Here is a 56,781-nt window from a genome sequence, read left to right on the forward strand (position 1 = left end):
GCTATTCTGACGCCTGGCCGCGCCAAGAACCAATGAAAGATGCGCGATGCTGCATCGATCCTGCTCATGCAGCGCCGCACCGTCCGCCCCCAAGCCAAGGAAGGACATGACGTCGATCGACCCGGGCACCCTGATGGGCCCCCTCTGGACCCTGCTCGCCTACATCGGCCTGGGCTGGCTGGCCGCGCGCCGCCTGGCGGTGGACCCGCGTCCCGTCGCCACCCTGCTGATCTACCTGGTCGCGCCGATCACCTTCTTTCGCGCCCTGGTGCTGGGAGGCCCCACGCCCAGCTACCTGCTGCTCACCGGTGCACTGTTCACCGTTGCCAGCCTGATCGCCCTGGTCATCCACCGGCTGGCCCGGCGGGGCTTCGCGCCCCAGGAGGCCGCCCTGCTGGCCTTCTCCGCCGGCACCGGCAATTCCGGCTACTTCGGCCTGCCGGTGGCCCTGGTGCTGCTGCCGCCGGAGGGCGTGACGCTCTATCTCTTCTGCGCGCTGGGCGTGACCCTCTACGAGTTCACGGTGGGCTTCTACCTGAGCGCCCGGGGGCAGTTCTCGGTACGCCAGAGCCTGGCCAGGATCGCCCGGCTGCCGCTGGTCTACGCCTTCCTGGCGGCCCTGCTGGTGAGCGGGGTGGACATCGCGCCGCCGGAGGCGGTGATGGAAGGGCTGGCGGTCTTTCCGGCCACCTATACCCTGCTGGGCATGATGATCATCGGCATGACCCTGGGACGGGTCAGCGTGAGGGAGGTGGACCTGCGCTTCATCGGCGCCTGCGTGGCGATCCGTTTCGGGTTCTGGCCGGTTCTGGCACTGGCCGGCGTGCTGGGCCTGCAGGCCCTCTACCCACTGCCCGATGAGCTGGCCCTGGCGCTGCTGCTGATCGGGGTGGTGCCGATGGCCGCCAACGTGGTGGTGGTGGCCATGGAACTCGGCATCGCCCCGGAGAAGGGGGCCCTGGCGGTGCTGATCACCACCCTGGCCACCCCGCTGCTGATCCCGCTCTTGCTGGGCGGCATGATGCGGATCGCCGGGCTATAGACAGACGCCGCCGGATTCGGCGGCGCGCCATGCCCCGCTCAGTACCGGTAGGCGTCGGGCTTGTAGGGCCCGTCGACGGCGACGCCGGTGTAGTCGGCCTGCTCCTCGGTCAGCCGGGTGACCACTCCGCCGAACCCCTCGACCATGTAGCGGGCCACCTCCTCGTCGAGCTGGCGCGGCAGCACCGACACGCCGAGGGCATCGCGCTGGTCGCCCTCTGGCAACTCGGCGAAGCGGCCCTCATAGAGGTGGATCTGCGCCAGCACCTGGTTGGCGAAGGAGCCGTCCATCACCCGGGAGGGGTGGCCGGTGGCGTTGCCCAGGTTCACCAGGCGCCCCTCGGAGAGCAGGATCAGGTAGTCGCGGCTGTCGGGGTCGAACTGGCCCGGCTTGCTGTCGCGATAGATCTGGTGCACCTGGGGCTTCACCTCCTCCCAGTGCCAGTGGCGACGCATGAAGGCGGTGTCGATCTCGCTGTCGAAGTGGCCGATGTTGCAGACCACGGCGCCGGGCTTCAGGGCCTGGAGCATGGCCGAATCGCAGGCGTGGATGTTGCCGGTGGCCGTCACCACCAGGTCGATGCGCGCGAGCAGGTCGTGGTCGATGCTCTCCGCCCCCCGGTTGACCCCCGCCCGGTAGGGGGAGACCACCTCGAAGCCGTCCATGCAGGCCTGCATGGCGCAGATCGGGTCGATCTCCACGATCCGCACGATCATGCCTTCCTGGCGCAGCGAGGCGGCCGAGCCCTTGCCCACGTCGCCGTAGCCCACCACCAGGGCCTGCTTGCCGGCCAGCAGGTGGTCGGTGGCGCGCTTGATGGCGTCGTTGAGCGAGTGGCGGCAGCCGTACTTGTTGTCGTTCTTGGACTTGGTGACGGCATCGTTGACGTTGATCGCCGGTACTCTCAGCAGGCCGTCGCGCAGCATCTCCTGCAGCCGGTGCACCCCGGTGGTGGTCTCCTCGGAGATGCCGTGGACGGCGTCGAGCAGTTCCGGGCGCTTCTCGTGGAGCAGGGCCGTCAGGTCGCCGCCGTCGTCGAGCACCAGGTTGGGCGTCCAGCCGTCGGGGCCCTCCACGGTCTGCTCGATGCACCACCAGAACTCCTCCTCCGTCTCGCCCTTCCAGGCGAACACCGGGATGCCCGCGGCGGCGATGGCGGCGGCGGCATGGTCCTGGGTGGAGAAGATGTTGCAGGATGACCAGCGCACCGTGGCCCCGAGGTCCACCAGGGTCTCGATCAGCACCGCGGTCTGGATGGTCATGTGGATGCAGCCCGCGATACGGGCGCCGGCCAGCGGCTGCTGGTCGCGGTACTTGTCGCGGATGGTCATCAGCGCCGGCATCTCGGTCTCGGCGATGCGGATCTCGCGACGTCCCCAGTCGGCCAGCGAGAGGTCGGCGACCTTGCTGTCGGCGTCGACGGGGGCGGATACGGCGGGGTGGTTCATGCGTCACCTCTTTCCCGGGGAAAAGCGTGACCCTCACTATAGGCGGGGAAGCCGACGGCCGACAATCAACGCGCGAAGCCCTCGATCCCCCGCGCGCCCAGCCGTGCCGCCAGGGCCTCGACCTCGGGATGGGCGAAGAAGGCCACCAGGTCGCCGGCGCGCGTAGGCCCGATGCCCGGCAGGGCCCCCCAACGCGGCGCTTCCCACCCGGCCAGCCGTGACCACGCCTCGTCACTCGTCTCGCCCAGGGCCTCGACGCCCGACGCCGCCCCAGGCGGCGCCCCCAGGGCCGCCAGCCAGTCGGCGAAGGGGCGGCGGCGCGCTAGCGCGAAGGTCTCCACCAGTCGGTCCGCGCGCGCCTGGCCGATGCCCGGGACCCGGCGAAGCTCGCCCGCCGGAAGGTCCATCCAGCCCAGCAGGTCCTCCACCCGCCGCGCCTCGACCAGCGCGGCCCAGGTGCCGGGCCCTACCCCGGGCAGGTCAAGCCCCTCGGGGCCGCCCAGCCAGGCGAGGCGCTCGATGAACTGCCCCTCGCACCCCGGCGTGGGCCGGAAGCAGCTCAGCGGGTGGTAGTCCTCCGCCAGGGGCACGGAGAGGTGCGGCCGCCGGGTGGCCCGCCACACCACGCCCTCCAGCCGGGGGATGGTCAGGCCGGCCAGGGCGATGGCCACCCGATCCCCGGGGCGGATGTCCTGCTCGCGCCAGTGCTCCAGCGAGCCGACGCTGACCCGACGGATCACCCGGCCATCCAGCACGACGGGCCTCAGGTGCAGCAGCGGGGTGATGCGGCCGGTGCGCCCGATGCGGAACTCGACGCCGCGCACCTCGGCCAGGGCCTCCCGGGGCGGATGCTTCCAGGCCGCGGCCCAATCCGGCGGCTCGGCCTGCCATTGCTCTCCCGACGGGCGACCTCCCTGTCGGAGCACCACGCCATCGGTGGCGAAGGGCAGCGGTCCGCGATACCACCGCTCCCGCCAGCGTCTGACCTCGTCCAGCGTCTCGACCCGATGGGTCAGCGCGACGGCCTCGGTGAAGCCCAGCCGTGCCAGCCCCTCGAGCCGCTGGCGCATGGCGGGCGGGCCGTCCGGCCAGTCCCAGACGAAGAACCCGATGCGCGTCGCCGCCTCGACGGTCAGCGTCTCCCGTGCCAGCAGCCCGGCCACCTCGCTGCGCGCCCCGGCACTGCCCGCCTCGGCCTGGACATGATCGTCCAGGCGCAGATGGAGCTCGCCCTGGAGCAGCGCATCCAGCCGACCCGGCAGCCGCGATGGCACGGCGGCCATGCGCCTCACCGCCGGCGTCCAGTCCTGGCCATGGCGGCCGTCGCCGCGGCTGATCGCCCGCACCAGCCAACCGTCCCGGTAGATCAGGGTCACCGCCACGCCGTCCACCTTGGGCTGCACCCACACCTCGTCTCGCCGCGCCAGCCAGCGGCGCACCGCGTCCTCATCCTCGAGCTTGGCAAGCCCCGTCTGGGCCACGGGATGAGGGACGGGGCCGGCGGGGGGCGAGCGGTCGTGCCCGTCCGCCTCGCCCCTGTCCGGAAGGCAGCGCTGCCAGGTCTCGAACTGCCGGCGTGCCTGGTCGTAGATGGCGTCGCTGACCGGAGACTCGCCGCGACGATAGTAGGCGTCGTCCCACTCGGCCAGCCGTCGGGCCAGGGCGACGACCTCGGACTCGGAGGGCACGTCGGCCCCGGCGGGACAGCTCGCGGCCCGGACCAGCGAGCTCCAGAGGAACGGAGCCAGGGTCAGGGACCCGATGATCGAGAGGGCCAGGAGTCCAACGGCCAGGGCTCGGGGTGTCATGGCAGCTCCCGCGGGTGAACTGCCTTGACCATAGCAACGGGCCCCGCCTGGCGCTGCCAGCGGGGCCCGTCATCGCCTGTAGGCGATCGCCTACAGGCCGGCGGCCTGGCGCAGGGCGGCGGCCCGGTCGGTCTTCTCCCAGGGGAAGGCCGTGAAGGTCTCGGTGTGCTCGTGGCCCTCGGTATCGGTCCAGCGGTAGCTCGCCTCGAAGGGCTCGCGACCGAAGTGGCCGTAGGCCGCGGTCAGCTGGTACATGGGGTGCAGCAGGTCGAGCATGCGGGTGATGGCGTTGGGCCGCAGGTCGAAGTGCTCGCGTACCAGCGCGATGATCCGGGCGTCATCCACCCGGCCGGTGCCGAAGGTGTTGACGGAGACCGAGGTGGGCTCGGCCACGCCGATGGCGTAGGAGACCTGGATCTCGCACTTGTCGGCGAGCCCCGCGGCGACCAGGTTCTTGGCGACATAGCGGCCGGCATAGGCGGCGCTGCGGTCGACCTTGGAGGGATCCTTGCCGGAGAAGGCGCCACCGCCGTGGCGGGCCATGCCGCCGTAGGTGTCGACGATGATCTTGCGCCCGGTCAGGCCGCAGTCGCCCACCGGGCCGCCGATCACGAACTTGCCGGTGGGGTTGATGTGGTACTGGGTGGTCGCGGTCAGCCACTCGGCGGGGATCACCTGCTCGATGATCTCGCGGCGGACCATCAGGCGCAGCTCCTCCTGGTCGATCTCCGGGTCATGCTGGGTGGAGAGCACCACCGCATCCACGGCGCAGGGCTTGCCGGCCTCGTCGTAGCGGAAGGTGAGCTGGCTCTTGGCGTCCGGGCGCAGCCAGGGCAGCAGGCCATGACGGCGGAGCTCGGCCTGGCGCTCCACCAGCCGGTGGGCATAGTGGATCGGCGCCGGCATGTAGGAGTCGGTCTCGTTGGTGGCGTAGCCGAACATCAGGCCCTGGTCGCCGGCTCCCTGGTCCTCGGGCTTGCGGCGGTCGACGCCCTGGGCGATGTCCACGCTCTGCTTGCCGATCAGGTTGAGCACGCCGCAGGTCTGGCCGTCGAAGCCCACGTCCGAGGAGGTATAGCCGATGCCGGTGATCACCTCGCGCACCAGGGTCTCGAGGTCGACCCAGGCCGAGGTGGTGATCTCGCCGGCCACGATGGCCACGCCTGTCTTGACCAGCGTCTCGCAGGCCACCCGGGCGTTCTTGTCCCGGGCGATGATGGCATCGAGCACCGCATCGGAGATCTGGTCGGCGATCTTGTCCGGATGCCCTTCGGACACGGACTCGGAGGTGAACAGGGAGTATTCGCTCATGGCGTCCTCGGCCCTCTTGATATCGGCAATAGGCAGTCGCGAAGTCTACACGCTGCGGCTCTCACGGGCATCCGCGATTTGAAGCAGGGCGGGAAGTCGGCGACAATGGCCGCCCGAATTCGACCGCGCCGCCCCGTCCCGCGGCGTCACCCAGCCAGAAGCCACGTCCGGCCACTCCCCCTGGCCCGACCGTGTCGTGTACACCATTCTGCCGCAGGCGAGGAGCTCCCATGCCGTCCCGTTTCGAACTGGCCAACGCCATACGTGCCCTGTCCATGGACGCCGTCCAGAAGGCCAACTCCGGCCATCCCGGCGCGCCCATGGGCATGGCCGACATCGCCGAGGTGCTGTGGAACGACTACCTCGTCCACAACCCGGCCGACCCGCACTGGCCCGACCGGGACCGCTTCGTGCTCTCCAACGGCCACGGCTCGATGCTGGTCTACTCCCTGCTGCACCTCACCGGCTACGACCTGGACCTCGAGCAGCTGCAGAACTTCCGCCAGCTGCACTCCAAGACCCCCGGCCACCCGGAGTACGGCTACACGCCGGGCATCGAGACCACCACCGGCCCGCTGGGCCAGGGCCTGGCCAACGCCGTGGGCATGGCCCTGGCCGAGCGCACCCTGGCGGCGCAGTTCAACCGTCCCGGCCATACCGTCGTCGATCACCACACCTGGTGTTTTGTCGGCGACGGCTGCCTGATGGAGGGGGTCTCCCACGAGGTCTGCTCGCTGGCCGGCACCCAGGGCCTGGGCAAGCTGATCACCTTCTATGACGACAACGGCATCTCCATCGACGGCGAGGTGGAAGGCTGGTTCACCGACGACACCGCCAAGCGCTTCGAGAGCTATGGCTGGCACGTGGTGCCCAACGTCGACGGCCACAAGCCCGAGGAGATCAAGGCCGCCATCGAGCTGGCGAAGAGCCACGACGACAGGCCCAGCCTGATCATCTGCAAGACCATCATCGGCTTCGGCGCCCCCAACAAGCAGGGCAAGGAGGAGTGCCACGGCGCGGCGCTGGGCGAGGAGGAAGTCGCCGCCGCCCGCAAGCAGCTTGACTGGCCCTACCCGCCCTTCCACGTGCCCGAGGAGATCTACCAGGGCTGGGACGCCACCGAGGCCGGCCAGGCCCGCCAGGACGCCTGGCAGGCGCGGTTCGACCGCTACGCCGAGGCCTTCCCCGAGGAGGCCAGGGAGTTGCAGCGCCGTCTCAAGGGCGAGCTGCCGCTGGAGCTGACCGGCGAGGCGATGGTCGAGGAGGCCCAGGCGAAGGGCGAGAGCGTCGCCAGCCGCAAGGCGTCCCTGGCCTGCCTCAACGAGCTCGGCCCCCAGCTGCCGGAGCTGCTCGGCGGCAGTGCCGACCTGGCCCCCTCCAACCTGACCTTCTGGAAGGGCGCCCAGGCGATCAGCCCCGACGCGCCCGGCGGCAACTACCTGCACTACGGCGTGCGGGAGTTCGGCATGGCCGCCATCATGAACGGCATCGCCCTGCATGGCGGCTTCGTGCCCTACGGCGCGACCTTCCTGATCTTCTCGGAATACATGCGCAACGCCGTGCGCATGGCCGCGCTGATGAAGCAGCAGGCCATCCACGTGTTCACCCATGACTCCATCGGCCTGGGCGAGGACGGCCCGACCCACCAGCCGATCGAGCAGCTGACCGCCCTGCGCTCCACGCCCAACCTCGCCACATGGCGCCCCTGCGACGCCGTGGAGACCGCCGCGGCCTGGAATGCCGCCCTCAAGCGCCGCTCCGGCCCCACCGCCCTGGTCTTCTCCCGCCAGGGCCTGCCCCACCAGGCGCGCAGCAAGCAGCAGCTGGCCGACATCCAGCGCGGTGGTTATGTACTGAAAGAGAGCATCCTCAAGGACGAGGTGGTGACACCTGACCTTATCCTGATCGCCACCGGCTCCGAGGTCGGCCTGGCCATGGAGGCCGCCGCGGTGCTCGAGGAGCAGGGACGCGCGGTGCGCGTGGTCTCCATGCCCTCCACCGATGCCTTCGACCGCGAGGACGCCGCCTACCGCGAGGCCGTGCTGCCCGCCGGCGTCACCGCGCGTCTGGCCATCGAGGCCGGCCACCGCGACTTCTGGTACAAGTACGTGGGCCTGAACGGCGCCATCGTCGGCATGGCCAGCTTCGGCGAGTCCGCCCCGGCCGGCGACCTGTTCAAGCACTTCGGCTTCACCGTGGACCACGTGGTCGAGCAGGCCACGGCCCTGCTGGACTGATCCTGCCCGGCAGGCGACGCCCAGAACGCAGCGGGCCCGGCAGATGCCGGGCCCGCTGTCGTTGGGGAGGTTGGCCGTCTCAGGCGAGGGCCACCTCCGGGGACAGGTAGACGTCCTGGATGGCGTTGAGCAGCTCGACGCCCTCGGCCATGGGCTTCTGGAACGCCTTGCGCCCGGAGATCAGCCCCATGCCGCCGGCCCGCTTGTTGATCACCGCCGTGCGCACCGCCTCGCCGAGGTCGGTGGCGCCCTTGGCGCCGCCGCCGGAGTTGATCAGGCCGGCGCGACCCAGGTAGCAGTTGGCCACCTGGTAGCGCGCCAGGTCGATGGGGTGGTCCGAGGTTAGGTCGCTGTAGACCTTGTCGTGGGTATGGCCGAAGCCGATCTCGCGGTAGCCGGCGTTGGTCTCGGGCAGCTTCTGCTTGACGATGTCGGCCTTGAGCGTGGCCGCCATGTGATTGGCCTGGCCGGTGAGGTCGGCGGCCACGTGGTAGTCGGTGCCCTCGTGCTTGAAGGCCGGGTTGCGCAGGTAGGCCCAGAGCACGGTGACCATGCCCAGCTCATGGGCGCGCTCGAAGGCCTCGCTGATCTCCGTGATCTGGCGACGGCTCTCGTGGGAGCCGAAGTAGATGGTCGCCCCCACGGCCACGCAGCCCATCTCGAAGGCCTGCTCGACCTGGGCGAACAGCGTCTGGTCGAAGATCGCCGGGTAGCTCAGCGTCTCGTTGTGGTTGAGCTTGAGGATCATGGGGATCCGGTGGGCATAGCGGCGCGCCACCGAGGCGAGCCCGCCGAGGGTCGAGGCCACGGCGTTGCAGCCGCCCTCGATGGCCAGCTCGACGATGTTGGCCGGGTCGAAGTAGCGGGGGTTGGGCGCGAAGGAGGCCCCCGCCGAGTGCTCGATGCCCTGGTCCACCGGCAGGATGCTCAGATAACCGGTGCCACCCAGACGGCCATGGTCGAACATCGTCTGCATGTTGCGCAGCACGTGGGGACGGCGGTCGCTCTGGGCCATCACCCGGTCGACGAAATCCGGGCCCGGGGAATGGATCGTCTCGGCGGGCACGCCGCGGCAGACGTGGCCCAGCAGGCTGTCGGCCTCGCTGCCCAGCAGCTTGGTGATGTCGTTCATGTCGTGTTCCTCTCCTTGGTAACGGTGAATACGCTCTTCCCAGCGTAGCGGAAGACCCTACCGAGCGGACGCCGCGCATGCAAACGGGCGCGCCCGTCCCGGGGGACAGGCGCTCCCGGGTCAGCGCCCGCTCAGGCCGCCTTGAGCTCGGGCCCTCCCGGCTCACCCATGCCCGTCGCGCGAGGACTCCCCAGCCGGCATGGCGAGGCGTCCCTCGACGGCTGGCCTTCCTGCCCCTCGGAGGGGCCCCTCCCCCTCACCGGCCCGTCGGTGGCCTGGCGCCTGGTGGGGGCCCGGAGCAGACGATCAAGGCCCGGATGCGCTAGAATCGCCGATTCTGTTTCCCGGCACCGGAGTCCCCCACACCATCATGGCCCTTCGCATCGCCATCAACGGTTACGGCCGCATCGGCCAGTGCGTGCTGCGCGCCCTGGTCGAGCAGGAGGCAGCCCGCCACGGCGAGCCGGCGGTGGAGATCGTGGCGATCAACGAGCTCTCGGACCTCGCCACCATCGCCTACCTGACCCGCTACGACACTACCCACGGTCGCTTCCCCGGCAGCGTCGAGGTCCAGGGCGACCGGCTGGTGGTCAACGGCCGGGCGATCCGGGTGCTCTGCGAGCCCGACCCCTCAAGGCTGCCCTGGGGCGAGCTCGGCATCGACCTGGTGCTCGAGTGCTCCGGCAGCTTCAAGGACCGCGCCACCGCCCAGCGGCACCTCGATTCCGGCGCCGGGCGGCTGCTGTTCTCCCAGCCCGCCGAGAGCGACGTGGACGCCACTATCGTCACCGGCATCAACGACGGCGACCTGACGGCCGCGTGCCGCATCGTCTCCGCGGCCTCCTGCACCACGAACTGCCTGATACCGGTGCTCACCGTGCTGGACGAGGCGCTTCAGATCGAGCACGGCGTCACCACCACCATCCACTCGGCCATGAACGACCAGCCGGTGATCGACGCCTACCAACAGACCGACCTGCGCCTGACCCGCTCGGCGATGCACTCCATCGTGCCGGTGGACACGGGCCTGGCCCTCGGCATCAACCGCCTGATGCCCCACCTGGCCGGACGCTTCGAGTGCCTGCACGTGCGGGTGCCGACCATCAACGTCTCGACCATGGACCTGTCGATCTGCGTGCGCCGCGACACCACGGTGGACGAGGTCAACGCCCTGCTGCGCGAGGCGAGCCGCGGGCGGCTCTCGGGGCTGCTCGGCTACACCGAGGAGCCGGTGGCCTCGGTCGACTTCAACCACGATCCGCGCTCCGGTATCGTGGACGCCACCCAGACCCGGGTGGCCGGCGGCCACCTGGTCAAGCTGCTGTGCTGGTTCGACAACGAGTGGGGCTTTGCCAGCCGCATGCTCGACGTCACCCGGCGGCTGGCCCGCCTTCCCCCGGCCCCGACCGGCGCCCCCGACAGATGACATCCCTTCGGCTTTCCCAGACGAGGAACCTGCTTCCATGAACGTGCGCAAGATGACCGACCTCGACCTCAGCGGCCAGCGAGTGCTGATCCGTGAGGACCTGAACGTACCCGTCAAGCACGGCAAGGTCACCAGCGATGCCCGCCTGCGGGCCAGCCTCCCGACCATCCAGGCCGCCCTGGCGGCCGGCGCCCGGGTGATGCTGATGAGCCACCTGGGTCGCCCCACCGAGGGCGAACCGGCCCAGGAGTTCTCGCTGGCCCCGGTGGCCGAGCACCTGGGAGAGCTGCTGGGGCGTCCGGTGCGCCTGGTCACGGCCTACCTGGACGGCGAGGTCGAGGTGGCCGACGGCGAGGTGGTGCTGCTCGAGAACGTGCGCTTCAACGCCGGCGAGAAGAAGGACGACGAGGCCCTCGCGAAACGCTACGCCGCCCTGTGCGACGTCTACGTGATGGATGCCTTCGGCACGGCCCACCGCGCCCAGGCCTCCACCCACGGCGTGGCGCGCTTCGCCCCCACCGCCTGCGCCGGCCCCCTGCTGGCCGCCGAGCTCGAGGCCCTGGAGAAGGCGCTCGCCAACCCGAAGCGCCCGATGGCCGCGATCGTCGGGGGCTCCAAGGTCTCCACCAAGCTGGAGGTGCTCAACGCCCTCTCCGAGAAATGCGACCAACTGATCGTCGGCGGCGGCATCGCCAACACCTTCATCGCCGCGGCCGGCTACAACGTCGGCAAGTCGCTGCACGAGGCCGACCTGATCGACAAGGCGAAGGCGCTCATGGCGCGGGTAGAGATTCCGCTGCCCACCGACGTGGTGGTCGCCACCGAGTTCTCCGATTCCGCCGAGGCGGTGGTCAAGCCCGTCGACCAAGTGAGCGATGACGAGATGATCCTGGACATCGGCCCGGAGACCGCCGGGCGCCTGGGCGGCCTGCTCAAGGACGCCGGCACCATCCTGTGGAACGGCCCGGTGGGCGTGTTCGAGATCGACCAGTTCGGCAAGGGCACCGAGGCGCTGTCCCGGGCCATCGCCGAGAGCCACGGCTTCTCCATCGCCGGCGGCGGCGACACCCTCGCGGCCATCGACAAGTACGGCATCGAGGATCGGGTCTCCTACATCTCCACCGGCGGCGGCGCCTTCCTCGAGTACGTCGAGGGCAAGACCCTGCCCGCAGTGAAGGCCCTGGAAGACGCCGCCGCCCGCTGAGGCGCGCGCGCCGCCCCGAACCCGGGCATGCGTGGCCGTTGCGGCCGCGCCGTCATGCCCCCATCACAAGCCCCCTACAGAGAACAGGTGACCCCATGGCACTGATCAGCATGCGCCAGATGCTGGACCACGCCGCCGAGCATGGCTACGGCGTGCCGGCCTTCAACGTCAACAACCTCGAGCAGATGCGCGCCATCATGGAAGCCGCCGACGAGACCGACTCCCCGGTGATCGTCCAGGCCTCCGCCGGTGCCCGCAAGTACGCCGGCGCCCCCTTCCTGCGCCACCTCATCCTGGCCGCCGTCGAGGAGTTCCCGCACATCCCGGTGGTCATGCACCAGGACCACGGCACCAGCCCGGCCGTCTGCCAGCGCTCCATCCAGCTCGGCTTCTCCTCGGTGATGATGGACGGCTCGCTCGGCGAGGACGGCAAGACCCCGACCAGCTACGACTACAACGTCGACGTCACCCGGCGCACCGTGGAGATGGCCCATGCCTGCGGCGTCTCCGTCGAGGGCGAGCTAGGCTGCCTCGGCAGCCTGGAGACCGGCATGGCCGGCGAGGAAGACGGCGTGGGCGCCGAGGGCAAGCTCGACATGGAGCAGCTGCTCACCGACCCGGAAGAGGCCGCCGACTTCGTCAAGGCCACCGGCGTCGACGCCCTGGCCATCGCCATCGGCACCAGCCACGGCGCCTACAAGTTCACCCGCCCGCCCACCGGCGACACCCTCTCCATCCAGCGCATCAAGGAGATCCACGCGCGCATCCCGGAGACCCACCTGGTGATGCACGGCTCCTCCTCGGTGCCCCAGGAGTGGCTGGCGGTGATCAACGAGTTCGGCGGCGCCATCCCCGAGACCTACGGCGTGCCGGTCGAGGAGATCGTCGAGGGCATCCGGCACGGCGTGCGCAAGGTCAACATCGACACCGACCTGCGCCTGGCCTCCACCGGCGCCGTGCGGCGCTTCATGGCCGAGAACCCGGCCGAGTTCGACCCGCGCAAGTTCCTCAAGGCCAGCACCGCGGCCATGAAGGAGGTCTGCAAGGCCCGCTACGAGGCCTTCGGCACTGCCGGCAACGCCTCGAAGATCAAGCCGATCAACCTCGAGGAGATGTTCCTGCGCTACGAGCGCGGCGAGCTCGACCCGAAAGTGAGGTGATCACGGGGCTGGATCGATGCCTTGATCACCACCAGGATCAACAGGGGCGGCCGCGGGCCGCCCCTGTCGCTTGCGGCGCCGATGGCGCCCTCAGCGAAAGCTGCCGACCCGCACCAGCCCGGCGTCGTCCGGGCGGACCACGATGACCTCACCGGAGCCGACGCCACCGCCAACCAGGGCGGTGATGTTCACCTGGTGGGTGACCAGCACCAGGGTCCCCTCGCCGTTCCAGGCCTCGATCAGGGCGCGGGTCTCGGCGGTCTGGCGCTCGGCCGTCGAACGATCGCGGAAGAAGGAGTCCAGCGCCGGGGTGGGGATGACGTCGCCCAGACCGAGCAGCCGGGCGGTCTCGAGGCAGCGACACCAGCGGCTGCTGCGCACCTCGCCGACCTCGATGCCCCGTTCGCGAAACCGCTCGCCGAGCCGGCGTGCCTGCTCGCGCCCGGCGTCCGAAAGGTTGCGCTGGGTCGCACAGTCGCCGAGCACGAACTCCGCGGGATCACCGATGCCGGGGGCCAGGGCATGGCGGATAAGGGCGACGTGGCCGCCATCTGCCAGGGCCGCCCAGGCCGCGGCGTCATCGCTTGCCTCGGCCAACGCCTGGCCGCACCCCAGCATCAGCCAAAGGCCAACCCAGGCCAGTGCGGCGCGTCCATATCGTCTCATCACGTTCTCCCGATGCCCGCGAGTCGATCGACCCGCCACCTACCAATGTCCTGCTCCACCATGCACCTCCCCTGCCGTGACGTATGCCACCAAAGGAAGGGACACGCGTCGGCACCTCCGGCCCTAGCTAGATGCGACGCCGCCTGCGCCTGCCTTCAAGCCATGTGAATATGACCCCGCGCGGCGCATCGATGCCCGTGACGACATACCGGAGCGTATAGGGGTTATGGAGGGTCGCCTGGAGCATCGACTCCGACCAGGGGACCCCGCAGAAGAGGATCTCGTCGCCGTGGCGAAGCGGGAATTCCTCCTCCGGCAGCATGATCGATTCCCCTGCCCGGTGAACGGCGAGGGCCTCGCACGGCAGCCTGTCCGGGAACGAGCGCGCATCGCGGCACAGCGGCCCCAGGGCCAGGTCCTCCCCGGCCGCGAGGTAGTCGGTCACCGCCGGCGCCTCGCCGGGGACCAGCCTGATCGACCACAGGTGGGGAGGTGCCGCGCCCACGGCCGCCTGCAGGCGGGCCACCAGGGCCTGCGTGCGGGCCGGTTCGCGTTCCGCGAGCCAGTCGATCAGTTCCTGGACCAGGGGCGAGATCAAGAGCTTCAGGATCCGGCGCGCCGTGGTCAGGCTGTGCTGAAGGACCAGGTCGGCCCGCGCGGCATCGAAGGCGACCTGATTCACGTGACTGTTATGGCGCACGATGCGGAACGCCTGCGGATTGAGTTCCGTGACCGACAGCAGCGTGCTGAGGTTGTCGGCATCGCGATTCGTCGCGGCGATGACCCCGGCGGCGTCGTCGATCGACGCGGACAGCAGGGCCGAACGATCGGCGTGCGCCTGGACCATGACCGTCCCTTCCCAGGCCTCGCTGGCGTCGGCCTGTGGATCAATGATACGCACGCCGACGCCATGGGCCTGGAGGTAGCGATGGATCCAGTGCCCCATCCGTCCATACCCGCACAGGATCCAGTCGCCCCGCGGCACCTGCACCGGCACCCCGAGTTCGACGCCACGTGCCCCCACGATCCAGGCATTGAGGTTGTGAAGCTCCGGGCGTGCGATCGCCCGGGAGACGAGCTGGGCGAAGATCTCGAACGGATCGACGACCGTGACATTGTCCAGCGACCGCAGGTTGGCCTCATGGCGGGCCGAAGTCGAACGACAGATGACCGGGAGCCGCGGGTTGAGGTGGCGTGCCATCACCGCGATCTTGAGGTTGATGTCGTCATCGTTGGTCAGCGCGACCAGGGCCCGGCATGCCGGGTGTTTCACGCCCGCGTCCAGGAGATGCTTCGGCGCACTGGCGTCCGCGTGGAGTCCCGGCATCGCGACCGTATAATCGCGCACGCCCAGGGCCTTGATGCGTTCCGGGTCGGCATCGAGGATCACCGCGCGCATGCGGTGGTCGCTCAGGCCCCGGGCCAGCAGGCTGCCGGCATCGCCGAAGCCGCAGAGGATCACGAAGGGGTCCGCGTTGCGTCTGACCTTGCGGGCGAACCGGAAGCCATCCATGGCCCGGATGAAGTGGGGATTCTGGACCAGGTGAATCAGGGAGCCGATCGCATAGAACCACGCGATGACGCCGGTGTAGAGACAGAAGATCGTCCACAGGCGCTGCTCCTCGCTGAAGCCGTTCGGCAGTTCGCCGAACCCGGTCGTGGTCGCCGTGTAGGTGAAGAAGTAGAACGCGTGGAAGAGATTCATGCGGGTCGCCTCACCGTCGACGACCTGGCCCGGCATCAGGGCCATGCCCATGATGCCCACCGAATAGACGAACAGCAGCACGAACAGCGGCCGGCGCATGTAGCGCAGGACGATCATCGCCACACGGTCGAGATCGGAGGTCTGCGTCACGGGTTCACCCCTCCCTCAGCCTGTCCCGGATGGCGGCTGCCACGCCGGCCCCACCCGCGCGCCGGTCAACGCCGCGAGAGCAACGTATCGCCGACCAGGATCACCGTCGCGATGACATTCGCGACCAGCGCTCCCGTGGCGATCGAGACGATATCGGCCATGTCTCCGGGCCCCGGCCCTCCTCCGCCGACGGGGTCCGCGACGATCCAGACGACGCGTGCCGTGATCAGCAGGAGTCCGGCCACCAGCCCGGACGCCAGCAGCAGCGCCCCGGTCTGGGAGCGATCCCCCAGTTTCAGGCCGATGGCGACCAGGCTGACGATGATGGCGAACGTGAGGATCCAGACGTTGTGGTGGGCGGCCGTCTCGAGCCCCCCCGCCACGAACGCGGCGTTGAGGCTGAGGGTAAGGATGATGAAAAAGCCGAAGACGACGCGCTCGAGATTCATGAACCTGCTCCTGGCCGGGACGCGCCGTCAGTATAGGCACGCGCCCGCGGAGACCGCGAACGACACTGACATGATGGGCCGCGGCCGGCCGACGGCGGCGAGACGCCCTGACGCCGGCGGGCTCGCAACATTCAAGAACACTGTTCACAAAATGGGGAAACTGGGCTTTACTAGTGGGCAGGAATCCCTGACTTCTGTAACAATGAACTTATAACTTTCTGATTCATCGTGAGGCCCGGTGATGGCACGCCCCCTCTGCCTGCTCTTCGATTGTGACGGCACCCTGGTCGACAGCGAGCCACTGCTCGCCGACGAGATGTCCGCCAGCCTGACCGATGCCGGTCTGCCGTTCCAGGCGAGCGACTACATGGGGGAGTTCCGCGGGGCCCGCTTTCGCCACATCGTCGCCGAACTGGAGCACCGCCACGGCTGCGTGGATCCCGAGCGGCTCGACGCCCTCGAGTGCCGCATGCGCGCCAACCTCAACCGGCGCCTGGCCAGCGAGCTGATCGCGATCGACGGCGCCAGCGAGGCGCTGGCCGCCCTGGTCGGCCATCCCATGGGCGTGGTCTCCAACGGCCCGGAGAACAAGATCCGCACCTCACTGGAGGCCACCGGCCTCTCCGGCATCTTCGGCGACCACCTGTTCAGCGCCTACACGGCCAAGTGCTGGAAGCCCGACCCCTGCCTGTTCCACCATGCCGCCCGCCTGATGGGCTTCGCACCGGAGGAGTGCGTGGTCATCGATGACGCCATGGTCGGCGTCAAGGGCGCCCTGGCCGCCGGGATGACGGTGATCCACCTCAACCGCTTCCCCGACGTCGAGGAGACCCCTCCCGGGGCGATCATGATCAGCAACATGTTCCAGCTGCCCACGGTGATCGCCCACCTGGAAAGCGGCCGCGCCATGGTGGCCCACGCCTGATATCCCCCCGTCGCGCGACCGCCGATGGACCACGCCCCCGGATGCAGACCGCCGCCGGGATGGCTATCATCGCGACCACACCCCGACACGCGAGGAGGCCGACATGGCATCCCTGAAGGATCAGCTCGGCGGACTGGTCTATTCCACCGAACATGGCGATACCTGCCCGGACTGCCGCCGCCCCCTGGCCGAGTGCGACTGTGCCGAGCGGGCCGAACGGGAGCGGCTGGCCGAGCTCGACGGCACCGTGCGCATCCGCCGCGAGACCAGCGGCCGCAAGGGCAAGGGCGTCACCACCCTGGAGGGCATCCCGCTGCCCGCCGCCGAGCTCAAGACCCTGGCCAAGGCGCTCAAGAAGCGCTGCGGCACGGGGGGTGCCGTCAAGGACGGCATCGTCGAGATCCAGGGCGACCATCGCGAGCTGTTGAAGGGCGAACTGGAGGCGCGCGGCTTCCGGGTCAAGCTGGCCGGCGGCTGACTGTCGGGCCGGGGTCGGCGTCCAGCGCCTCGCACAGCGACACCAGGGCCTCGGCCGGGGCCGCCACCTTCAGGGCATAGAGGTCGTCGGCACGGGTCCGGCCCAGGTTCAGGCAGGCGATGGGCCGCCCCTCCTTGGCCGCGGCCCGGGCGAAGCGGAAACCGGAAAAGACCATCAGCGAAGAGCCCACCACCAGCAGGGCATCGCTCTCGCCCAGCAGGGCGAAGGCGTCCTCCACGGTGGCGCGGGGCACGCTGTCGCCGAAGAAGACCACATCGGGCTTGTAGATGCCGTCGCCGCAACGGGTGCAGCCCGGCACCCGGAAGCCGGAGAAATCGGCCTCGAGATCGGCGTCGCCGTCGGGCCCCGCCCGGGCGCCGACCTCCTGCCAGCGGGGATTGCGGTCGGCCAGCTCGGCATGCAGGTCATGACGCATGCGCCGTGCGCCGCAGCCCATGCAGCGCACCTGGTCGGCCCGCCCGTGCAGGTCGATCACCCGCCGGGAGCCGGCCTGCTGGTGGAGGCCGTCGACGTTCTGGGTGATCACGCCACTCACCTTCCCCAGGGCCTCGAGCCGGGCCAGGGCCCCATGGGCGGCATTGGGGCGCGCCTCCTGCAGGGCACGAAAGCCGACCAGCGCCCGCGCCCAGTAGCGCTGACGGGCCGCATGGCTGGCCATGAACACCTGGTGCTGCATCGGGGGCGGCCGCTTCCAGTCGCCACGGTCGTCCCGGTAGTCGGGAATGCCGCTGGCCGTGCTGATACCCGCCCCCGTGAGCACGGCCAGGCGCGGGTGCCGGTCGACGAAGGCCACCAGGGCCTCCAGGTCCTGTTCGTTCACCGCCACGCGGCTCTTTCTCACGCTGCCGTGTCTCACGCCCGTCTCCTCGCCGCCCATGGGTTTCCCCTCGCCGCCACGCCGAAAGAGCATGGCCCCCAGGGGGTGAGGTTGTCTAGAATGGGGCTTCCCCTTCAGGGCAAGGACACCCGATGGCCTGGCTGGAATACCTGCTCCCGCTGATCTTCCTGTTTCCGCTGGCGGCCACCGCCGTCATCGTGCTGGCCCTGCGCAACCTGCACGATGCCCGGGTGCACTCCCCCTTCGACGCCCACCCGCTGCGCGAGCCCGGCCAGGGCCTGCGCGACCGCCTCGACCGCGCCTTCGCCGGCCTGTTCCTGGACGGCGCCCTCGGCCCCATCGTCACCCTGGCACCGCTGGTCTACGGCATGGGCCGCATGCTCTTCGCCAGCGAGCAGGACTGGATCGAGTGGGCGCTCTACGGGGCGCTCTGCACCCTGCTGGCGCTGGTGTTCTGCTTCCTGCTGATCCGCGACTTCCAGCGCATCCGGCGGCTCAAGCTGGGCCTGGCCTGCGAACTCGCCGTGGGCCAGGAGCTCGAGCGGCTGATCCGCCCCGAGGAGCACCCCTACTACGTCTTCCACGACGTGCCGGCGGAGGGCTACACCATCGATCATGTGGCGGTCACCCCCCATGGCGTCTTCGTGATCGAGACCCGCGCCCGCACGCCGGCCATCACCCCTGGCGGCCAGGAGGACAACCTCGTGGCCGTGGAAGCCGAGCGACTGCGCTTCCCGGGCTGGAGCGAGCGGGCGCCGCTGTTCAAGACCCGCCAGGCCACCCACTGGCTGGCGACCTGGCTGGAGGGCCGGGTGGGAACGGCGGTGCCGGTCAAGGGGGTCCTGGCCCTGCCCGGATGGCGGATCGACGCAGGCCAGGCGCCGGACGACCTGCTGGTGGTCGGAGGCGGGGACCTGGCGAGCCGGCTCACCGGGACCTCGCTGGGCGAGATCGACACCGCCACCCATGACGCGGTGATCGTGGCCCTGCGCCATCGCGCCAGCCGCCAGGACCTGCCAGCGCCGTTAGCGCCCGCGACCTGAATCAGTCGAAGGTGGCGATGCGCACCCGGGTCGCGCAGCGGCCGCGGTCCTGGCGCACCAGGCTCTCGGCCGCCGGGAAGTCCGCCAGGCGTTCGGCCGAGATCCCGATCCGCACCTCGGTGAGCAGGCGCCGGCCCCGCCCGCGGCACTCCAGCCGCAGTGCCCGCCCGGTGTCCTCGCCGAAGGCCGCCTCGAAGGCATCGATCAGCGCGTTGCGCGACACCTCTCTCCCCTGCTGGAGCGTCACGAAGGCGCCGAAGGCACTCTCGTTGACCGCCTCGACCAGGGCCACCGCGGCCGCGACATACGCCTGCTCGGGCAACGCCAGGCAGGCGGCGTGCTTGGCATACTGGTAGCGATCCAGGCAGCTGGCACGCCCCGGCATGACGGCATCGAGGTGCCTGCCGAGCGCCGCGGAGAGCGCCAGGGGCGGATGGGCGCGGCAGAAGCTGCCCTCGGGGCGCGGCGTCTCCAGGAAACACCCCTTTTGCCACCAGCGGCGACGGTCGACGCCCCGGTCGGCGAAGCGCTCCGGCAGCGAGGGCCAGAGGCCGTGCAGCACGAAGCCCCGATCGGCCCCCTCGCGAAGGGCCGGCTCGCGGCACTCCCGGGGTGGGCGGGAGCGACTCTCGCAGAAGCCGGGGTGCCAGGTCAGCGCCAGGGTGTAGTGATCGACGCCCTCGGCCGACAGGCCCTCGAGCGGGCCGACTCCCTGCGCGTCCCACGCCTGCGTGAGCGGCGCTGGCGCCGCCGTGACGATGGCCAACAGCGCCATCGCCAGCCCCCGCCCTAGACGACGCCAGCTCACCATGCTCAGTCTCCCCGCAGCCGGCCGCCCATCTCCTGGGCCAGGTCCACGGCGTAGTGGTCGGTCATGCCGCCGATGAAGTCGAGCATGCGCCGGTAGCTGTCGTAGAGGCTCCAGGAGGGGCGCGGGGTGTTCTCGCCGATCAGCGCCAGCACCCGCTGGTGCTTGAAGGTGGAGCGGCCGTGGTGGTGCAGCTCATGGGCGGCGCCGATGAAGGCCTCCAGCAGGATGCCCAGGGTGGTGTAGGCGCCGATCTCCAGCTTGGCCTTGCGCTCGTTCTGGAAGATCCGCTTGCGGGCCAGCTGCTTGGCCGCCTTCACGCCCCAGCCCAGGTCCGGGTGGCAGAGCTCCAGCAGGTCGTCCTGCAGGCGCCCGCCCAAAAGCTCCGCCTCGTGCTGCACGAAGACCGCGCCGACGTCGCTGACCGCCCGCTCCATGGCCGCCCCGCGCAGGGCGGCGATGCGACGGCGCTGTGAGACGCCGCCGCGCTGCATCTCCGGGTAGTCCGGCGGCACGCCACCGGCGATCTGGGTCAGGATCCCGGCCACCTCGTCGAACCCCAGGATCCCCATCTCCAGGCCATCCTCGAGGTCGAGCAACGCATAGCAGATGTCGTCGGCCGCCTCGACCAGCCAGGCCAGCGGGTGGCGGCACCAGCGACCCTGGCCCCGGGGCAGCAGGCCGAGCCGGTCGGCCACCTCCTCCAGCAGCTCGCGCTCGCTCTGGTAGCAGCCGAACTTGCCGGCCGCCCCGCCGTGCTCCACCGTCCAGGGGTACTTGAGCAGGGTGCCCAGGGTCGCCGTGGTCAGGCGCATGCCGCCGCGGAACTGGTTGTATTCGATCTGGGTGACGATGCGAAAGCCCTGGGCATTGCCCTCGTAGGTCAGCAGGTCCTGGCGCTCGAGGGGCGAGAGCCCCTCGAGCAGCCCGCTGCCATCGACCTCGGCGCGGGCAAACCAGTCGCGGATGGCGTACTCGCCGGCATGGCCGAAGGGCGGATTGCCGATGTCATGCCCGAGGCAGGCCGCCTGGACGATCACGCCGAGGTCCGCGGGGGTGATCCAGGCCGGCAGGCGGTCGCGCAGCAGCTCACCGACGATCATGCCCAGCGAACGGCCCACACAGCCCACCTCCAGCGAATGCGTCAGGCGGGTGTGGATATGGTCGTTGTCGGTCAGCGGGTGCACCTGGGTCTTGCGCCCCAGGCGGCGGAAGGAGCCGGCGAAGACGATCCGGTCGTGGTCCTTGTGGAAGGGGCTGCGGCCGATCTCGCCCCGGCCGTTTCCGGGGCGGGCGTCCCGGCGGTCATGCAGCCGTCCCGGGTCGAGCAGCCGCTCCCAGCTCATCTGCGTCATGGGCAATTCTCCTTGGAAGGCCCATTCTGGCAGCCCCGGGCGCCGGCGCACAGCCCGGTCGGCCTAGGACAGGCGGCGCCCCCTGATCAGCCAGGAGTAGACCAGGCCGGCCACGATCAGGGTCACGGCGAAGAGGTAGATGCCCACCGAGATGCCGCTGCTCCACAGGATGTTCCACTCCCCGGCCGAGATCGACATGGCACGCCGCAGGTTGAACTCCATCTGTCCGCCCAGCAGCAGACCCAGCACCACCGGCACCGTGGGGATCTCCAGCTTGCGCAGCGCATAGCCCAGCACCCCGAAGCCCAGCATCATGTAGAGGTCGAAGGCGCTATTGTTGAGCGAATAGACCCCGACGAAGGCCACCATCACCACCATGGGCATCAGGAACCAGCCGGGGGCCTGCAGCACCTTGGCGAAGAGGCTCACCAGCGGAACGTTGAGCACCAGCAGCACGAAATTGCCGATCACCAGCGCCGCGACCAGCCCCCACACCATCTCCGGCTGCTGCTCGAAGAGCAGCGGCCCCGGAGTAATGTTCATCGACAGCAGCAGCGCCAGCAGAATCGCCGTGGTGCCGCTGCCGGGAATGCCCAGCGAGAGCATGGGAATCAGGGCACCGCCGGCGGCAGCGTTGTTGCCCGCCTCGGGTGCGGCCACGCCGCGCGGGTCGCCCTCGCCGAAGCGGCCATCGCGGCCCACCCAACGCTTCTCGAGCGTGTAGGCAAGGAAGCTGCCCAGTGCCGCCCCGGCCCCGGGCAGCACCCCGGCCACGAAGCCGATGAAGGAGCCGCGGGCGATGGTCGGCGCACAGCGTCCTGCCGCACGCACTCCGGGAATCGCCGAGCCGAGTGTCAGGGTCGGGCGGCTGGTGCCGCGAATGTCTTCCAGATAGATCAGGCACTCGGAAATGGCGAATAGCCCCACCAGGGCGACGATGAAATCGATGCCGTCGTAGAGCTCGTAGAGCCCGAAGGTGTAGCGCGGCACTCCGCTGACCGCATCGATACCGATACTGCCCAGCAGCAGCCCCAGGAAGGCGGCGATGAAGCTCTTGATCAGGCTGCCGCCGGTCACCCCGCCGATGGTCGCGAAGGCGAGGACGAAGAGCGCGAAGTACTCCGCCGGGCCGAAGCGAATGGCGAACTCGACCAGCAGGGGGGCAAACAGCGCCAGTCCCAGGGTCGCCACCCCGGCGCCGACGAAGGAGGCCACCGCGGAGATGCCCAGCGCCTCGCCGCCACGCCCCTGCAGCGCCATGGGGTAGCCGTCCAGGGTGGTCATCATGGCCGGCTCGTCACCGGGAATGTTGAGCACGATGGAGCTGATGCGCCCCCCATACATGCAGCCATAGTAGACGCTGACCAGCAGGATCAGCGCCCCCGTGGGTTCCAGGCCGAAGTTGAAGGAGAGCGGGATCATCAGCGCCACGCCGTTGACCGGCCCCAGCCCGGGCAAGGCGCCGATCAGGGTGCCGATGGTGCAGCCGATGACCGCCAGGAAGAGGTTCTGAGGCTCCAGGGCCACGGCGAAGCCCTGGGCGAGAAAGGCGAGAATATCCATGTCGAGAGGCCTACCAGTCCAGGCCTGGCATGTTGGGAAGCGGAATGCCAAGGGCGAATTCGAACAGCGCGTATAGGGCCAGGGTGAGCACTCCACCGCTGATCAGTGAGGGCTTCCAGGCCGCCCCGAACAGGCGGACCAGCAGCACTACCGCCACCAGTGAGGCCGGCAGGAAGCCCAGCGGCTTGACCAGGCCGGCATAGCTGCCAAGCACCAGCAGGGTCAGCGCCTGGCGTACCAGGGTGGCGCGACCCGGCCAGCGCTGATTGAGCCCGGGTCGCAGGATCAACAACAGCGACAGCGCCGCCAGGGGCAGGCTGATCAGGCGCGGGTATTCGCCCGGCCCGACGGGTTGCATGAAGCCCGATTCGAGGTCATGGGAGAGCCACCAGGCAACCAGCGCCAGCACCAGCAGCAGGGCGCCGGCGATACGATCGCCGACGACGCCGGGCACCCGCCCGGCGTCGCTATGCAGGGGATCGCTCACTGGATGACCCCGATCTCCCGGGAGATGGCCTCGACCTCGTCGATGGACTCGCGGACGAAGGCATCGAACTCGTCACCGCCACGCCACAGCGGCACCAGGCCGTTCTGCTGGGCGACCTCCTTCCAGGCATCGCTGTCATAGAGCGCCTGGAGGTCATCCACCATGGCGGCATAGTCCTCGTCGGACACCTCGCCACCGGTGTAGAAGCCACGCCAGTTGTAGCCGGCGACGTCATAGCCCTGAGAGGCGGCGGTGGGCAGGTCGGCGAAGGGCTCGGGCAGCGGCTCCTCGGAGAGCACCGCCAGCACGCGCACGTCCCCCGACTCGATGAAACCGGCGATCTCCCCCAGATCCGTGGAGACCACATCCACGTGGCCGCCCATCATCTGGGTCACGGCCGGACCGCCACCGTCGAACTGCACCCAGCGCAGGCTGGCGATCTGATCACCCGGCATACCGGCCGCCTTGGCCAGCATCAGCGCACGGATATGGTCCCAGCCGCCGGCACCGCTGGAGCCGGCAACGGCCAGGGCACCCGGATCCTCGACTATTGTCTCGAGCAGCTGGTCGAGGGTCTCGTACACGCTATCATCATCGACCAGGATCACCCCGACGTCGGTGCCGAGCATGCCGAGCCAGCGCATGGTGTCGGCGCCGCCGGGATACTTGCCCTGGGCGATCTGGGTCATCCCCACGGTACTGGTGGCAACGACCAGGTCGCTGTCGTCGGCACGATTACTGGCGACATTGGCGAAGGCCACGGCGCCTACGCCACCCGGCATGTTGGTAACCTGCACCGGGCTGTCTACCAGCTCCAGGTCGAGCAGCAGCTTGCCCACCGAGCGGCAGGTGAAGTCCCAGCCGCCGCCGGGATCCGCGGGGGCGATACACTCGCTGATGGGCAGCGCATGTGCCGGCATGCCGGCGACCAGGCCGAGGCCCAGCAGGGCCGAGGCGGCCATTCCTCGAGTGGCGTGCTTCATGGTTGGCATCTCGTGGTTCCTCCTGTTGTTGTTATGGCCACGCGCCCACTGGGCCCGGGACCCTCTGCAGCGTAGGTTCAAATGACGCCCTGGGCCTCCAGGGACTTCAACTCGTCTTCATCGAAGCCGAGCTCCGCCAGAACCTCGCGGGTGTGCTCGCCGAGACGAGGCACGGGATGGTGCACCGCTGCCGGTGCCCCCTGCATCTTCACCGGAAAGCCGGTCACGGGAATCCGCCCGAGCTCCCCTTGGTCGAGCTCGATCCGCATCTGCTGCGCCTGGACCTGGGGATCCGCAAAGGTCTCGCGCAGGTCGTGGACACGTCCGCAGGGCACCCCGGCCCGGTTGAGGTGGTCGATCCAGGCATCGACGCTGCGCGTCTCGGTCACCGCCGTGAGGCACTCGCGCAGCGCCTCCCGGTTGGCCATGCGACGGGTGTTGTCGGCAAACCGCTCGTCTTCCAGCAGGTGCAGCAAGTCCAGGGCCTTGAGCAGTCGCTCCACCATGGTGTCGCTGCTCGGCGCGATGGCCACCTCGCCATCGCTGGCCCGGAAGAGGCCATAGGGATACAGCATCGGGTGGTCGTTGCCCGTGCGGGCCGGCAGTTGGTCGGTGGCGAAGAATTCCGCGGCCAGGTAGCCCATCATGCCGATCAGCCCGTTGGTCAGGGCGGTCTCGACGATGTCGCCCTGGCCGCTGCGTTCGCGGCGGACCAGGGCGGCACAGATGCCGAACGCCAGGTTCTGGCTGGCCACCATGTCGCTGATGGGCGGGGCCGCCCGCATGGGCTCGCCGTCGGCCGGGCCATTGACGCCCATGAAGCCGCTCATGGCCTGGGCAATGAAGTCGTAGGCCGGGCGGTCGCGATAGGGGCCGGTGGAACCGAAACCGTTGATGCGCCCGACCACCAGATGCGGGTAGTGCGCGCGCAGGCTCTCGTCATCGAGGCCCATCTTCGCCAGCACACCGGGCCGGAAGTTCTCCACCAGCACATCGGCCCCCTCCAGCAGCCGGTGCAGCACGGCCCTGCCCGCCTCCTGGCGCAGGTCCAGGGTCAGGGAGCGCTTGTTGCGATTGAACTGCGCGAAGTACCAGCTGAAGCCATTGACCATGTTGCCTTGTGCGCGCAGGACGTCGCCATGCCCCGGCGATTCGACCTTGATCACCTCGGCGCCGTGGTCGCCGAGTATCTGGGTGCAGAAGGGCCCGGAGATCACCCGGGTCAGGTCGATGACGCGGATCCCGGAGAGAGAGCCCGAAGCTGGGGGATGATGGTCGGACATGCTCATCCTCTTGCGGTAGGGACATCGGCACAGTCGCCAAGGGCCAGGCGCGGCCCGGCCTTGGTGACTTGAGCGGGGAGCTCTCGCCCCATCAGGCGAGCGGCCAGACGACCGGCCTCGATCATGCCCTCGAGGTCGATGCCGGTCTCGATGCCCATTTCGTCGAGCAGGTAGACCATGTCCTCGCTGGCGATGTTGCCCGACGCCCCCGGGGCGAAGGGGCAGCCGCCGAGCCCGCCGATGGAGCTCTCGTAGCGATCGACGCCCAGCCAGAGGCCCTGCATGACGTTGGCCAGGCCGATGCCGCGGGTGTTGTGGAAATGCAGGGTCGGCGGGAGCGAGGGGGTGACCTCGCGCAGATGACGGACACGCTCGGTGACCAGCGGCGGGGTGGCCATGCCGGTGGTATCGCCCAGTGACAGCCGGGACGCCCCGAGGTCGGCGAAGTGGCGGGCGATACGTCCCACGGCGCGGACGTCGACCTCTCCCTCGAAGGGGCAGCCGAAGGCGGTGGCGATGGCCCCCCGTACCTCGATTCCGCTGCCCTCGAGGCGGCGGGAAATCTGCTCGAACCTCGCCAGGGAGTCGTCGATGGAGCAATTGACGTTCTTGGCGTTGTGCGTGGCAGAGGCGGAGACAAACAGCACCACCGCATCGACGCCCGCCGCCAGGGCGCGCTCGGCGCCCCGAAGGTTCGGGACCAGCGCGGAGAGGTGCAGGTCCGGAATCTGGCGCAGGGCCGAGACCAGTTCGGCGGCATCGGCCAGTGCCGGCACGGCTCGGGGACTGACGAAGGAGGTCAGCTCGAACTGCCTGACGCCCGCCGCCACCAGCGCCCTGGCCAGCCTTGCCTTGTCCTCGGTGGGGAGCAGCACGGGCTCATTCTGCAAGCCGTCGCGCAGGCCCACCTCGGTGACCTGGACACGCGCCGGAACCGCCTCTGATGCGTCGGGCATAGAGCGTCCTATTGAATGATAGGTTGCTTATGCATCGACGCTACGGCAGCGGCGTCATGCTCAACAATGCGCCTTTCGTTCTAGGCAGCCAACGGTCAGTCCTCGGCCAGTGCCGGCAGCAGCGTCTTCAGTTTCCGGGTCAGGGTGTTGCGGCCCCAGCCCAGCAGCTCCGCGGCCTCGCCCTTGCGGCCGCCGGTGTGCTTGAGCGCGGTCTCGATCAGGATCCGCTCGAAGTCCGGCACGGCCTCCTCGAGCAGGTGGGTGTGGCCGGCGGCCAGCGCCCGGTCGGCCCAGTCCCGGAAGGCGGTGCGCCAGTCGCCGACGGCGCCCTCGGTGGCTCCGGGCTCGCGCAGCTCCGGCGGCAGGTCCTCGACCAGCACCTCGCGACCGGAGGCCATCACGGTCAGCCAGCGGCAGGTGTTCTCCAGCTGGCGGACGTTGCCCGGCCAGGGCAGCCGGGTGATATGGGCCTCGGCCTCGGGGGTGAGCACCTTGATGTCGGTGGAGAGCTCCTTGGCCGCCTCGGACAGGAAGTGGCGCGCGAGCCGCGGGATGTCCTCCCGGCGCTCGGCGAGCTTGGGCAGGTGGACGCGGATCACGTTGAGGCGATGGAAGAGGTCCTCGCGGAAGCGCCCGTCCTCCACCAGGGTCTCGAGGTTCTGGTGGGTGGCGGCGATGATCCGCACGTCCACCTTCACCGAGGTGTGGCCGCCCACCCGGTAGAACTCGCCGTCGGCCAGGACCCGCAGCAGGCGGGTCTGGGTGTCGGCGGGCATGTCGCCGATCTCGTCGAGGAAGAGGGTGCCGCCGTTGGCCTGCTCGAACCGCCCCTGGCGCTGGGCCGTGGCACCGGTGAAGGCGCCCTTCTCGTGGCCGAACAGCTCCGACTCGATCAGGTCCTTGGGAATCGCGGCCATGTTCAGCGCGATGAAGGGCTTACCGGAGCGCGGGCTGTGTTGATGCAGGGCACGCGCGACCCGCTCCTTGCCGGTGCCCGACTCGCCGTTGATCAGCACCGTGATGTGGGAGTGCGACAGCCGGCCGATGGCGCGGAACACCTCCTGCATGGCCGGGGCCTCGCCGATGATCTCGGCATCCAGCCCCTCGGGCACGGTGACCGGACGCTGCCGCTCGCGGGCATGGGCCACCGCCCGACGCACCAGGGCCAGCGCCTCGTCCACGTCGAAGGGCTTGGGCAGGTACTCGAAGGCGCCCCCCTGATAGGAGGCCACGGCGCTGTCCAGGTCGGAGTGGGCGGTCATCACGATCACCGGGAGCTCCGGATGCACCTCGCGCACCCGGGCCATCAGGTCCAGGCCATCGAGCCCCGGCATGCGGATATCGGTGACCAGCACGTCGGGCGGGTCCTCGAGCAGGCGCTCCAGGGCGCGATCGGCACGCTCGTGAGACTCGACCTCGAGGTCGGGCTGGGCCAGGGCACGTTCGAGCACCCAGCGGATGGCGCGATCGTCGTCGACGACCACGACACGTGCGACATCAGTCATGGCGCTTCTCCAGCGGAATCAGCAGTCGGAATTGGGTGTGGCCGGGCTCCGAATCGCACTCGATCAGCCCCTGGTGCTGGTGCAGGACCGACTGGGCGATGGAGAGCCCCAGGCCGCTGCCCTCGGCGCGGCCGGAGACCATGGGGTAGAAGAGCGTCTCGCGCAGCGACTCGGGAATCCCCGGGCCGTTGTCGATGATCGCCACCTCGCAGACCAGCCGGTGACGTTCGGCGCCCAGGGTGAACTGGCGGCGGGCGCGCGTCCGCAGCACCAGCCTCGGCGAGGCGGTGCCGGCCTCGGTCATCGCCTCCACGGCGTTGCGGGCCACGTTGAGGACCGCCTGGATCATCTGCGACTCGTCGCCGGACAGGTCCGGCAGGCTGGGGTCGTAGTCGCGCTCGATCCATACCGTCGGGTGCTCGACGATGAGCAGCGACCGGACGCGCTCGAGCACCTTGTGAATGTTGAGGGGCTCGTGACGCATGACCCGGTTGGGCCCCAGCATCGAATCGACCAGGTCCCGCAGGCGGTCGACCTCCTCGATGATGATGCGGGTGAACTCCTGCAGGCCGGGATCATCGAGGTCGCGCTCCAGCAGCTGGGCCGCCCCGCGGATGCCGCCCAGGGGATTCTTGACCTCGTGGGCCAACCCGCGGGCCAGCACCTTGATGGTCTCCTGGCGGGTCTGCAGCGCCTCTTCGCGGGAGATCCGCAGCAGCCGGTCGCGGGGTTCCACCTCGAGCAGCAGCTCATCCGCGGAGAGGGGCGACACCGTGTAGTCGACGGTGAGGACCTCGCCGGTGACCAGGGTCAGGCGCGCCTCGCGCTGGGTAAACGGATGGAATTCGTCACGCGCCTTGGCGAGCAGGGCCCCGATGTCCTCCTCGCCCGTCACCAGGGAGGGCAGGGGCTGCCCCTTCAGGCGGCTGAGGCTGATCGCCAGCAGCGCCTCCGCGGCCGGATTCATCCAGCGCAGCCGGAGCTCGCCATCGAGCAGCAGCACCGCGGTGGTGAGATGTTCCATCAAGCGTTGATACATGGGGACGTCCTGCCCGATCCGGTTCCCGCTCCCCGGAGGAAGCACCTTGAGCACCTGTTGCAAGGAGTCTTGCAAGAAGCGCGCCACTTCATGAGGCAGGTCATGGCGCCGTATCAGGGCAAGGCCGCACCAGCATGATGCACCACTTTAGTGCAAAAGGGCGCGCTGCGCCCATTGCCGTGCAGCGAGACTGGGGAGAGGCAAGGCTCAGGGCGCGTCGTCGGGCAGAGGGTGGTGGTGTGGAGAGTGATGGTGCGGAGGGTGATGAGACGATCCCGGCCACCCTGCCCGCTCGGGGTCGCGTCGCCGCCGGGACTCCGTGCCACGCAGCCGCTCACGGGAGTCGAAGGCCCGTTCCTTGACCCGGTCGGCATGATCGAAGGGATCGAAACGGTCGTCGTCGCGAGGCCGGACACTCCTGCCCATCAGCCGGTCCACGTAGTCGAAGGCAGGCCCCTCCTTCACCCGGTCCGCATGATCGAAGGCATCGAAGCGGCCATCGTCGCGAGGCGCAGGCTCGCGACAGGGCCTGTGGGTGCCGTCCGGACACAGCGGTCGATGTGGCCGGCGATGGGACAGCTAACTGCCCGGGCTGTTGGGGTTCTGGGGCAGGTTGACGCTGGCTCGCTGCACATAGAGGGTCACCGGCGAGGTACGATGGCGCACCGCCCCGCTGGCATCCAGCAGCTCGGCCTGCAGCACGTGTTCTCCGCGCGGCAGGTTGTTCAGCAGGAAGGTATCGGTATTCATGGCCGACTGGCTGATCCGTCCGTCCACCAGCAGCCGCACCCGGTGGTCCTCGCGCAGGTCAGGCTGGATGCCCAGGGTCACCTGGACATTGCCGGCCGCACCGGTGGGCAGGGTCTCCTCCTGGCCGGGCGAGAGGATGCTGAAGCTGTCATAGGGCATGAACGGCTGCCCCGGCGACGCGGTGCCGACGCTCCCCTGGCCACCCTGGACCTCTGGCGCCATGCCCGCCGGCTCGCTGGGACTGGGCACCACGGTGAGCGGGTCGAGCGTCACTTCCTCGCCGCCCCCCTCCGGGTTGTCGGTGAACACCACGTTGCCCTGGGCGTCGATGGTGCGATAGATGGTCTGGGCGTGAGCCGCCAGGCTCACCGACATTCCCAGCACCAACACTGCCAGTGCCTTGTTCATGCGCGTCTTCCTGCGTTGCCGATGGGTTTCCCTTTATCATGCAAGACTAGCGCAGAAGCGAGCGCCCGAGGAATGGCGATTGCGCCAACGCGTTGATATGGGGTGCAGATACCCGACATGCACGCGGCGTGCGGCCGGTGGACACAGGAGATGACGCATGGAGGCATGGCAGACGGTGGTCGCCCTCACGCTGATGGCCGGCATGGCGATGCCGCTGGGAGCCTGGCTCGCCCGGGTGGAATGCATAGCGATCGACTGGCTCGAGAACGAGCTGCGTCACGGCATCATCGCCCTGGGCGGTGGCGCCCTGCTCTCCGCGGTGGCCCTGGTGCTGGTGCCGGACAGCCTGTCGGCCATCTCGCCCTTCGCCGCCACGGCCTGCTTCGTGGCGGGGGGACTGGCCTTCATGGCCCTGGACATCGCCCTGAACCGCAGCGGCACGTCGGCCAGCCAACTGGCGGCCATGCTGTCGGACTTCGTGCCCGAGGCCCTGGCGCTGGGGGCAATCTTCGCCACTGACAATCCCGGGAGCCTGCTGCTCGCCGGCCTGATGGCCCTGCAGAACCTGCCCGAGGGTTTCAACGCCTACCACGAGCTGCGCAGCAGCACGACCTACTCGAGCCGGCGACTGATCGGCCTGTTCCTGCTGGCGGCCTGCCTGGGACCCATCGCGGGGCTGAGCGGCCTGCTGTGGCTCGCCCACTACCCCTCGGCCGTGGCGATGATCATGCTGTTCGCCGCCGGCGGCATCCTCTACTCGGTGTTCCAGGACCTCGCGCCCCAGGCCAAGCTTGCGCGTCACTGGGGCCCGCCGCTGGGGGCGGTGATGGGGTTCGCCCTGGGCATCGCCGCCCACATGCTTATGCCGTGACAAGGCCGTAACAACAACGCCGGGACAAAAAAGAGGCACGCCCTTGGGCGTGCCTCTCGTGATGCCGGGTGCGGCGCCTGAGCGCCGCAGGATCAGCAGCTGTAGTACATGTCGAACTCGATCGGGTGCGTGGTCATGCGGATGCGCTCCACGTCTTCGCTGAGCAGTTCGATGTAGGCATCGATCATGTCGTCGGTGAAGACGCCACCCTCGGTCAGGAAGGCGCGATCGGCGTCCAGCGCCTCCAGGGCCTGGTCCAGGCTCTCGGCCACGGTCGGGATGGACTTGCCCTCTTCCGGCGGCAGGTCATAGAGGTTCTTGTCCATGGCGTCGCCGGGATGGATCTTGTTCTTGATGCCGTCGATGCCGGCCATCAGCATCGCCGCGAAGCACAGGTAGGGGTTGGCGGTCGGGTCAGGGAAGCGGGCCTCGACGCGCTTGCCCTTCGGGCTCGCGGTGTAGGGGATGCGGATGGAGGCGGAGCGGTTGCGGGCGCTGTAGGCCAGCATCACCGGGGCCTCGAAGCCGGGCACCAGACGCTTGTAGGAGTTGGTGGAGGCGTTGGTGAAGGCGTTGAGGGCGCGGGCGTGCTTGATGATGCCGCCGATGTAGTAGAGCGCCATCTCGGAGAGGCCCGCGTACTCGTCACCGGCGAACTGGTTGCTGCCGTCCTTCCAGAAGGACTGGTGGACGTGCATGCCGCTGCCGTTGTCACCGACCAGTGGCTTGGGCATGAAGGTGGCCGTCTTGCCATAGGCGTGAGCCACGTTGTGGATCACGTACTTCATCTCCTGGACCTCGTCGGCCTTCTTGACCAGGGTGTTGAACTTGACGCCGATCTCGTTCTGGCCGGCGTTGGCCACCTCGTGGTGGTGCACCTCGACGGTCTGGCCGATGGCCTCCAGGGTGTTACACATGGCACCGCGGATGTCGTGGAAGCTGTCCACCGGCGGGACCGGGAAGTAGCCGCCCTTGACCCGCGGACGGTGAGCCAGGTTACCGCCTTCCATCGGACGGTCGGTGGACCAGGCGCCCTCCTCGGAGGTGATCTTGTACATGGAGCCCTCGATATCGGACTTCCAGTGCACCTCGTCGAAGATGAAGAACTCGGGCTCCGGGCCGAAGAAGGCGGTGTCGCCCAGGCCGGAGGACTGCAGGTAGGCCTCGGCGCGCTTGGCGATGGAACGCGGGTCGCGCTCGTAGCCCTGCATGGTGGCCGGCTCGATGATGTCACAGCGCAGCACCAGGGTGGCGTCCTCGGTGAAGGGGTCGAGGAAGCCGGAACCATCCTCCGGACGCAGGATCATGTCGGACTCGTTGATGCCCTTCCAGCCGGAAATGGAGGAACCGTCGAACATCTGACCGTTCTCGAAAAACTCCTCATCGACGTCACGGGCCGGAATGGTCACGTGCTGTTCCTTGCCGCGGGTATCGGTGAAGCGCAGGTCGATCCACTTCACGTCATGTTCTTCAATCAGGGCGAGAGTCTTGGCAGACATGGTGTCCTCCACTGTGAGCTGGGCTCGAAAGGTCGAGCTTTAGTAATGCAATGGCGCTGGCTACTCCAGCACGTGTTGTAGCATGCCGCCGGGCCACTGCCCACGGCCGCCATGCAGGCGCATGGCACTGCCAGACATAATGCAGGCAGCGTGCCAGCTTTGCACCACTGCACGGCATATTCCTGTCAAAACATTGATAAATATAGGCTTTGTCACCGATCGCCTGGCCGGCCCATGCACCAGTATCGCCATTTCACCACGGCAGGCCAGGGAGGCCGGCGCATTTCTGCACCATATATGTGCACACGGAGCACCATTCGCACCGCTTTGGGTCATTCGACAATCGCCCGACGATGGCACGCCTCATGCCCTCCGGCGCCGGAAGGTCAACCCTCGTGCACAGGAAAATCAGTCCGCTGCCGATTGATACGCGTTAACACCAAAAACTACACTCACTTACATGGCGGCGCCGACCGGGGTGCCGCAGGTTCCGGAGAGTCGTCGAGTCAGTGCGACCTGCGCTTCACCACAAGGATCGGCCCGAGCATGATCGTCTGCAGCATCCTCCTCGATGCCCGTTCCTCGGGCCCGGGGCTGCCACGGCGCCTGGCGGCCCTGCGGCCCCTGGCGCAGCGCCACGACCTGCGCCTGGAGGTGGTGCTCGCCGACGACACCGACGACTCACGCCTGCTGACCCTGGCCAGCCGGCACGGGGCTCGCCTGGTCACCACCGAGGGCACCCCCCTGGGGGACCGTCTCAACACGGCGGTGGCCCACAGCCAGGGAGAGGCCCTGCTCTTCCCCGCGCCGGGACGCCTCATCCCCGCAAGCTGGCTCGTGGATACCCTGGCGGACATCGAGCACCACCGGCGGGATGCCGTGGTCCTGACGTCATCGACCGGCCACCGGCTGGCGCACCTCTGGCATCGCCTGCGCCATCTCTACCTCGGCGACACCCTCTGCGTGTCTCGCGTCTGGTTCGAGCGCATCGGCGGCTGCGACCCGTCGCTGGACACCGAGGCCCTCCCCGACCTGATCGCGCGCCTGCATGCCTGCCAGGCCAGGGTCGCGTCCGTCGTGGCCTGAGCCGAACGCCCCTTTTTCGGTCCTCGGCAGGCTCCCAACCCACTGATATGCCGTCGCGCCACGAGATTCAGGGCGACAAAGCTGGTAGCCATCATCGCCCTGCCCCTATAATGCGCCCCCAATTTTGTCAGCAGGATCCCGTCGTGATCGAGAATCTTCGCAACATCGCCATCATCGCTCACGTCGACCACGGCAAGACCACCCTGGTCGACAAACTGCTCAGCCAGTCCGGCACGCTCGACCGCAAGGCCGAGGGGCAGGAGCGCATCATGGACTCCAATGACCAGGAGAAGGAACGCGGCATCACCATCCTGGCCAAGAACACGGCGATCCACTGGCAGGCCCCCGACGGCCAGGGCTACCACATCAACATCGTCGACACGCCCGGACACGCCGACTTCGGCGGCGAGGTCGAGCGCGTCATGTCCATGGTCGACTCGGTGCTGCTGCTGGTGGACGCCGTCGACGGCCCCATGCCGCAGACCCGCTTCGTGACCCAGAAGGCCTTCGACCAGGGCCTCAAGCCCATCGTGGTGGTCAACAAGATCGACCGCCCGGGCGCGCGCCCGGACTGGGTCATCGACCAGATCTTCGACCTGTTCGACAACCTCGGCGCCAGCGACGACCAGCTCGACTTCCCGATCATCTACTGCTCGGCCTTGAACGGCATTGCCGGGCCGGACCCGGACGAGCTGGCCGACGACATGACGCCGATGTTCCAGTCCATCGTCGACATCGTCGAGCCGCCCAAGGTCGAGCTGGACGGTCCCTTCCAGATGCAGATCTCGGCGCTGGACTACTCCAGCTACGTCGGCGTCATCGGCCTGGGCCGTATCACCCGCGGATCGGTCAAGCCGAACCAGCAGGTCACCGTGATCAGCAAGGAAGGCAAGACCCGCAAGGGCAAGATCGGCCAGGTCATGACCCACCTGGGCCTGGAGCGCGTGCAGACCGACGAGGCCACCGCCGGCGACATCGTCTGCGTCACCGGCATCGACGCCCTGGCGATCTCCGACACCCTGTGCGATCCGGCCGCCGTCGAGGCCCTGCCGCCGCTCACCGTGGACGAGCCGACCGTCTCCATGACCTTCCAGGTCAACGACTCGCCCTTCGCCGGCAAGGACGGCAAGTTCGTCACCAGCCGCAACATCAAGGATCGCCTCGAACAGGAGCTGATCCACAACGTGGCGCTGCGCGTCGAGCAGGGCGAGAGCCCGGAGAAGTTCATCGTCTCCGGCCGTGGCGAGCTGCACCTCTCGGTGCTGATCGAGACCATGCGCCGCGAGGGCTTCGAGCTGGCCGTGGGCCGCCCCGAGGTGATCATCCGTGAGATCGACGGGGAGAAGCGGGAGCCCTACGAGGAAGTGATCATCGACTGCGAGGAGCAGCACCAGGGCGCCGTCATGGAGGAGCTCGGCTACCGCAAGGGCGAGCTGATCAACATGAACCCGGACGGCAAGGGCCGCGTGCGCCTGGACTTCATCATCCCCGCCCGCGGGCTGATCGGCTTCCGTGGCCAGTTCCTGACCCTGACCTCCGGCACGGGTATCCTCACCAGCCGCTTCGACCACTACGGCCCGCTCAAGCCGGACGCCTCCATCGAGCGGCGCAACGGCGTGCTGGTCTCCATGGTCCCCGGCAAGGCCCTGGCCTATGCCCTCTATGCCCTGCAGGAGCGCGGCAAGCTGATCATCGACCACGGCACCGAGGTCTACGAGGGCATGCTGATCGGCATCAACAACCGGGCCAACGACATGGTGGTGAACCCCACCAAGGGCAAGAAGCTCGACAACATGCGCGCCTCGGGCAACGACGAGAACATCGTGCTGACCCCGCCGGTGAAGTTCAGCCTGGAGCAGGCCATCGAGTTCCTCGATGACGACGAACTCGTCGAGGTCACCCCGCACTACATCCGGCTGCGCAAGAAGCACCTGACCGAGAACGAGCGCAAGCGCGCCAGCAAGAAGTAAGCCGGCCCGCCGCTCCCGGAGCCCGCCCATCCGGCGGGCTCTCTCGTTTCCCACCTCGGCCTAGCGCCGTGCTTCACGCCGGGAACTATGCTGGAGACTGGATTCACCCACCCGAGGAGAGCTGACATGCACAAGCACGTGGAATGGGATGACCCCGGCGCCGAGGGCGTCCTTCGCTTCTATGCCGACCGTCCGGACGACTGTCCGATACCCCACCCGGGCAGTATCCTCTCGGCCCGCTATCGCGGGTTCACGGTCAGGGTGAGGGTCGAGGCCCGGGTCGAGGAGACCAGCATCGGCGAGGTGGTGGCCCTGATCGCCGACGACAACGGCCGGCGCAAGCAGAGCGTCGGCGACCTCTCCCTCGGCGACACGGTGCGCCTGCCCGACGCCTGCCGTGCCATGGAACCTCGGCATCCCGAGGAGCCGGGCGAGCAGCAGGACTGATCCCGGCGGCGGTGGCTACCACCGCCGCCAACGTCCCCTAAACGCTGGCCGACTAGCCAGAAAGGCCCGCGTGCCGCACAGTTGGCGGCACAGGCCCACAAGGCCAACCAAGGCAATCCTGGATTCACATGAGTACGCACAACGTCTGGACCCACAAGGGTACCTTCCTGCTGGCCGCCGTCGGCTCGGCGGTCGGCCTCGGTAACCTCTGGCGATTCCCCTACCTGACCGGCGAGAACGGCGGTGGTGCCTTCATCCTGGTCTATGCCCTGACCATCTTCGCCGTGGGCATTCCCATCCTGATCGCCGAGATCATGCTCGGCCGCAACAGCCGCCGCAGCCCGATCATGGGCATGCGCTTCCTCACGCGCACCCACCGCACCTCCCGGGCCTGGGAGAGCATCGGCTGGCTGGGGGCCGTCTCCGCCTTCCTGATCCTGAGCTTCTACTCGGTGATCGCCGGCTGGGCGATCCACTATACCGGGCTGATGCTGACCGGCGGGATGAGCGAGATCGACGCCGCCGGCGCGAGCCAGAGCTTCGATGCCCTGCTGGCCTCCCCGGCGCTGCTGACCCTCTACCACACCCTGTTCATCGCCGCCTCGGCGCTGATCGTCGGCCTGGGCATCCACAAGGGCATCGAAAGCGGCCTGCGGCTGCTGATGCCCTCGCTGTTCGTGATCCTGCTGGTGGTGCTGGGCTACGGCGCCGTCGTCGGCGACATCGGCGCCGCGGCCGGCTTCCTGTTCACCTTCAACCTCGCCGACCTGAGCCTCGAGGGCTGGCTGCAGGCCATGGGGCAGTCCTTCTTCACCCTGAGCCTCGGCATGGGCGCGATCATGGCCTACGGCGCCTACATGCCGGGTGAGTCCTCGCTGACCCGCACCGCCTTCGCCATCGCCATCGTGGACACCGCGGTGGCCATGGTGGCGGGCCTCGCGATCTTCGCGCTGGTCTTCGGCTCCGGCCTGAACCCCGGCGAGGGCCCCGGGCTGATGTTCGTCACCCTGCCGCTGGCCTTCGCCGAGATGCCGGGCGGGGCCCTGGTCGGCGGCGTCTTCTTCATCCTGGTGCTGGGGGCGGCCATCAGCTCGTCGATCTCGCTGATCGAGCCCGTGGCCGCCTTCCTGGTCGAGCGCTTCGACATGACCCGCCCCCAGGCCGTGACCGTCATGGTCATCGCCAGCTGGGCGCTGGGGCTGCTCACCGTGGTCAGTTTCAACCTCTGGGCCGAGGGCACGATCTTCCACACCCTCTTCGGGCGCAGCGCCTTCGGCTTCATCGAGCTGCTGACCAACATCTTCATGCCGCTGGGCGGCCTGCTGATCGCGCTCTTCGCCGGCTGGGCGCTGACCCACTCCGAGGTGATGAAGGAGATGCACACCAACGAGCGCTGGTTCCACTTCTGGCGCTTCCTGGTGCGCTTCGTGGCGCCGGCGGCCGTGGCCTTCGTCTTCCTGCGCAGCATCCCCCAGGTGGAAGGCTACCTGATCCCGGCCATCGGCGCCGCCGTGATCGTCGGCGCCTTCGCCGCGGGCCGCACCTTCCTCGCCGATGACAGCCAGGAACAGTGAGAACAACAACCAACGGAATCCGACATGGCAGCCATTATCGACGTACAGCACGTCCACAAGGCCTTCGGGGGCCTCAAGGTCATCAATGACTGCTCGATCCAGGTGGAGAAGGGCTCGATCACCGGCCTGATCGGCCCCAACGGCGCCGGCAAGTCGACGCTGTTCAACATCATCGCCGGGGCCCTGCCGCTGGACAGCGGCCGGATCCTGCTCGACGGCGAGGACATCACCAACCGCCCCGCCAACGAGCTGTTCCACAAGGGGCTCCTGCGCACCTTCCAGATCGCCCACGAGTTCTCCCACATGACGGCGCTGGAGAACCTGATGATGGTGCCGCCGGCCCAGGCCGGCGAGAGCCTCTTCGACGCCTGGCTCAAGCCCTCGCTGGTGCGCCTCGAGGAGGCCGAGGTGCGTCGCCGCGCCCTGGAGGTGATCGACTTCGTCGGCCTGCACCACGTGCGCAACGAGCTGGCCGGCAACCTCTCGGGCGGCCAGAAGAAGCTCCTCGAGCTCGGCCGCACCATGATGACCGACGCCCGGGTGGTGCTGCTCGATGAGATCGCCGCGGGCGTCAACCGCACCCTGCTGGGCGACCTGGTCAGCAACATCGAGCGGCTCAACCGCGAGATGGGCTACACCTTCCTGGTCATCGAGCACGACATGGACATGATCGCCCGGCTCTGTGACCCGGTGATCGTGCTGGCCCAGGGCAGTGTGATGGTCGAGGGCAGCATCGAGGAGATCCAGAACAACCCCGAGGTCATCGAGGCCTACTTTGGCTCGGCACCTTGATGGGGCTCGGCTCCCTGACGGGGCTGCCGCCATGCGATGACACGCGCCCGTGACGCGCATCCCGACAACGACAACGAACGCAGAGAACGTCTGACCATGCCATTACTCGACGCACGCGACGTGCACGGTGGCTACGGCGGCATGAACATCCTCAACGGGGTGGACATGACCATCGAGGCCGACCAGATCGGCGTGATCGTCGGCCCCAACGGGGCCGGCAAATCCACCATGCTCAAGGCCGTCTTCGGCCTGCTCCACGTCAACCAGGGCGAGATCCTGCTGCGTGGCGAGCCGATCCAGAACCTGCCCCCCAACAAGCTGGTGCAGAAGGGCATGGGCTTCGTGCCCCAGGAGAACAACGTCTTCCCGAGCCTCACGGTGAAGGAGAACCTGGAGATGGGGGCCTTCCTCAAGCCCGGCAACGTCAAGCGCATGCTGAAGCAGGTCTACGACTTCTTCCCGCCGCTCTACGACAAGCGCCACCAGCCGGCCGGCGAACTCTCCGGCGGCCAGCGGCAGATGGTGGCCATGGGCCGGGCGCTGATGGCCGAGCCCAGCCTGCTGCTGCTCGACGAGCCCACCGCCGGCCTCTCGCCGCTCTACATGAACGAGATCTTCGAGCAGGTGAAGCTGGTCAACTCGGCCGGCGTGGGCATCCTGATGGTCGAGCAGAACGCCAAGCAGGCCCTGGGCATCGCCGACAAGGGCTTCGTCCTGGCCGCCGGCCAGAACCGTTTCACCGATACCGGAGCCGCCCTGCTGGCCGACCCGGAAGTCGCCAAGAGCTTCCTCGGTGGCTAGTCCCCGGAGCCAGTACTGGAGAACCATGCCGTGAACGAACTCGTCTTCTTCATCAACAACGTGGTGATCGCCGGCAGCGTGACCGGCTCGATCTACGCCATCGGCGCGGTGGGCGTGACGCTGATCTTCAGCATCATGCGCTTCGCCCACTTCGCCCATGGCGACATGATGACCTTCGGCGCCTTCATGGTGCTGCTGCTGACCACCGCCTTCCCCGGGGCGGGTGCCGCCTTCGGCGTGCCCGCAGCACTGGTCCTGCTGCCCGTGGCCATGGCGCTCACCGCCCTGCTCGCGGTGGGCATCGACCGCGCCTTCTACAAGCCGCTGCGCGCCCACGGGGTCAAGCCCATCGTGATGGTCATCGGCTCGCTGGGGGTGACCCTGATGCTCCAGGGCCTGATCCGGCTGTTCTCGGGCACCGGCGGCCAGAGCCTCTACGTCGATGACCGCAAGGAGATCTTCCGCCTCGCCCTGCCCTTCGAGGGCGTGCGGGCCCCGGTGGTGATCACCGAGCCCCAGCTCTACCTCTTCGTGATCACCCTGGTCGCCGTGGTGGGGCTGCACTTCTTCCTGACCCGTTCGCGGCTCGGCAAGGCGATGCGCGCCATGTCCGACAACCCCGACCTGGCCCAGGCCTCGGGCATCAACACCAACACCATCGTCGCCGTGACCTGGGTGATCGCCGGCGGGCTCGCCGCCATCGCCGGCACCCTGCTCTCGCTGGACGTGACCTTCAAGCCCGACCTCAGCTTCTTCCTGCTGCTGCCGATCTTCGCCGCCGCCATCGTCGGCGGCGTGGGCCACCCGTACGGGGCCGTCGCCGGCGGCTTCGTGGTGGGCTTCGCCGAGACCCTGGCGGTGTTCAACTGGAGCGTGCTGCTGCGGCCCTTCCGCGACAGCTTGCCGGAATGGATGACCCAGGCCGGCAACCTGGCCTTCGTCGGCACCGAATACAAGATCGTGGTGCCCTTCTTCATCCTGGTCGTCATCCTGGTGTGGCGCCCCACCGGCATCTTCAAGGGCAAGGTGATCTGATGAACACGAGACGAACCGATACCGTCGCCGCCCCGCGCCGCTTCCCGCTGAGGGAAGTGGGCCTCTTCCTCGCCCTGCTGGTGGCCGTGCTGGGGGTCTATGCCGTCATGGGCGGCGCCTACAGCACCCGCATGCTGGTGGAGGCCTCCTGCTACGCCATCCTGGCCCTGGGCCTGACCATCCAGTGGGGCTATGCGGGCCAGTTCAACGCCGGGGTGATGGGCTTTGTGGCCCTGGGCGGCTTCTGCGCCATGTTCTTCAGCATTCCGGTCAACCACGACTTCTGGGGCAGCGAGCTGCCCGGGGAACTCGGCCTGGTGTTTGTCTACATGATCGCCGCCACCCTCGTGGTGATCGGCGCCACCCGACTCGACCGGCTCGGCGTGCCCAGGAAGCTGCGCACCGTCATCGCCGTGGTGCTCGGGGTGGTGCTCTACCTGGTGGTGATCAACGCCCTGCGCGGCGTGACCGACCAGATCGAGTCCCGGGCCGGCTTCATCGGCGGCCTGGGCCTGCCGGTCGGCGTGGGCTGGATCGTCGGCGGCGCGCTGGCCGGCGTGGTGGGCTTCTTCATCGGCCGGGTCTGCCTGGGGCTGCGCAGCGACTACCTGGCGATCGCTACGCTGGGCATCGCGGAGATCATCAAGGCCTTCCTCAAGAACTCAGACTGGCTGACCCGCGGCACCGCCACCGTCTCGCCGCTGCCCTGGCCGGTGCCCGGACCGGAGGCCGTCGGCTTCACCCTGGCCCGGGCACTCTACCTGTCGGTGACCGCGGTGATGATCGCGGTGATCTTCTTCCTGCTGACCCGTGCCTACAACGCCCCCTGGGGGCGGATGATCCGCGCCATCCGCGACAACGAGATCTCCGCCGCCGCCATGGGCAAGGACATCAACAAGCGTCGCCTGGAGATCTTCGTGCTGGGCTGCATCCTGATGGGCATCGGCGGCGCCGCCCTGGGCAGCTTCAACAGCATGTTCGACCCCCAGGGCTACCTGCCGCTCAACCACACCTTCCTGGTGCTGGTAATGGTCATCCTGGGCGGTCCCGGCAACAACCTGGGCACCATCTTCGGCGCCGTGGCGGTCTACATCATATGGATCATGTCCGAGCCGCTGGCGCTGTTCCTGATGGAGCTAGCCGTCTCCTTCGGCGAGGGGGCCTTCGGCTGGGTGGCGCCCACCAACATGGACAGCCGGGCGCTGCAGGCACGGGTGTTCGTGATCGGGCTGCTGATCACCCTGGTGCTTCGCTTCGCGCCCAAGGGGCTCTTGCCGGAGAAGGTGAAGCACCACGGCTGAGGCCCGCGGTCGCCGGCCCGGCCGGCGACCGCCTCCCGCTCCCCGTCCATCGGGGCCTGCACGTCAACGGCGTCACCTCTGCCGAACCAACTCGGCAACAGAAAAGGCCCCGGCGGTTCCCCGCCGGGGCCTTCGTTCATTCGCCTCCCGACCGCGGAGGCGTCACGTCGCTCAGAGGTCGACGTAGCCCTTGCTGGTGAAGGTGCCGTCCTCGACCGCCATCTCCAGCACCACGCCGGGCACATCACCCTTCTCGTTGAACTCCTGGGTGCCGGAGGCGCCCTGGTAGTCGATCTCGGTGCCGGCGGCGATCAGCTCCACCGCCTTCTCCCACTCGCCGGGCAGGATCACCTCGCCCGGCGCGGTGGCCACGCTGCGCAGTGCCTCGTTGAGCCCCTCGCGCTCGGCGCTGCCGTTCTGCTCGATGGCCAGCGCCAGCAGGAAGGCGGCGTCGTAGGCCTGGGCGGCAAACACCGCGGTCGGGTCGATGCCGGCCTCCTCGGCCTGCGCCCGGAACATGTCGGTCCCCGGCAGTTCGGGGCTGCCCGGACGGGTGGCGATCATGCCGTCGAGCACGTCGGCGCCGATGGCCTCGATCAGGCTGTCGCCCACCATGCCGTCGCCGCCCACGTACTGGGTGAACATGCCGCTCTCGTAGGCCTGGCGCAGCACGGTCTGGCCGGAGGTGTCGGCATAGGCCAGCACCACCAGGGTCGGCACGCCGGTGGAGGAGAGGGTGCCCAGCTCGGAACGGTAGTCGGCGCGGTTGTCTTCGTGGGCGAGGTTCTCCGCCACCAGCCCCCCCTCGGCCTCGAAGGTCTCGGTGAAGGCCTCGGACAGGCCGCGGCCGTAGTCGTTGTTCACGTAGGTGACGACGACGTCCTCGATGCCCTTGGAGATCAGCAGCTTGGCCAGCATCTCGCCCTGGAAGGCATCCGACGGCACGGTGCGGAACACCAGGTCGTTGTCATCGAGGTTGGACACCGCCGGCGCGGTCGAGGCCGGCGAGACCATGGTCACGCCACCGGGAATGGCCGCATTGTTGGCCGCGGCAATGGTGGCACCGGTGCACAGCGCCCCGACGATGGCCGTGACCTGCTCGGTGTTGACCATGCGGTCCGCCGCGTTCGATGCCGCCGAGGCATCGGAGCAGGTAGTGTCACCGGTGGGCATCACCAGTTCCTGCCCGTCCAGCAGGCCGCCCTGCTCGTTGACCTGGTTCACGGCCAGCTGGGCACCGTCGAAGATCGGGGGCGTGAGGCTCTCAATGCCGCCGGTGAAACCACCCAGGAAGCCGACCTTGACCTCGGCCTGGGCCATGCCGGAAAGGGCTACCGCAGAGGCGGCGACCGCCATCGCCAGTACGCGTTTTTTCATGATTGTTCGTCTCGCTCAGGTTGCACGGGTAACACACCATAACAATCTGAAAGCCTTGCGCGCAGAACACAAGCCCTCGCCGCCAACGGTTCGATAGACAGTGCCTATACTGACAGGCGTTCCACCACCCTGGAGATCCTCATGACCCGAGCGTTTCACGTCCACCTGACCCTGGCCACCGCCGTGGGCCTTTCCATCGGCACCGCCCACGCCTTCACGCCCGCCGGCCAGGACCTCGCCTACGACGTCGGCGACGAGGCCTTCCAGGGCTACCTCTCCCCCGCCGAGGGCGACGCCCGTGGCACCGTCATCGTGATCCACGACTGGGACGGCCTGGACGATTACGAGCGCCGTCGGGCCGACATGCTCGCCGACCTGGGCTACGACGCCTTCGCCATCGACCTCTACGGCCAGGGCAACCGGCCGGTGGAGACCGCCGCCAAGAAGGCCGAGACCGCCAAGCTCTACCAGGACCGCGAGCGCATGCGCACCCTGACCCTGGCCGGCCTGACCGAGGCCCGCGCCCAGGGCGCCTCCGGGTCCGCCGTGGTGATGGGCTACTGCTTCGGGGGCGCCGTGGTGCTGGAGCTCGCCCGCTCCGGCGAGGCAGAGGACGTGGCCGGTTTCGCGACCTTCCACGGCGGCCTCTCGACGCCCGAGGGTCAGTCCTACGCGGCCGATACCCCGCCGATCCTGGTCGCCCACGGCGGCGCCGACCAGTCCATCTCCCTGGACGACGTGGCAAGCCTCGGCAAGGAGCTGGAGGCCGCCGACGCCACCTACCATATCGAGGTCTATTCCGGCGCGCCCCACGCCTTCACCGTCTTCGGCGGCGACCGCTACCAGCAGCGCGCCGACGCCCTCTCCTGGGACGCCTTCCTCGCGCTGCTCGACGAGGTGCTCTGACCCGCCCTCTCGCCGACGCGCCGGCCCCCGGCCGGCGCTTTGCCCTCCCGCCGCTGCCGATCCCCGCCGGGTGCTACAGTGACCCTGTCGATGCCGATCGAGTCACGAGGTCACCATGCACATCACTCCCCTCTCCGGCAGCCGGGCCGAGATCGGCGTGGCCCACGGCCGCGCCCACGCCGGACTGATCACCCACAGCCTCGAGGTCTACGACCGGCTGTTCCAGGACTTCGTGGGCCTGGACTGGGGCCGGGCGCGCCGGGAGGCCGAGCGCTTCCTGCCCATGATCGAGCGGGGCTTCCCGGCCATCCTCGAGGAGATGGAGGGCATCGCCCGGGGCGCTGGGCTCGACGTCGAGGACATACTGACCCTGAACTGCCGCAGCGAGATCTCGCTGACCCAGGCCAGCGGCGGCTGCTCCGCCTTCGCCCTCAAGCGTGACGGCACCCAGTGGCTGGCCCAGAACTGGGACTGGCGCACCGACCAGCTGCACAACGTGGTGGCGCTGGAGATCAGCGGCAACGACGCCCCGCCGCTGATCAGCATCGGCGAGGCCGGCATGGTGGCCAAGATCGGCATGAACGAGCACGGCCTGGGCGTCTGCCTCAACGCCATCCGCTCGCGGACCTGCGGCGAGGGGCTGCCCATCCACGTCGCCCTGCGCAAGATCCTCGAGTGCCGCGACATGGACCAGGCGCTGGCCGTGGCCCGCGACGACCGGGTCTGCTCGCCGGCCCACTTCCTGGTCGCCAGCGGCGACGGCGAGGCCCTGGGCCTGGAGGTGCACCCTGGCGAGCCGGGGCGCCTGGCTCCCGAGGACGGCGTGGTCACCCACACCAACCACCTCTACGCCGGCTCCGGGGCCCACCGGGTGGAGGACTTCCCGCGCCCCGATTCCCGATCGCGCCTGACCCGGCTGGATGCCCTGCTGCGCGAGCGGCTGCCGCCCGGGGGCGAGATCGGCGAGGGTGAGCTGTTCGCCATCCTCGGCGACCACGACGGCGCGCCGCTCTCGATCTGTCGCCACTTCAATCCCGACCAGCCCGCGGAGGAGCGCATGGAGACGCTGTTCTCGGTGGTGATGGACCTCACCCGGCGGCGCCTCACCCTGCGCCACGGCAAGCCGTGCGAGAGCGACGAGAGCCTGACGGTCCAGTTCGGCGACGCGCCGGGCATTGACCCGGATCAAACGAGACAGGATCTCGAACGATAATGATTGTCAGGTACGAGGCGGAGGTCGAGACCATGGCCGCCTCCCTCGAGGAGGTGCACCTGGGCTCGGAGACCCTCGACCGCGAGCGCGTGCGCCTCAACGGCATGGCCTACCTCAACGCCGCCCGCCCGCTGACGACGAACTGATGGCCCTGGCGGCACATTGATGGCCCGGGCGGCGCCAAGACGCCGCCGCCTTCATCCGCCCAGGGCCTCCTCCACCAGCGCCCGCGCCTCGGCCGTCATCGGCAGCTCGAGGGCCAGCGCATGGGCGCGCGGCGACATCTTCCGCCAGGTCTTCTGCACGATGCGGATCAGGTGGTCGTGGTCGACCTGCCGGGAGAAGTCGCCGAAGTAGTTCTCCAGGAACACCAGGCAGGCGCAGTCCTCCACCGCCTGCACGCCCTCGTCCCGCCCCAGCCCCTGCTTGCGGATCATCGTCGCCACCCGCTCGGCCGGCGCGTCGCCGTAGCCCGCCTCGCGCATCAGCGCCGCGGTGGTCTCGCCGGCGCGCTGCCCCTGGTCGCGGCGCCAGGTGAGGTAGCCTACCCGCCCCTCGGGGTAATCCGTGCGCGGCACCTGCCAGCGCTGCAGGTGCTGGCCGCGCACCGCCAGGCGCACCAGCTCGTCCGGCGCCTCAACCAGCTGCTCCAGCCAGGCGCTCATCCGCTCGGCATGCCACAGCTCCTGGGGCACGGCCTCACCCGCCACCGTGACGCGGCGCGGGTCCTCGGCGTGCAGGGCATCCAGGGCGACGAGGGTCGCCGCGAAGGGGCTAGGGGAATCGGCGGACATGGGGCACTCCTGGCTGGGTGGCGGTGATGACAGCATACCGGGCCGCCCCGCCCCGGGCCCAGCGCCACACCACACCTGGCAGATCCGCCGACACGACTGCCCGACGGGCGCCCGGGCCATCCACACCGAGGAGCAGCGCATGATCGCCTGGTACGGCGCTCGGCTGGCCGTCGTGCCACTAATGTCGAGTTGTTGCCAGGCGTCATGGCCATCAAGCTTCTGGCACGTAAAACATGCATGCATAAAAAAGACCTCCCGAAGGAGGCCAGTTGGAGCACGCCAGCTCACGCTTTGTATCACCACTCCAGTGGCGATCCTGACAAGATGTTTGCGAATACCACGCCAACTTCAATCAAACACATTTAATAACAATAAGTTAGATAAAACCAGTGCGCCGGACCTCCGCCGGCGCGCCCCCGATCTCTTCGCACCTGCACAAAAGCGACCCTGCCACCGGGGCACGATGCCCCACCATGGCGCATGCCTCACCCCCCGCAGAGCAGCCCGCTGCGCCGGATGTCGGCGAGGCGGCCGTCCCCGATGCCGTTGATCTGGCGCAGCTCGGACACCCGCCACGGCCGGCCGGCGATGATGTCCGCGGCCCGCGCCGGCCCCACATGGGGCAGCTGGGCCAGGCGGTTCGCGCTGCTGGCGTTCAGGTCGATGCAGCCTGCCCGAGGCGGACGGGCCACCAGCTCGCCACCGGCCGCCCGGGTGGCCACCAGGGCAGCACCGTGCAGGGCCACGTAGACCGGCGCATGGTCCGAGACCCGCTCGCGCGCCGCCTGGTGCGCCAGGGGCAGCAGCTCGGGAAAGCGCAGGATGCCCCGGTCGCTCGGCGTCAGTCGCCCGGCGTCGTACCAGAGGTTGTCGTAGAGGCTGGCGTACTGCCCCGCCGTGGTGGCCAGGGTGGAGCGCCCCTCGGGCGCGGGCCTCGCCCCCCGGGCGCGAAGCGCCTCCCAGGCCGGATGGTCCGGCGGCAGGTTGAAGTCCCCCGCCAGCAGCCGCGGGGTGTCCGGCGCGATCTCGTCGAGCCACTGCCAGTAGTCGGCCAGCGCCGCGATCTCCGGCAGACGATCGCCCACGCGGTCGCCATAGACCACGTGCACGGTGGCCAGGGTGAACCGGTCGCCGGTCGCCGCATCGCGGAAGCGCGCCGAGTAGGGCTCGCGCGAGAAGACATCGCCGTGGTCGATGTAGACCACGGCGCCATCCTCGTAGGCCACCTCGCTCTCCCGCCACAGGAAGCCGTAGTGCTCCTCGTAGGTGCCGCGGCCCAGGGCGTGGCTGGCCATGGAGGACCACGCCTCGCCCGACACCGCCTCCAGATGTTCCTCGAGCCGCACCATGGCCAGCGGGTCCATCAGCTCCTGCACGGCCAGCAGGTCGAAGTGGTTGGCCACGTGGGCCACCTGGGGCAGGGCCTTGTCGTTGTTCCAGCCAAGATGCTCGATGTTCCAGCTGCCGACGACCACATCGGCCCGGGCGAGCAGGGGGATCAGGGCCAGCACTCCGGCCAGCAGATAGCGACGCATGCGTCCTCCGCGCAAAAAGCCGCCATCCTGACGACCGCGCGCCGCATCATCAATGGCTCGATGAGGAAACGAGGAGGATCTCGTCTCGCGAGGCCCGCGGGCGCGGCGCCCGGCTTGCGATGCCACGGCTTGCCTCGGCATGATGTCCCTTCCCCCCCGACGGCCCTGCCGGCAGGCCGCGTCGCTTCTGTTTGTCCACCCGTGAGGATTCCCATGTCGACTGTCTTTGCCCGCCTCAAGGAAGTGGCCTCGCCGATGATCGGCCTGGGCTGCATGAACCTCTCCCACGGCTATGGCAGCCCGCTCCCCGAGGCCGAGGCGCGTCGCGCCCTCGACGCCGCCTTCGACATGGGCTATCGCCACTTCGATACCGCCACCCTCTACGGGGCCACGGCCAACGAGCGGCTGGTGGGCAAGGCGCTGGCGGACAGGCGCCGCGAGATCCTGCTGGCCAGCAAGTGCGGTATGGCCATGGACCCGGCGCTGGGCAGGAAGGTGATCGACGGGCGCCCGGCCACCCTGCGCCGCCAGTGCGAGGAGAGCCTCGCGCGCCTGCAGACCGATCACCTCGACCTCTACTACCTGCACCGCTGGGACAAGGGCATGGCCATCGAGGAGAGTGTGGGCGAGCTGGGCCGGCTGATGGAGGAGGGCAAGATCGGCGCCATCGGGCTCTCCGAGGTCTCCGCGGCCACCCTGCGCCGCGCCCGGGCCGAGCGGCCCATCGCGGCGGTGCAGTCCGAATACTCGCTGTGGACCCGCAACCCGGAGATCGGCCTGATTGATGCCTGCCGCGAGGCAGGCACGGCCCTGGTGGCCTTCAGCCCCCTGGGGCGCGGCTTCCTGGCGGGTGCCGTCCGCGACCCCGCGAGCCTCGAGGAGAACGACATGCGCCGGGGCCTGCCGCGCTTCAGCGCCGAGAACCACCCCCGGAACCTGCGCCTGCTCGAGGCGTTCACGGCGCTGGCGGAGGAGCTGGACACGACTCCGGGCCAGCTGGCGCTGGCCTGGCTTCGGGCCCGGGGCGACGACATCCTGCCGATCCCCGGCTCGCGGTCCATCGAGCACATGCGCGAGAACCTGGCGGCGGAACGCCTGCACCTGGCGCCGGAGACCGCGACCCGGCTGGACGCCATGATGACCCCGGACCAGGTGGCGGGCGCTCGCTACGGCGAATCCCAGCAGGCGGAGGTCGACACCGAGGAGTTCGGCGAGGCTGGCAAAGGCCCTGCCGCCTAGGGCCCTGGCGTCCGGGCGCGGGGCAGGAAGCCGCGACGCCCGGGGTTCAGCGCAGGAAGATCAGCGCAGGGAGATCCGCACGACGCGATCAGCGCAGCGAGATCAGCAGCGCGAAGACGGACACGGCCAGCAGGAACAGCGTCAGGCCGATCAGGCGGGTCGGGATGCTCCCCGCGCCGAAGCTGGTCCGTGACGGCGTCGTCGGGTCGTAATGGACCGACAGCGTCATGCCGGTGGGATACTGGGCCAGGTACGCCTCGGCCTCCCGGCGCGCGGTGAAGGTGGGCGTGCCGTCGAAGCGACCGTTGTGGGAGGTGATCTCGCGGTCATCGACCCGGAAGGCGATATGCACCCGGGCCCGGTAGCGGCGCTCCTGGGACGGCCCCTCGCTCTTCTGCACGCCGGTGTCGAGCTCGACGAGCTCGGTCCCGGTCACGGTGGCCGTCGCCTCCGGCCAGCGGTTCACGCTGCGCCGACGCCAGATCCGGCGTGCCGTGAAGGCGGCTCCGGCCAGGGCGGCGATGGCGATCAGCAGGGGGATATCGAACATGCTCTCGGTTCCTCTCATGTGGGAAAGATGCGGGGTGGCGAAGGGCACCCCCTATGCGCCAGCCCTATGAACAGGAAGGCCGCACCCCGTGGGGTGCGGCCCTGTCGTGCGGAACATCCGGAACGATCAGCCTTCGACGGCCGCCGTATAGGGCCCCGGCTGCTCCCGCTCCACCCACAGAGGGTTGCTCCAGGCGGTCTCGTCGTCCTGGTCATCGACCTCGAGGGCGACCCAGCCCTCGACGGTCTCGTCCAGGGTCAGCGAGAGGCTGGCCTCGCGGCCGTCCAGGGCGACGGTCTCCAGCACCTCACCGCCCTGGCCGATCAGCCGGGCTTCCTTGAGGCCGTCGACGGCCACGACATCGACCTGCCAGGTGAAGGCCTCACCCTCGGGCAGACGCAGGGTGTCGCCGAACAGGCCGTTGCGCGGATGCAGCAGCGGGCCCTGGGTCGCATAGCCATGACCATCCTTGAGGGCACGGGCGAAGGCACGCGGGGTCAGCTCGCCCGGCACCTTGGCCATCATGCGGATGCGGCCGGTCAGGTCGTTCCAGGCGTCGTGGGTATCGGTGCCCGCCGTGAAGTAGACCCGGCTGCCCTCGTCCCACAGGTTCTGGGCCGTCTGGCGCGTCGGGACGTTGTCGACCTCGGCATTGAGCTCCAGCAGGTCGAACCCGGTGGCGAAGCCGCCCGGCACGGTGTCGTTGGCCAGGTTACGCAGGTAGCCGTAGTCGTTGAACGGGTGGTTGAGGGGAATGACCTCGGCGTTCAGGCGACGGGCATCCGCCAGGATCGCCTGGACGCTGTCGGTCCCCGGGTCCACCTGCATCTCGCCGGCAAGGTCGATGGGGAAGGGGTTCATGTGACCCCAGGACGCCGACACCTCGATGGACGGGATGAAGGGCACGCCGCGTTGATCGGAGAGCGCCTGGAAGCGTTCATGGTTGGCCGTGGAGTCATGGTCACTGATGAACGTCAGGTCGAGGTCGGTGGCCAGCTGCGCCTTGACGACCATCTCGGGCGGGGTCGTGCCCTCGAGGATGTTGGCATGGTGGTGCAGGTCGGCACCGTACCAGGCATCGTCGTTGGGCTCGGCGAGCCGGTCGATCTCGAGGGTCTTCTGCACGGACTCACCGGAGGCCAGGCTCACCTCGATTTCCTGCTGCTCGGCGGTGAAGCCGGCACCGGAGTTGACGCTCAGACGATAGTCGCCGGGCGCCAGCGCCAGCTCCGCCTTGCCCGCCGGATCCAGGTCGGTGAAGAAGGTCTGCTTGCCGAGGAACTCGACGGGCGGCTGCTGCCCCTCGAGGATCGCCAGGCGCGCATCGCGGGGCTCGCCGGTCTCGGCATCCCGCACGTCGAGACGCAGCGTACCGGGCCCTTTCATGCCCGCGAACTCGAGCGTCTGCTCTCCGCCCTCGGTCACCGTCAGCTCGACGGGCTCGCTGTTGGCGTGGCCCAGGCCAGTGGCGTAGGCGCTGTACTCGCCGGCCGGCAGGGACATCTCGAAGGTGCCCTCCTCGGCCAGCGTCCAGGCGTAGGGGTGGCCATCCTGTTCCACCATGACCAGGCCGCCCTGCGGCGCCTCGCCGCTGTCGTTGCGCAGGGTGCCCGCGATCCGGCCGACGGGATCACCATGGCGCTCGGCCTCGTAGGCCACCACCGGCGCCAGGTCGCCCTCGGGCACCACCTGCAGCCAGCCATCGAAGGTGCGGGACTCGCCGGGCGCGAGGTCATGCTCCAGATACATGTCCTGGCCTTCGTAGTTCACGCGATCGAAATAGGGCGCATGCAGCGCAAAGACCCAGTCGCGGTCGTAGGCCACCATGCGATCCGTCAGCGCCTCATCGGCCACGGTTTCCTTGGCATCGCCCAGCCCCGGTATGCCGAACAGGAAGCCGGTATCCGGCCACAGGGTATAGCCCGAACGGATGGCCTCCAGCGGCGCCTCGCCGGCGTTTTCCAGCTCGGTCTCAAGGCCGATGCGGTCGCTGCCGGCCTCGAGGGTGTAGGTGGTGGTGACCCAGGCATCGCCCCAGTTGCGACGAATCCGGACCACGGCACGCTCGGCCGAGTCCTCGACGATCTCCACTTCCTTGCCGTCGTTGGGCCAGGAGGACCAGTTGTTGGGGATGAAGTCGGCAAAGGCGATGCGATCGAGGTCGATCTCGCCCTCCTTGACGGCGGCGAGGTCGACCAGGGTGCCGCGGGGCACGCCCCAGGGCGGCGCGGACTCCACGGCGATGGAGAAGGCCAGCCGCTCATTGGCGATGGTCAGGTCCTCGCTCGCCTGGGCTTCCCCGTCGGGGATCGCCGTGGCGCCGCGGGTGATGCTGACCTCGGCGTGCGTCGCCGCCGAGGCACCGGCCAGCAGGCCGGCCAGAAGAAGTCGTTCGAGTCGCTTGCTCATCAAAAGCGCTCCCAATGCATTGCATTTCGTTATTGGTTAGAGACGAATCGATTCTCCTTTATTTTGATTGTACATTCAAATACCGCCCCGCCAACGACCCTCAGGGGGCGGAATCGCGCCACCGGATGGCCAAGAATGATGAGCAATCGAAAACGTGCAAGACTGTTTCCAGCAGCAGACACGGTGGCTGCGGACCGGTGAGATCAGGCATGGATGCTCGCGACAAGAAGGCCCTCAGCAAACGGGATATCTGCACCAAGTTCATCACGCCGGCGCTGGAACGCGCCGGGTGGGATATCCAGACCCGGGTGCGCGAGGAGGTGTGCTTCACCGCCGGTCGCATCATCGTGCGGGGCAAGCTCCACTTCCGCGGCCGCAAGCGCCGTGCGGATTACATCCTCAGCTTCCGGAAGAACCAGCCCATCGCGGTGATCGAGGCCAAGGACAACCAGCACAGCCTGGGCGACGGCATTCAGCAGGGGCTGGCCATCAGCGAGGTCGGCCTGTTCGGCAACCAGAACACCGTCTGCAAGCCCACCACGCCCAAGTGGTCCCATACTGTCAGTCGGCTCGAGCAGGCATGGCAGATCAGTGATGGTGAAGCGCCTTGAAGCGCCTTGAAGCGAGTGATCGAGCCGGGTCGGAGGAGATAGTTGATGATCATGAAATGGCTCAGGCCCCTGCTGGCCATGACCGCGCTGCTCTGGCTGGCCGGCTGCGCGATGCTGGCGCCGGCACCGCCGAGCGATCAACGCAATGTCTGCGAGATCTTTCGCGAGCAGCCGAGCTGGTATGACCATGCACGCAGCTCCCAGGAGAAGTGGGGTACGCCCATCGCGACCCAGATGGCCTTCATCAAGCGCGAGTCCTCCTTCCGCAGCCATGTGAAGCCACCCCGCCAGCATCTGCTGGGGTTCATCCCCTGGAGACGCCCTTCATCGGCCTATGGGTATGCCCAGGCCCAGGACCCGGTGTGGGGCGAATACGAGGATGAGGCGGGCAGCCTCTTCGCCCGGCGCACGCATATCAAGCACGCCACCGATTTCATCGGCTGGTACAACGCGCGCACCCATCGCATGACCGGGGTGTCGCTCCACAACCCCGAACACCTCTACCTGGCCTATCACGAAGGGCAGGGCGGCTATCGCCGAGGCTCCTATCGCGGCAAGCCGGCCGTGAGGCGTGCCGCCCGGGAGGTGGCCCGCACGGCCTCTCGCTATCAGTCCCAGCTCGCGGCCTGTGAAGCCGAGTTCCGCTGCGATCGCTTCTATCAGGTCTGGCCGTTCTGCCGGTAAGCCGACGGACAGGGCTCTCAACCGATCGGCCGGCATCGGCCACACACGAGAAGACCGCCGATCATGGATCGGCGGTCTTCTCGATGCTTGCGTCATCCCGGCCCGAAGGCCGGGTGCAAGGCTTACTTGGCGGCCTTGGGCGCGGCTTCCTTGACGGCCTTGGTGGCGGTCTCGGTGGCCTGCTCGGCGCTTTCCTGGGCCTGCTTGACGCTGCTCTCGGTCAGCTTCTGGCTTTCCTGAGCGAACTCCTGCTGGAGGGCAGTCACCTTCTCGGCATCGCCCTTCAGGCGCTCGGTCAGCTCCTTGGCGACTTCCTGCTGGCCTTCCAGGTAGCTCTTGAGGCCTTCGGCGTCCTTGACCTCGACCAGCTTGCGCAGCTGCGCCAGGTTGGTGTCGGCATAGGCCTTGGTGGCGTCGAGCTGGGCATTGACCATCTTCTCGGTGAAGTCGACGGACAGGGCAGCGAAGGCACGCGCCGGGGCGAAGAACATGGAATCAACCTGAGCGGTGTCAAATTGCTTGGTGTCGAAGTTGAAAACGTTGGTCATGATGGGAACCTCCAAGGGTTTTGCTGCCATGGAACGGGCGATCCCCGTCCTGATGCTGTGCATCCTAGCAGGCACTTTTGTGCAGTGCAACATAATCATTTTACGTCGACACCCCGGGTGTTGCAGCGATGCATATCCCCAGCATCTGACGCCCTGTTCGCCGATTGAGGAGAGGGCCGGGCTCCGTCCCCGATCAGCCACACTCAGTCACGCTCAGGCACACGAAAAAGGCCGCCGATCATTGATCGGCGGCCTCCTGGATACTTTCGTCATCCCGGCCCGCAGGCCGGGAGCAAGGCTTACTTGGCGGCCTTGGGAGCGGCTTCCTTGACGGCCTTGGTGGCGGTCTCGGTGGCCTTCTTGGCGCTTTCCTGGGCTTGCTTGACGCTGGCCTCGGTCAGCTTCTGGCTTTCCTGGGCGAACTCCTGCTGGAGAGCCACTGCCTTCTCGGTATCGTCCTTCAGGCGCTCGGTCAGCTCCTTGGTGACTTCCTGCTGGCCTTCCAGGTAGCTCTTGAAGCCTTCGGCGTCCTTGACCTCTACCAGCTTGCGCAGCTGCGCCAGGTTGGTGTCGGTATAGGCCTTGGTGGCCTCGAGCTGGGCATTGACCATCTTCTCGGTGAAGTCGACGGACAGGGCAGCGAAGGCACGCGCCGGAGCGATGAACATGGACTCGACCTGAGCGGTATCAAACTGCTTGGTGTCGAAGTTGAATACGTTAGTCATGATGGGAACCTCCAAGGGTTCTGTTGCCATGGAACGGGCGATCCCCGTCCTGATGCTGTGCATCCTAGCAGGCACTTTTGTGCAGTGCAACATAATCTTTCCACATCGACGCCCCGCGGTGTTGCAACGAGGCGTATCCCCAGCATCTGACGCCCTGTTCGGCGATGGGAGGAGCATAGGAGATGGGGCCAGGCTCCGTCTCCGATCAGCCAACCCCACCAGGGTGAAGATCCAGTTGCCTGCGCCGGCCAGCAACGGCTCGCGCTCCACGATAGCGACGATGTAAGGTGGCACTGAACGTAGCCGTAGCCAGCGCAGAAGAAGTAGGCGGCCAGCAGCATCCGCTGAAGGCGCACATAGGCGGCGCGGCAACGTGCTGGTGGCCTCCGAAGGCACCGGGCGGGTCGCAGAATACGGGGGCGGCCTGACCCGGCTGCTCGATTCGCCGTTCGGTAGGCACCCATGAACCCAGGCTATACCAAATGGTATGTGCCCGGGGTACAGCCGGGGGAATGACTGCTATGGCGACAACGGTATTGATCTATTACGACTTCCGCATGCTCGGTCACAATCCACACGGCTGGGACCCTGACCGTCCCGAGTGGACTGACGCCGTCAAGGCGATGATTGAGCTTCAGTACCCCAATGCCAACCTGGACACCTATAGCCATCCGGAACGTCCGGGTCGGCTGACGGCGATCGTCGATCGGCTGCTTAACGGGCCTATCGCCGGTGTGCGCTGGATGCTGCCGGCCACGGCCAGCGCCACCCAGCTAGAGAGGGCACATGATGCGGCCTATGTGGCCCATGTCGAGTCGCTGGACGGTCAATCCGGCTGGCTGGCCAAGGACACGACCGCCGTATCGCCGGGCAGCGTGACAGCGGCCCGCCTGGCGGCCGGCTCCGGAATCAGCGCGATCGAAGCTATCACCGCCGGTGAAGCCCAGCGGGCGTTCTGTATCGTGCGTCCGCCGGGCCACCATGCTCCGGCCGACCGTGCCAGGGGCTTTTGCCTGTATAACAACCTGGCGGTCGCCGCGGCGCATGCACGCAAGGCGCTCGGCTATGACCGAGTCATGATCTGGGACCTGGACATGCACCACGGCAACGGTACCCAGGACATTTTCTATGACGATCCCAGCGTGCTGGTGGTCGATAGCCACTGCGCGGCACCGTTCTACCCGGGCAGCGGCCTGTTGGCCGAAACCGGCGCCGGAGCGGGCGTTGGCTACCACCTCAACGTGCCGCTGCCCATGGGGTTTGGCAACGCCGCGCTATTGGAGGTGTTCGAGCAGGTGGTACGACCAGCAGCGCACGCATTCCAGCCCGAACTCCTGCTGATCTCCGCTGGCGTCGACTGTCATTACCTCGACATGGTCTGCACCATGGACGAGACCGGCTATGCCGCCGTCACCCAGCGCCTGTGCGCCCTGGCCGATGAGCTCTGTGACGGCCGACTGGTGATGATGCTGGAAGGCGGCTACAACGCGAAGGCATTGGCCGACAGCACCTATGCGGTCATTGACGCGTTGGCAGGGAATCCGGTGAGTGCCCTCAACGTCCTGCCGGACGACCCAGGTTCTGCTGCCGTGGCCGACGCAGCGGCCTTCCACGCGACGTCCATCGCCACACTGGCGCCCGGCGGCACTGCACGCCGTCTGTCCCGGTGACACCGCTAGCCGGGTCTCGGGTTGGGACACCAGGCGCCCTGAGCCTGACCGCTAAACATAGAAGTCCAGCTCTTCCTGGGCTTTCAGGAGGTCCCGCATCTTGATGGGGTCGTCACCAAAGAAGAAGACCAGGCCCCAGTGAGTTCCGTAGGCCAACCGGTCAGGCACCGTCTCTTCTGTCGGCGGGACCAATTCGTGCGATTCGAAGTAGGGGTGCTCGATCGTTTCCTTGGGCATTTCCAGCCTGCTGATCACCCGACGCCTTGGATACACACCGAAGCAACCGGCGTAGCCCTTCGCGTCGACCACTTCGCGGGGGAAGAAGCTGTCCACCTCTTCCTTGGTGCTTTTCGGGTCGAACACCAACATCGATGCTTGATACGCATTGAATCCGTAGACTCGTTCGATCAGCTCGAAAACCTTGAACCCGGGCGGGCGATACGCGACTTCGCCAAAGTACATTTCGCCGTCAGCAGTGACGAAGTACTCGGGATGAATAAACCCGAACTTGATGTCGAAGGTCTTGATCAGCAGCTCGATCTGCCTGGTGATCGCGTTGCGCCAGCTCTCGAGCTCTCTGGTAGCGGGGACGAACACCGAGTAGCCCAGCGTCACGTATTCGGAAATGTTCAGGAACTTGATCTTCCCGTCATGGATCCAGGCCTCGACGGCAAACTCCCAGCCACTCAGGTGACTTTCCATCAGCAGGGGATATTCTTCCGCCGGAATGGCGTCAATATCTTCTATCTTGCGAATCATTCGGTGGCCGAGGCAGCCGGCCTTGTCGAATGCCTTGACGTGAATCGGGTCGTCAGGGTCACCCTCAAGGTGGAGCAGTGTCTGGTTGACGCGTCTCATGAAGCGGACGATGTCCTCCTTCTCGTACGCCTCCTCGAAAATCCCGACACGAATGCCGCCAAGCTGTGCACGGCGCTTCATCAGCGCCTTGTCACGAAACAGAATA

Annotated in this window: 50 protein-coding genes and 1 pseudogene (1 of these 51 only partly in view); 24 read left to right on the forward strand and 27 right to left on the reverse strand. The window is 68.3% G+C overall.

Features of this window, described 5'->3' with window-relative positions:
• The first annotated feature begins 106 nt into the window (after positions 1–106).
• Positions 107–1,042, forward strand: coding sequence for an AEC family transporter (locus BOX17_RS06465; protein WP_071942852.1), 936 nt, complete (start codon positions 107–109; stop codon positions 1,040–1,042).
• A 38-nt stretch (positions 1,043–1,080) separates the two neighbouring features.
• On the opposite strand, the gene ahcY is transcribed toward BOX17_RS06465, so the two are convergent.
• The 3 genes from ahcY to metK form a co-directional block, all read right to left on the reverse strand.
• Complete coding sequence (ahcY, locus tag BOX17_RS06470) at positions 1,081–2,490, reverse strand: adenosylhomocysteinase (protein ID WP_071942854.1); 1,410 nt, start codon at positions 2,488–2,490, stop codon at positions 1,081–1,083.
• A 65-nt stretch (positions 2,491–2,555) separates the two neighbouring features.
• Complete coding sequence (ligB, locus tag BOX17_RS06475) at positions 2,556–4,298, reverse strand: NAD-dependent DNA ligase LigB (RefSeq protein ID WP_083582091.1); 1,743 nt, start codon at positions 4,296–4,298, stop codon at positions 2,556–2,558.
• Positions 4,299–4,388: 90 nt separating this feature from the next.
• On the reverse strand, positions 4,389–5,609 hold the full coding sequence (metK, locus tag BOX17_RS06480) for a methionine adenosyltransferase (protein WP_071942856.1): 1,221 nt from the start codon (positions 5,607–5,609) through the stop codon (positions 4,389–4,391).
• A 230-nt stretch (positions 5,610–5,839) separates the two neighbouring features.
• Here metK and tkt point away from each other — a divergent pair, with 230 nt between their 5' ends.
• Positions 5,840–7,846 (forward strand): transketolase, encoded by a 2,007-nt coding sequence (tkt, locus tag BOX17_RS06485; protein ID WP_071942858.1) that lies wholly within the window; start codon positions 5,840–5,842, stop codon positions 7,844–7,846.
• A gap of 79 nt (positions 7,847–7,925) precedes the next feature.
• On the opposite strand, the gene BOX17_RS06490 is transcribed toward tkt, so the two are convergent.
• Complete coding sequence (locus tag BOX17_RS06490; protein WP_071942860.1) at positions 7,926–8,978, reverse strand: class I fructose-bisphosphate aldolase; 1,053 nt, start codon at positions 8,976–8,978, stop codon at positions 7,926–7,928.
• Between the two features lie 370 nt (positions 8,979–9,348).
• Here BOX17_RS06490 and BOX17_RS06495 point away from each other — a divergent pair, with 370 nt between their 5' ends.
• From BOX17_RS06495 to fba, 3 genes are all read left to right on the forward strand, one after another.
• Positions 9,349–10,404 (forward strand): type I glyceraldehyde-3-phosphate dehydrogenase, encoded by a 1,056-nt coding sequence (locus BOX17_RS06495; protein ID WP_071942862.1) that lies wholly within the window; start codon positions 9,349–9,351, stop codon positions 10,402–10,404.
• A 37-nt stretch (positions 10,405–10,441) separates the two neighbouring features.
• Positions 10,442–11,608 (forward strand): phosphoglycerate kinase, encoded by a 1,167-nt coding sequence (locus BOX17_RS06500; RefSeq protein WP_071942864.1) that lies wholly within the window; start codon positions 10,442–10,444, stop codon positions 11,606–11,608.
• 95 nt (positions 11,609–11,703) lie between these two features.
• Positions 11,704–12,768: a class II fructose-bisphosphate aldolase gene (gene fba, locus BOX17_RS06505; RefSeq protein WP_071942866.1), complete on the forward strand. Its 1,065-nt coding sequence runs from the start codon at positions 11,704–11,706 to the stop codon at positions 12,766–12,768.
• A gap of 90 nt (positions 12,769–12,858) precedes the next feature.
• Here fba and BOX17_RS06510 read toward each other — a convergent pair whose 3' ends face one another.
• The 3 genes from BOX17_RS06510 to BOX17_RS06520 form a co-directional block, all read right to left on the reverse strand.
• On the reverse strand, positions 12,859–13,434 hold the full coding sequence (locus BOX17_RS06510; protein ID WP_083582092.1) for a histidine phosphatase family protein: 576 nt from the start codon (positions 13,432–13,434) through the stop codon (positions 12,859–12,861).
• Positions 13,435–13,561: 127 nt separating this feature from the next.
• On the reverse strand, positions 13,562–15,256 hold the full coding sequence (locus BOX17_RS06515) for a potassium channel family protein (RefSeq protein ID WP_071946699.1): 1,695 nt from the start codon (positions 15,254–15,256) through the stop codon (positions 13,562–13,564).
• Positions 15,257–15,354: 98 nt separating this feature from the next.
• Positions 15,355–15,738 (reverse strand): DUF6394 family protein, encoded by a 384-nt coding sequence (locus tag BOX17_RS06520; RefSeq protein WP_071942870.1) that lies wholly within the window; start codon positions 15,736–15,738, stop codon positions 15,355–15,357.
• Between the two features lie 241 nt (positions 15,739–15,979).
• Here BOX17_RS06520 and BOX17_RS06530 point away from each other — a divergent pair, with 241 nt between their 5' ends.
• Together BOX17_RS06530 and BOX17_RS06535 are read left to right on the forward strand one after the other, a co-directional pair.
• Positions 15,980–16,663 (forward strand): HAD family hydrolase, encoded by a 684-nt coding sequence (locus BOX17_RS06530; RefSeq protein ID WP_071942874.1) that lies wholly within the window; start codon positions 15,980–15,982, stop codon positions 16,661–16,663.
• A 103-nt stretch (positions 16,664–16,766) separates the two neighbouring features.
• Entirely contained in the window at positions 16,767–17,141 is a 375-nt protein-coding gene (locus BOX17_RS06535; RefSeq protein WP_071942876.1) for a translation initiation factor Sui1, read from the forward strand.
• On the opposite strand, the gene BOX17_RS06540 is transcribed toward BOX17_RS06535, so the two are convergent.
• Positions 17,122–18,018 carry an NAD-dependent protein deacetylase gene (locus BOX17_RS06540; RefSeq protein WP_244272251.1) on the reverse strand — a complete coding sequence of 299 codons (897 nt, stop codon included), beginning with the start codon at positions 18,016–18,018 and terminating at the stop codon, positions 17,122–17,124. The genes BOX17_RS06535 and BOX17_RS06540 overlap by 20 nt on opposite strands.
• 113 nt (positions 18,019–18,131) lie before the next feature.
• On the opposite strand from BOX17_RS06540, the gene BOX17_RS06545 reads away from it, so the two are divergent.
• Positions 18,132–19,043 (forward strand): nuclease-related domain-containing protein, encoded by a 912-nt coding sequence (locus BOX17_RS06545; protein WP_071942878.1) that lies wholly within the window; start codon positions 18,132–18,134, stop codon positions 19,041–19,043.
• Between the two features lies 1 nt (position 19,044).
• On the opposite strand, the gene BOX17_RS06550 is transcribed toward BOX17_RS06545, so the two are convergent.
• From BOX17_RS06550 to BOX17_RS06595, 10 genes are all read right to left on the reverse strand, one after another.
• Positions 19,045–19,854, reverse strand: a complete 810-nt coding sequence (locus tag BOX17_RS06550; RefSeq protein ID WP_244272253.1) for a ribonuclease T2 family protein — start codon at positions 19,852–19,854, stop codon at positions 19,045–19,047.
• Between the two features lie 2 nt (positions 19,855–19,856).
• A complete protein-coding gene (locus BOX17_RS06555; RefSeq protein ID WP_071942880.1) occupies positions 19,857–21,206 on the reverse strand; it encodes a deoxyguanosinetriphosphate triphosphohydrolase in 1,350 nt (449 codons plus the stop codon).
• A gap of 63 nt (positions 21,207–21,269) precedes the next feature.
• Entirely contained in the window at positions 21,270–22,769 is a 1,500-nt protein-coding gene (locus tag BOX17_RS06560) for a tripartite tricarboxylate transporter permease (RefSeq protein WP_071942882.1), read from the reverse strand.
• Between the two features lie 10 nt (positions 22,770–22,779).
• A complete protein-coding gene (locus BOX17_RS06565) occupies positions 22,780–23,256 on the reverse strand; it encodes a tripartite tricarboxylate transporter TctB family protein (RefSeq protein WP_083582095.1) in 477 nt (158 codons plus the stop codon).
• Positions 23,253–24,239, reverse strand: coding sequence for a Bug family tripartite tricarboxylate transporter substrate binding protein (locus tag BOX17_RS06570; RefSeq protein WP_071942884.1), 987 nt, complete (start codon positions 24,237–24,239; stop codon positions 23,253–23,255). Before BOX17_RS06570 ends, BOX17_RS06565 begins: the two co-directional genes overlap by 4 nt.
• A 77-nt stretch (positions 24,240–24,316) precedes the next feature.
• Positions 24,317–25,522 (reverse strand): CaiB/BaiF CoA transferase family protein, encoded by a 1,206-nt coding sequence (locus tag BOX17_RS06575; protein ID WP_071942886.1) that lies wholly within the window; start codon positions 25,520–25,522, stop codon positions 24,317–24,319.
• Positions 25,523–25,524: 2 nt separating this feature from the next.
• Positions 25,525–26,478 (reverse strand): hydroxymethylglutaryl-CoA lyase, encoded by a 954-nt coding sequence (locus BOX17_RS06580; RefSeq protein WP_071942887.1) that lies wholly within the window; start codon positions 26,476–26,478, stop codon positions 25,525–25,527.
• Positions 26,479–26,573: 95 nt separating this feature from the next.
• Complete coding sequence (gene glnG / locus BOX17_RS06585; protein ID WP_071942889.1) at positions 26,574–27,983, reverse strand: nitrogen regulation protein NR(I); 1,410 nt, start codon at positions 27,981–27,983, stop codon at positions 26,574–26,576.
• On the reverse strand, positions 27,976–29,022 hold the full coding sequence (gene glnL, locus BOX17_RS06590; protein ID WP_071942891.1) for a nitrogen regulation protein NR(II): 1,047 nt from the start codon (positions 29,020–29,022) through the stop codon (positions 27,976–27,978). The genes glnG and glnL overlap by 8 nt, the downstream gene beginning before the upstream one ends.
• Before the next feature lie 579 nt (positions 29,023–29,601).
• The gene (locus BOX17_RS06595) at positions 29,602–30,180 is read right to left on the reverse strand and encodes a DUF4124 domain-containing protein (protein ID WP_071942893.1); all 579 of its coding nucleotides are present in this window, start codon (positions 30,178–30,180) and stop codon (positions 29,602–29,604) included.
• Between the two features lie 157 nt (positions 30,181–30,337).
• On the opposite strand from BOX17_RS06595, the gene BOX17_RS06600 reads away from it, so the two are divergent.
• Positions 30,338–31,051: a ZIP family metal transporter gene (locus BOX17_RS06600; RefSeq protein ID WP_071942895.1), complete on the forward strand. Its 714-nt coding sequence runs from the start codon at positions 30,338–30,340 to the stop codon at positions 31,049–31,051.
• Between the two features lie 92 nt (positions 31,052–31,143).
• Here the strand turns inward: BOX17_RS06600 and glnA are convergent, their stop codons facing one another.
• Entirely contained in the window at positions 31,144–32,550 is a 1,407-nt protein-coding gene (gene glnA / locus BOX17_RS06605) for a glutamate--ammonia ligase (RefSeq protein ID WP_071942897.1), read from the reverse strand.
• A gap of 546 nt (positions 32,551–33,096) precedes the next feature.
• Between glnA and BOX17_RS06610 the strand changes: the two genes are divergently transcribed.
• The 8 genes from BOX17_RS06610 to BOX17_RS06645 all read left to right on the forward strand — a co-directional run bounded on the left by BOX17_RS06610 (position 33,097) and on the right by BOX17_RS06645 (position 41,556).
• Positions 33,097–33,636 carry a glycosyltransferase family A protein gene (locus BOX17_RS06610; protein WP_071942899.1) on the forward strand — a complete coding sequence of 180 codons (540 nt, stop codon included), beginning with the start codon at positions 33,097–33,099 and terminating at the stop codon, positions 33,634–33,636.
• A gap of 143 nt (positions 33,637–33,779) precedes the next feature.
• A complete protein-coding gene (gene typA / locus BOX17_RS06615; RefSeq protein ID WP_071942901.1) occupies positions 33,780–35,606 on the forward strand; it encodes a translational GTPase TypA in 1,827 nt (608 codons plus the stop codon).
• A gap of 126 nt (positions 35,607–35,732) precedes the next feature.
• Positions 35,733–36,053, forward strand: a complete 321-nt coding sequence (locus tag BOX17_RS06620; protein ID WP_071942904.1) for a hypothetical protein — start codon at positions 35,733–35,735, stop codon at positions 36,051–36,053.
• Positions 36,054–36,181: 128 nt separating this feature from the next.
• Positions 36,182–37,627, forward strand: a complete 1,446-nt coding sequence (locus BOX17_RS06625; RefSeq protein ID WP_071942906.1) for a sodium-dependent transporter — start codon at positions 36,182–36,184, stop codon at positions 37,625–37,627.
• A gap of 24 nt (positions 37,628–37,651) precedes the next feature.
• On the forward strand, positions 37,652–38,419 hold the full coding sequence (locus BOX17_RS06630; protein WP_071942908.1) for an ABC transporter ATP-binding protein: 768 nt from the start codon (positions 37,652–37,654) through the stop codon (positions 38,417–38,419).
• A gap of 96 nt (positions 38,420–38,515) precedes the next feature.
• The gene (locus BOX17_RS06635) at positions 38,516–39,220 is read left to right on the forward strand and encodes an ABC transporter ATP-binding protein (RefSeq protein ID WP_071942910.1); all 705 of its coding nucleotides are present in this window, start codon (positions 38,516–38,518) and stop codon (positions 39,218–39,220) included.
• Positions 39,221–39,250: 30 nt separating this feature from the next.
• Positions 39,251–40,255 (forward strand): branched-chain amino acid ABC transporter permease, encoded by a 1,005-nt coding sequence (locus BOX17_RS06640; RefSeq protein WP_071942912.1) that lies wholly within the window; start codon positions 39,251–39,253, stop codon positions 40,253–40,255.
• Entirely contained in the window at positions 40,255–41,556 is a 1,302-nt protein-coding gene (locus BOX17_RS06645; protein WP_071942914.1) for a branched-chain amino acid ABC transporter permease, read from the forward strand. The genes BOX17_RS06640 and BOX17_RS06645 overlap by 1 nt, the downstream gene beginning before the upstream one ends.
• A gap of 171 nt (positions 41,557–41,727) precedes the next feature.
• Here BOX17_RS06645 and BOX17_RS06650 read toward each other — a convergent pair whose 3' ends face one another.
• Complete coding sequence (locus tag BOX17_RS06650) at positions 41,728–42,936, reverse strand: ABC transporter substrate-binding protein (protein ID WP_071942916.1); 1,209 nt, start codon at positions 42,934–42,936, stop codon at positions 41,728–41,730.
• Positions 42,937–43,074: 138 nt separating this feature from the next.
• Between BOX17_RS06650 and BOX17_RS06655 the strand changes: the two genes are divergently transcribed.
• From BOX17_RS06655 to BOX17_RS16950, 3 genes are all read left to right on the forward strand, one after another.
• Positions 43,075–43,839, forward strand: coding sequence for a dienelactone hydrolase family protein (locus tag BOX17_RS06655; RefSeq protein ID WP_071942918.1), 765 nt, complete (start codon positions 43,075–43,077; stop codon positions 43,837–43,839).
• 115 nt (positions 43,840–43,954) lie between these two features.
• On the forward strand, positions 43,955–45,052 hold the full coding sequence (locus BOX17_RS06660) for a C45 family autoproteolytic acyltransferase/hydrolase (RefSeq protein ID WP_071942920.1): 1,098 nt from the start codon (positions 43,955–43,957) through the stop codon (positions 45,050–45,052).
• Entirely contained in the window at positions 45,052–45,198 is a 147-nt protein-coding gene (locus BOX17_RS16950) for a DUF6746 family protein (protein WP_164508628.1), read from the forward strand. The genes BOX17_RS06660 and BOX17_RS16950 overlap by 1 nt, the downstream gene beginning before the upstream one ends.
• Positions 45,199–45,249: 51 nt before the next feature.
• Here BOX17_RS16950 and BOX17_RS06665 read toward each other — a convergent pair whose 3' ends face one another.
• Positions 45,250–45,846 (reverse strand): DUF4202 domain-containing protein, encoded by a 597-nt coding sequence (locus tag BOX17_RS06665; protein ID WP_071942922.1) that lies wholly within the window; start codon positions 45,844–45,846, stop codon positions 45,250–45,252.
• A 485-nt stretch (positions 45,847–46,331) separates the two neighbouring features.
• Positions 46,332–47,381, reverse strand: coding sequence for an endonuclease/exonuclease/phosphatase family protein (locus BOX17_RS06670; protein ID WP_071942924.1), 1,050 nt, complete (start codon positions 47,379–47,381; stop codon positions 46,332–46,334).
• A 213-nt stretch (positions 47,382–47,594) separates the two neighbouring features.
• Between BOX17_RS06670 and BOX17_RS06675 the strand changes: the two genes are divergently transcribed.
• Positions 47,595–48,620, forward strand: coding sequence for an aldo/keto reductase (locus tag BOX17_RS06675; RefSeq protein ID WP_071942926.1), 1,026 nt, complete (start codon positions 47,595–47,597; stop codon positions 48,618–48,620).
• Positions 48,621–48,708: 88 nt separating this feature from the next.
• Here the strand turns inward: BOX17_RS06675 and BOX17_RS06680 are convergent, their stop codons facing one another.
• Together BOX17_RS06680 and BOX17_RS06685 are read right to left on the reverse strand one after the other, a co-directional pair.
• Entirely contained in the window at positions 48,709–49,170 is a 462-nt protein-coding gene (locus tag BOX17_RS06680; RefSeq protein WP_071942928.1) for a DUF3592 domain-containing protein, read from the reverse strand.
• Positions 49,171–49,296: 126 nt separating this feature from the next.
• The gene (locus tag BOX17_RS06685; RefSeq protein ID WP_071942930.1) at positions 49,297–51,579 is read right to left on the reverse strand and encodes a CehA/McbA family metallohydrolase; all 2,283 of its coding nucleotides are present in this window, start codon (positions 51,577–51,579) and stop codon (positions 49,297–49,299) included.
• A gap of 209 nt (positions 51,580–51,788) precedes the next feature.
• Between BOX17_RS06685 and BOX17_RS06690 the strand changes: the two are divergent.
• Together BOX17_RS06690 and BOX17_RS06695 are read left to right on the forward strand one after the other, a co-directional pair.
• A pseudogene (locus tag BOX17_RS06690) lies at positions 51,789–52,076 on the forward strand (hypothetical protein); the annotation flags it as partial.
• Positions 52,077–52,235: 159 nt separating this feature from the next.
• Positions 52,236–52,874 (forward strand): transglycosylase SLT domain-containing protein, encoded by a 639-nt coding sequence (locus BOX17_RS06695; RefSeq protein ID WP_071942932.1) that lies wholly within the window; start codon positions 52,236–52,238, stop codon positions 52,872–52,874.
• A gap of 122 nt (positions 52,875–52,996) precedes the next feature.
• On the opposite strand, the gene BOX17_RS06700 is transcribed toward BOX17_RS06695, so the two are convergent.
• Together BOX17_RS06700 and BOX17_RS06705 are read right to left on the reverse strand one after the other, a co-directional pair.
• Positions 52,997–53,422 carry a phasin family protein gene (locus BOX17_RS06700; protein WP_071946708.1) on the reverse strand — a complete coding sequence of 142 codons (426 nt, stop codon included), beginning with the start codon at positions 53,420–53,422 and terminating at the stop codon, positions 52,997–52,999.
• A gap of 299 nt (positions 53,423–53,721) precedes the next feature.
• On the reverse strand, positions 53,722–54,147 hold the full coding sequence (locus BOX17_RS06705; RefSeq protein WP_071946710.1) for a phasin family protein: 426 nt from the start codon (positions 54,145–54,147) through the stop codon (positions 53,722–53,724).
• Between the two features lie 521 nt (positions 54,148–54,668).
• Here BOX17_RS06705 and BOX17_RS06710 point away from each other — a divergent pair.
• A complete protein-coding gene (locus BOX17_RS06710; RefSeq protein ID WP_083582098.1) occupies positions 54,669–55,817 on the forward strand; it encodes a histone deacetylase family protein in 1,149 nt (382 codons plus the stop codon).
• Positions 55,818–55,868: 51 nt separating this feature from the next.
• Here the strand turns inward: BOX17_RS06710 and BOX17_RS06715 are convergent, their stop codons facing one another.
• On the reverse strand, positions 55,869–56,781 hold the 3' portion of the coding sequence (locus BOX17_RS06715) for a carboxylate--amine ligase (RefSeq protein WP_071942937.1). 395 nt of this gene lie beyond the right edge of the window; 913 of the gene's 1,308 nt are visible here — the last part of the coding sequence; its start codon lies beyond the right edge, outside the window — the gene reads right to left on this strand; the stop codon is at positions 55,869–55,871.

Source organism: Halomonas aestuarii, assembly GCF_001886615.1.
Lineage (GTDB): Bacteria > Pseudomonadota > Gammaproteobacteria > Pseudomonadales > Halomonadaceae > Halomonas > Halomonas aestuarii.

Bases quoted from the DNA above. Each gene is read 5' to 3' on its own strand.
- BOX17_RS06465 (WP_071942852.1), top strand. From the start codon at position 107: ATGACGTCGATCGACCCGGGCACCCTGATGGGCCCCCTCTGGACCCTG.
- ahcY (WP_071942854.1), bottom strand. From the start codon at position 2,490: ATGAACCACCCCGCCGTATCCGCCCCCGTCGACGCCGACAGCAAGGTC.
- ligB (WP_083582091.1), bottom strand. From the start codon at position 4,298: ATGACACCCCGAGCCCTGGCCGTTGGACTCCTGGCCCTCTCGATCATC.
- metK (WP_071942856.1), bottom strand. From the start codon at position 5,609: ATGAGCGAATACTCCCTGTTCACCTCCGAGTCCGTGTCCGAAGGGCAT.
- tkt (WP_071942858.1), top strand. From the start codon at position 5,840: ATGCCGTCCCGTTTCGAACTGGCCAACGCCATACGTGCCCTGTCCATG.
- BOX17_RS06490 (WP_071942860.1), bottom strand. From the start codon at position 8,978: ATGAACGACATCACCAAGCTGCTGGGCAGCGAGGCCGACAGCCTGCTG.
- BOX17_RS06495 (WP_071942862.1), top strand. From the start codon at position 9,349: ATGGCCCTTCGCATCGCCATCAACGGTTACGGCCGCATCGGCCAGTGC.
- BOX17_RS06500 (WP_071942864.1), top strand. From the start codon at position 10,442: ATGAACGTGCGCAAGATGACCGACCTCGACCTCAGCGGCCAGCGAGTG.
- fba (WP_071942866.1), top strand. From the start codon at position 11,704: ATGGCACTGATCAGCATGCGCCAGATGCTGGACCACGCCGCCGAGCAT.
- BOX17_RS06510 (WP_083582092.1), bottom strand. From the start codon at position 13,434: ATGAGACGATATGGACGCGCCGCACTGGCCTGGGTTGGCCTTTGGCTG.
- BOX17_RS06515 (WP_071946699.1), bottom strand. From the start codon at position 15,256: ATGATCGTCCTGCGCTACATGCGCCGGCCGCTGTTCGTGCTGCTGTTC.
- BOX17_RS06520 (WP_071942870.1), bottom strand. From the start codon at position 15,738: ATGAATCTCGAGCGCGTCGTCTTCGGCTTTTTCATCATCCTTACCCTC.
- BOX17_RS06530 (WP_071942874.1), top strand. From the start codon at position 15,980: ATGGCACGCCCCCTCTGCCTGCTCTTCGATTGTGACGGCACCCTGGTC.
- BOX17_RS06535 (WP_071942876.1), top strand. From the start codon at position 16,767: ATGGCATCCCTGAAGGATCAGCTCGGCGGACTGGTCTATTCCACCGAA.
- BOX17_RS06545 (WP_071942878.1), top strand. From the start codon at position 18,132: ATGGCCTGGCTGGAATACCTGCTCCCGCTGATCTTCCTGTTTCCGCTG.
- BOX17_RS06550 (WP_244272253.1), bottom strand. From the start codon at position 19,854: ATGGTGAGCTGGCGTCGTCTAGGGCGGGGGCTGGCGATGGCGCTGTTG.
- BOX17_RS06555 (WP_071942880.1), bottom strand. From the start codon at position 21,206: ATGACGCAGATGAGCTGGGAGCGGCTGCTCGACCCGGGACGGCTGCAT.
- BOX17_RS06560 (WP_071942882.1), bottom strand. From the start codon at position 22,769: ATGGATATTCTCGCCTTTCTCGCCCAGGGCTTCGCCGTGGCCCTGGAG.
- BOX17_RS06570 (WP_071942884.1), bottom strand. From the start codon at position 24,239: ATGAAGCACGCCACTCGAGGAATGGCCGCCTCGGCCCTGCTGGGCCTC.
- BOX17_RS06575 (WP_071942886.1), bottom strand. From the start codon at position 25,522: ATGTCCGACCATCATCCCCCAGCTTCGGGCTCTCTCTCCGGGATCCGC.
- BOX17_RS06580 (WP_071942887.1), bottom strand. From the start codon at position 26,478: ATGCCCGACGCATCAGAGGCGGTTCCGGCGCGTGTCCAGGTCACCGAG.
- glnG (WP_071942889.1), bottom strand. From the start codon at position 27,983: ATGACTGATGTCGCACGTGTCGTGGTCGTCGACGACGATCGCGCCATC.
- glnL (WP_071942891.1), bottom strand. From the start codon at position 29,022: ATGTATCAACGCTTGATGGAACATCTCACCACCGCGGTGCTGCTGCTC.
- BOX17_RS06595 (WP_071942893.1), bottom strand. From the start codon at position 30,180: ATGAACAAGGCACTGGCAGTGTTGGTGCTGGGAATGTCGGTGAGCCTG.
- BOX17_RS06600 (WP_071942895.1), top strand. From the start codon at position 30,338: ATGGAGGCATGGCAGACGGTGGTCGCCCTCACGCTGATGGCCGGCATG.
- glnA (WP_071942897.1), bottom strand. From the start codon at position 32,550: ATGTCTGCCAAGACTCTCGCCCTGATTGAAGAACATGACGTGAAGTGG.
- BOX17_RS06610 (WP_071942899.1), top strand. From the start codon at position 33,097: ATGATCGTCTGCAGCATCCTCCTCGATGCCCGTTCCTCGGGCCCGGGG.
- BOX17_RS06620 (WP_071942904.1), top strand. From the start codon at position 35,733: ATGCACAAGCACGTGGAATGGGATGACCCCGGCGCCGAGGGCGTCCTT.
- BOX17_RS06625 (WP_071942906.1), top strand. From the start codon at position 36,182: ATGAGTACGCACAACGTCTGGACCCACAAGGGTACCTTCCTGCTGGCC.
- BOX17_RS06630 (WP_071942908.1), top strand. From the start codon at position 37,652: ATGGCAGCCATTATCGACGTACAGCACGTCCACAAGGCCTTCGGGGGC.
- BOX17_RS06635 (WP_071942910.1), top strand. From the start codon at position 38,516: ATGCCATTACTCGACGCACGCGACGTGCACGGTGGCTACGGCGGCATG.
- BOX17_RS06645 (WP_071942914.1), top strand. From the start codon at position 40,255: ATGAACACGAGACGAACCGATACCGTCGCCGCCCCGCGCCGCTTCCCG.
- BOX17_RS06655 (WP_071942918.1), top strand. From the start codon at position 43,075: ATGACCCGAGCGTTTCACGTCCACCTGACCCTGGCCACCGCCGTGGGC.
- BOX17_RS06660 (WP_071942920.1), top strand. From the start codon at position 43,955: ATGCACATCACTCCCCTCTCCGGCAGCCGGGCCGAGATCGGCGTGGCC.
- BOX17_RS16950 (WP_164508628.1), top strand. From the start codon at position 45,052: ATGATTGTCAGGTACGAGGCGGAGGTCGAGACCATGGCCGCCTCCCTC.
- BOX17_RS06665 (WP_071942922.1), bottom strand. From the start codon at position 45,846: ATGTCCGCCGATTCCCCTAGCCCCTTCGCGGCGACCCTCGTCGCCCTG.
- BOX17_RS06670 (WP_071942924.1), bottom strand. From the start codon at position 47,381: ATGCGTCGCTATCTGCTGGCCGGAGTGCTGGCCCTGATCCCCCTGCTC.
- BOX17_RS06675 (WP_071942926.1), top strand. From the start codon at position 47,595: ATGTCGACTGTCTTTGCCCGCCTCAAGGAAGTGGCCTCGCCGATGATC.
- BOX17_RS06680 (WP_071942928.1), bottom strand. From the start codon at position 49,170: ATGTTCGATATCCCCCTGCTGATCGCCATCGCCGCCCTGGCCGGAGCC.
- BOX17_RS06685 (WP_071942930.1), bottom strand. From the start codon at position 51,579: ATGAGCAAGCGACTCGAACGACTTCTTCTGGCCGGCCTGCTGGCCGGT.
- BOX17_RS06695 (WP_071942932.1), top strand. From the start codon at position 52,236: ATGATCATGAAATGGCTCAGGCCCCTGCTGGCCATGACCGCGCTGCTC.
- BOX17_RS06700 (WP_071946708.1), bottom strand. From the start codon at position 53,422: ATGACCAACGTTTTCAACTTCGACACCAAGCAATTTGACACCGCTCAG.
- BOX17_RS06705 (WP_071946710.1), bottom strand. From the start codon at position 54,147: ATGACTAACGTATTCAACTTCGACACCAAGCAGTTTGATACCGCTCAG.
- BOX17_RS06710 (WP_083582098.1), top strand. From the start codon at position 54,669: ATGGCGACAACGGTATTGATCTATTACGACTTCCGCATGCTCGGTCAC.